The organism is Micropruina sp., from assembly GCF_027492755.1.
GTDB lineage: Bacteria > Actinomycetota > Actinomycetes > Propionibacteriales > Propionibacteriaceae > Micropruina.
The window spans coordinates 1-42,830 of sequence record NZ_JAPUED010000199.1 but is presented as its reverse complement, the minus strand read 5'-3'; the positions used below and the strand labels follow the sequence as shown (position 1 = coordinate 42,830).

The following is a 42,830-nucleotide window of genomic DNA, read 5'->3' as shown; positions in this document are numbered from 1 at the left end:
CCGATCAGGCACATTTCACTCACGACTTCCGGGCGGTGACCGGTCTGACTCCCGGGAGGTACTTGGCGGACCAGTGATCATGCAGGTTCATCTGGCAGCCGTAGGTTGCCTTGTGTGCCGGGCTCGACCGACGCGTCAACGAACCGGGGCCGGAAGCAGGCCCCGCTCAAGCCGGTAAGCTCTCGCTTCGAGATGACCACCACCGCAGAAACCCGCACCTATGAAGTCGTGACGTACGGCTGCCAGATGAACGTCCACGACTCCGAGAGAATCGCCGGACTCTTGGAAGAAGCCGGCTACATCCCGCACGTCGAGGGCGAACAGGCCGACGTGGTCGTCTTCAACACCTGCGCGGTGCGTGAGAACGCCGACAACCGGCTGTACGGCAACCTGGGTCACCTGGCACCGGTGAAGGCCGGTCATCCCGGCATGCAGATCGCGGTGGGTGGCTGCATGGCCCAGAAGGACCGCGACACCATCGTCGCCAAGGCGCCCTGGGTGGATGTCGTCTTCGGCACCCACAACGTCGGCAAGCTGCCGATCCTGCTCGAGCGGGCCCGGATCGAGCAGGAGGCCCAGGTCGAGATCGTCGAGGCGCTCGAAGCGTTTCCATCGGCGCTGCCGACCCGGCGCGAGTCGCCGTATTCGGCGTGGGTGTCGATCAGCGTCGGCTGCAACAACACCTGCACGTTCTGCATCGTCCCGCAGTTGCGCGGCAAGGAGACCGATCGGCGTCCGGGCGACATCCTGGCCGAGATCCACGCACTGGTCGACGAGGGCGTCCAGGAGATCACGCTGCTCGGCCAGAACGTGAACTCCTACGGCGTCGAATTCGGCGACCGACTCGCCTTCGGCAAGCTGCTGCGGGCCTGCGGCACCATCGACGGCCTGGAGCGGGTCCGGTTCACCTCGCCGCACCCGGCCGCTTTCACCGATGACGTGATCGCCGCGATGGCCGAGACCCCCAACGTCATGCCCAGCCTGCACATGCCCCTGCAATCGGGTTCTGACAAGGTCCTTCGCGCGATGCGCCGGTCCTACCGCTCGGAGCGCTACCTGGGCATCATCGAGCGGGTGCGGGCTGCGATGCCGCAGGCCGCGATCACCACCGACATCATCGTCGGCTTCCCCGGCGAGACCGAGGAGGACTTCGCCGAGACCCTGCGGGTGGTCGAGGCGTCCCGGTTCGCCGCCGCGTTCACCTTCCAGTACTCGATCCGCCCCGGAACGCCCGCGGCCACCATGCCGGACCAGATCCCCAAACGGGTCGTCCAGGAGCGCTACGAGCGGCTGATCGAGCTGGTCGGCGATCTGGCCTGGGACGAGAACAAGAAGCTGGTCGGTACCCCGGTGGAGGTGCTGTTCGCGGCAGGTGAGGGCCGTAAGGACGCTGCCACCGCGCGCGTGTCGGGCCGAGCCCGGGACAACCGACTGGTCCACGTGGCCATCGCTGAGGGAGCCGAGCGGCCGCGTCCGGGCGACATCGGAACGGTCGAGATCAGCTACGCCGCTCCGCACCACCTGGTCGCCGACGGCGGCATCACAAATCTGCGCCGCACCCGGGGCGGGGACGCCTGGGACGCCCGGCACACCCCGCAGAAGAAGCTGATCGGGCTGGGCCTGCCGAAGCGCGCCACCGTCGCCGCCGGCTGAGCCTGCCGCCTCCGTCACGACCCGAGCCCCGGGTTGCCCCGCCTGGCCCGGTCCGCCTGTTCGGTCGCCGCCGGACTATCGCATCAGAAGGCTGCGGTGCATAGCCCGGGCCAAGTCGGTAACGAGCAGCGGCACTGACCCTCTCGCACCCGCCGACCCGGTGACGCGCGGAGCCGCTACAGCGCGAGCCCGGTGAGCACCAGGATGCGCTCGTCGGTCAGGTCGACCATCGCCGACGCCACGCCTTCGCGTCCGGTGCCGGACGCCTTCCAGCCGCCGTAGGGCATCTGGTCGGCACGGAAGCTGGGCACGTCGCCGACGATCACGCCGCCGACCACCAACTCGCGATGCGCCCGGAACGCGACGTCCACCTTGGTGGTGAAGATGCCGGCCTGGAGGCCGTAGCGGCTGCCGTTGACGATCCGGAATCCCTCGTCGAGGTCGCTGTAGCGGATCACGGTCATCACCGGTGCGAAGGCCTCCTTCGACCCCAGCGAGGTGGACGCGGGCACCTCGCTGAGCAGGGCGGGCTCGACCTGGGTGCCCTGCCGTCCGCCGCCGGTGTGCAGGGTGGCACCGGCCCGGGTGGCCTCTTCGATCCACTCGGTGATCCGTTGCGCGTTCTGCTCGTCGATCATCGGGCCGACCTGGGTGGCGGGATCGTTCGGGTCTCCGGTCCGCAGTGCCTGCACCGCCTCGGTGAGCAGCGGTACGAAGGCGTCGTAGACGTCGGCATGCACCAGCACCCGCTGCACGCTGATGCAGGACTGCCCGGCCTGGTAGTTGCCGAACAGCGCGATCCGCTCGGCGGCGCCCCTCAGGTCGGGCCAATCCGGTTCGACCATCACCGCGGCGTCGCCGCCGAGTTCGAGGATGACCTGCTTCTGCGGCGCCGCTTGACGGATCCGGTCGCCGACCTCGTCGCTGCCGGTCAGCGAGATCACCGGCAGCCGCGGGTCGGTGTTCACCGCGTCCATCTGGCCGCCGCGGATCGGCAGCACGCTCAGCGAGGCCTTCGGCAGCTCGGTCTCGGCGACGATCTCGGCCAGCAGCAGTGCGGTCAACGGCGTCGCGGACGCCGGCTTGATCAGCACCGGCGCGCCGACGGCGATCGCCGGAGCCACCTTGTGGGCGACCAGATTGAGCGGGAAGTTGAACGGCGCAATGCCGAGCACCGGTCCGCGCGGGAAGCGCCGGGTGATACCCAGCCGTCCGGTCGCGTTGGGATCGGTGTCGAGTCGCTGCAACTCGCCCGACCAGCGGCGGGCCTCCTCGGCGGCCCAGCGGAAGGTCGAGACCGCCCGGCTCACCTCGCCCCTGGACCACATCAGCGGCTTGCCGTTCTCGGCGGTGATCAGCGCCGCGAACTCCTCGGCCCGCTGGCCGATCCGGGCCGAGATGTGGTCCAGCGCCTTGGCCCGGACGTGCGCCGGCAGCCCCAGCAGTTCGGCCTGGACGGCGTCCGCGGCCGCGATCGCCTGCTCGATCTGGTCGGACGTCGCCAGCGAGACGCGTCCGACCAGGTCGCCCGAGTAGGGGGAATGGACGTCCAGCGAGCCTTCGCCGAATGTCGGCTCGCCGGCCAGCCAGAACGGCGTGATGTCAGTCATGCAGCACCTCCGCGAATGCGTCGTCGATCAGGTCGAGGCCCTCGTGCAGCAGCTCGTCCGAGATGCTCAACGGGGGCAGGAAACGGAACACGTTGCCGAACGAGCCGGCGGTCAGCACCACCAGGCCCTTGGCGTGGCAGGCCTTGGCCACCGCGCCGGTGAGTGCGGCGTCGGGCTGTTTGGTGCCGGGCAGCACCAGCTCGACCGCCATCATCGCGCCTCGTCCGCGAATATCGCCGATCTGCGGGTGGCGCGCGGCCAGCTGGCCGAGCCGGGTACGGAAGATCGCCTCGATCTCGCGAGCCCGGGCGTTCAGGTCGTTGCTGCGCATCTCTTCGATGGCGCCCAGCGCGGCGGCGCAGGCGACCGGGTTGCCGCCGTAGGTGCCGCCCAGGCCGCCGGCGTGGACCGCGTCCATCAGCTCGGCGCGGCCGGTGACGGCGGCCAGCGGCAGCCCGCCGGCGATGCCCTTGGCGGTGGTGATCAAATCGGGGACGACGCCCTCATGGTCGCAGGCGAACCAGTCGCCGGTGCGGCAGAAGCCGGACTGGATCTCATCGGCGATGAACACCGCGCCGTTGTCACGACACCACTGGGCGAGCCGGGGCAGGAAGCCTTCCGGCGGCACGATGAACCCGCCCTCACCCTGGATCGGTTCGATGATCACCGCGGCCACCTGGTCCTCGCCGACCTGCACGTGCACCAGTGATTCGAACTGGGCGAACGCCTCCTCGGCGACCGCGTCCGGGTCGCCGGGCCAGCGGTACGGATAGGCCATCGGCACCCGGTAGATGTCGGACGCGAACGGCCCGAAGCCGTGCTTGTAGGGCATGTCCTTCGCGGTCAGCGCCATGGTCAGGTTGGTGCGGCCGTGGTAGGCGTGATCGAAGCAGACCACGGCGCTGCGCCCGGTGGCGACGCGGGCGATCTTGATCGCGTTCTCGACGGCTTCGGCGCCGGAGTTGAACAGCGCGGACTTCTTCGGGTGGTCACCGGGGGTGAGCTCGGCCAGCTGCTCGGCGACCTCGACGTAGCCCTCGTAGGGGTTGACCATGAAGCAGGTGTGGGTGAACCGCTGGACGGCCTCGGTCACCCGCCGGACCACCGCGGGGGCGGCGTTGCCGACCGTGGTGACGGCGATGCCCGAGCCGAAGTCGATCAGCTGGTTGCCGTCGGCGTCCACGACGATGCCGCCGCCGGCCTCGACGATGTAGGCCGGCAGGATCGTGCCGACCCCATTGGCCACGCTGGCCGCCTTCCGGGCCGCCAACTCCAGCGACTTCGGCCCCGGTACGGCGGTGACCAGCGCGCGACGTTGCTCGACGGTCATGGCTACTCCTCTTGTTGATCTTCCCCCATCCTCGGCTGCCGCAAACATGCTGTCGAATACTAGTTTTCTAACCAACGTATGCCGGGCAGGCATATGGTGACCCAAAAGGAACCGTCCCCGCGGTTACCGGGGACGGTTCTCCCGGTCACCGGGGCGGCGAGCGGAGGAGATACAGGATGGAGCTGCGGACGATCGGCTACTTCGTGGCGGTGGCGGACGCCGGGTCGGTGAGCGCGGCGACCCAGATCACCCATGTCACCCAGCCCTCGCTGTCACGCCAGTTGCGGCAGCTGGAGAAGGAACTCGGCCTCGAGCTGTTCACCCGCCGTGACGGACGCCTCGTGCTCGCCCCGGCGGGGCGCCAGTTCCTGCCGGCCGCGCGGGAGTTGCTGGTGCGGGCCGAGGCGACCCGCGCGGCCGCCGCGCAGATCAGGGCCGGGGGACTGCCGACACTGACCGTGGCCGCGCCTCCGGTCACCTTGAACGATGTGGTGGCGCCCTTCTTCGCGACCTGGGGGGCCGAGGATCCGATGCCCCGGGTGCAGGCGCTGAACGCCGCGGACGAGTACGGCGATCTGGATCGCGGCGCCGACCTGGTGATCGGCACCCGGCCGCCGCCCGAGACACTGGCGGGCATGAGGGTCGCCGCGCTCCCGGTGAGCGCCTATGTACGCCCCGATCATCCGCTCGCCGGCCGGGTCGAGGTGCTGCTCGACGAACTGCTCGCCCACGAACTGCTGGTGCCCACCCCCGACAGTCATGCCAGGCGGGCCTTCGATGCGGCCGCCGAACGCGCCGGGCTGCCCGTCCGGCTGGCCGAGTTCAGCACCTCGCATGTGGCCCAAGCGGTCGCCGCCGCCGGACGCGGGGTGGCGGTCGTGTCGGACGACCCGCGCTACGGGCTCCGCCAGCTCGCGATCCGCACCTCCGCCGGGGAGGCGTTGCAGATCGTGCTGCATGCCGCCTGGCAGCCGCACCACCACGGCGCGCGTCAGATCGCCGCGGTGGCCGGACGCCTGCGCCGCTTCGTCCGCGAGCGGTACACCCCGGCCTGAGCGCCGGCCAGCTGACTCAGCCCTCGAAGCCGTGGTACTGCATCACGTGCTTGATCCGGGTGTAGTCCTCAAGGCTGTACATCGACAGGTCCTTGCCGTGCCCGGAGTGCTTGAAGCCGCCGTGCGGCATCTCGGCGACCAGCGGAATGTGGGTGTTGACCCACACGCAGCCGAAGTCGAGCCGCATCGCCAGCCGGGCCGCCGTCCCGGTGTTCGACGTCCACACCGACGAGGCCAGTCCGTACACGGTGTCGTTGGCCAGCGCGACCGCCTCGTCCTCGTCGCCGAACTTCTGCACGGTGAGCACCGGCCCGAAGATCTCGGTACGGATCAGCTCGTCGTCCTGCTGCAGATCGGCGACCACGGTCGGCTCGTAGAAGTAGCCGTCCCGATCGACCTGGCGTCCGCCGGTCACCACCCGGGCATGCGACGGCGCGCGCTCGACCAGGCCCGAGACATGGCTCAACTGGCGAGGATTGTTGATCGCCCCGTAGAGGATGTCCTCGTCGGCCGGATCGAAGCCGGTGCGGGTCGCCGCGGCCGCCTTCGCCAACTCGGCGACGAACTCGTCGTACACGCCCGCCTGGCACAGCACCCGGGTCGCGGCGGTGCAGTCCTGGCCGGCGTTGAACAGCCCGGCCACCGAGATGCCTTCGATCGCCGATTCCAGGTCGACGTCGTCGAAGACCACCACCGGGGCCTTGCCGCCGAGTTCCAGGTGGGTCACCTTCAGATCGGACGCCGCCGCGGTCGCGACCGCCATGCCGGCCCGGGTCGAGCCGGTGATCGACACCATCCGGGGGATCGGATGCGCGGTCAGGGTGGCACCGGTCGCCCGGTCACCGCAGACCACGTTCACCACGCCGGTCGGCAGGATGTCGGCCAGCTTCTCGGCCAGCCAGATCGACGATGCCGGGGTGGTGTCGGACGGCTTGAGCACCACCGTGTTGCCGGCCGCCAGTGCGGGGGCCAGCTTCCAGATGGCCATCATCATCGGGTAGTTCCAGGGCGCCACCTGGCCGACCGGACCGATCGGCTCGCGTCGCACCGACGAGGTGAAGCCGCGCATGTACTCGCCCTGCGCCCGGCCGTCCAGCACCCGGGCGGCGCCGGCGAAGAACCGCACCTGGTCGACCATCGGGCCGATCTCTTCCGAGGCCGTCAGGTTCTTGGGTTTGCCGGTGTTCTCGCACTCGATGTCGACCAGTTCGTCGGCGCCGGCCTCAATGGCGTCCGCGAAGGCGAGCAGCGCCGCCTGTCGTTCACTCGGGGTGCTCCAGCGCCACTTCTCGAACGCGTCGCCCGCCGCGCTGAACGCGGCGTCGACGTCCTCGGGACCGGACAGTGGTGCCGTGGCGTACGCCTGGCCCGTCGCCGGATTGACGATCTCCAGGGTCTCTCCGGACGCTGCCTGGCGGGCCTCGCCCGCGATGATGTTGTGCAGAACCTTCACCTCGGCCACCGAATCCTCTCTTCGTTGGGTGAACACGGCTGTCGATGCCGACGCCTGGATCAATCAGGCTGTCAGTCACCAGGCTGGCCGGGGTCGGCTATGCCGTCAAAGACTTTCCCTGCATGCTGTGCATGCCTGTCGAGCATGGGAAACTCACGTCGGGAAAAGGACGGTGGGGCCGGGCGAATGCCCGACCCCACCGAATCGTTTGCTTATTCGTACGAAAGATCAGTCGATCAACTCAACGGAATACTCCGGAGTGCCTATGACTTCCGGACCTGATCTTTGAGGAAATCCTGAGCCTGATCGACTTGGGCCGCGTACTTGCCGTCTGTCTTCGAATCGACGAAGTCACCCACCTGGTCGATGGCGCCTTCGATCTGATCTTCGTGGCCGGCTACGGCTCCTTTGACCTTCTCGACGAAGTCCATTCGGCCTCCTCTCTGTCGCCCACCCGGATCGTGTCCGGCTCCGTGCCCATTCTTACCTCGCCGGGACGACGATGCCAAGAGGGTGGCGCAAGCTTCGGTCGGTTTTCGCCGATTGATCATTTCTTTCCGCTACCCGCGGGGCGGGTGTCGAGCGCACCTCTGAGGCACAATGAGCGGCGTGCTGACGCCGCCCCTGATCGTCCTGAACGGCCCTACCGCAAGCGGAAAGACGGCGCTGGCGGTCCGGGTCGCACAGCTGCTCGGCGAACGTGGCCGGGCGGCGGAGATCGTCAACGCCGACTCGATGCTGGTGTATCGCGGTATGGACATCGGCACCGCCAAGCCCACCGCGACCGAGCGCGCCGGCATCACCCATCACCTGGTCGACATCATGGACGTCGACCAGACCGCCAGCGTCGCCACCTTCCAGCAACTGGCACGGACGGCGATCGCCGACTGCCGGGCCCGTGGAGTGGTGCCGATTCTGGTCGGCGGTTCGGCGTTGTACGTGCACGCGATCCTCGACGATTTCGAGTTCCCGGGCACTGATCCGGCCGTGCGGCAACGACTCGAGGACGAACTGGCCGTGTTCGGAGCCGAAGAAATGCACCGGCGACTGGCGGAACTCTCGCCCGATGCCGCCGCCGACATCCTCCCGGGCAACGGACGCCGCATCGTCCGTGCGCTGGAAGTGATCGAACTGACCGGTTCCTGGCGGGCGACCCTGCCGGAATGGCGCTACGCCCTCGACGGTGTGTGGCAATGGGGTCTCGAACTGCCTCGCGACGTCCTGGACGAGCGTATTGAGCAGCGCGTGCAGCAGATGTGGGCCGACGGGCTGCTCGCCGAGGTGCGCGCGTTGGTCGAGCGCGGCCTGCGACAGGGTCGGACGGCGTCCCGGGCGCTGGGCTACCGGCAGGTGCTGGCGTACCTGGACGGCGAGATCAGCGAGGAGGAGGCGAAGCGGCAGACCGTCGCCGGGACCCGCAGATTCGCCCGTAAGCAACTCGGCTGGTTCCGCCGTGATCCGCGGATCAACTGGCTCGCCGCGGACGCCCCCGGACTGGCCGAGGCCATCGTCGCCGACGTCTGATTGAATTCAGCCATGCTCGCCTTCGCCAAGGGACACGGAACGCTCAACGACTTCGTGTGCTTCAGCGACCCCGACGGCGTTCTGGACCTGACCGACGAGCAGATCCGGTTCCTCTGCGATCGCCGGGCCGGCATCGGCGGCGACGGCACGTTGCGCGCCGTGCGTGCCCGCCATGTGCCCGGCTACCAGCAGCATGGCGATACCTGGTTCATGGACTACCGCAACGCCGACGCCTCCATCGCCGAGATGTGCGGCAACGGGCTGCGGGTCTTCCTGCGCTACCTGCTCACCGAGGGCCTGATCGACGATCGCCCGATCGACATCGTCACTCGCGCCGGCGTCCGGCACGGTGAGTTCCTGGACGGCGACCAGATCCGGATCGGCATGGGAGTTCCGAGAGTCGCCCCGGACCAGGTGCCGGTCACCGTCGGCGAGCAGGTCTTCCAGGGCCGTGCGGTCGACGTGGGCAACCCGCACGCCGCCGTCCTGCTGTCCTCGGGTGGGCTGGATACGCTCGACCTGACTCGCGAGCCGGGCTATCCGGCCGAGGTGTTTCCCCACCGGGCCAACGTCGAGTTCGTCGAGCCGGTCGGCGACCACCACGTCCGGATGCGGGTCTGGGAGCGCGGCGTGGGGGAGACCTTCTCCTGCGGCACGGGCACGGTGGCGGCGGCCGTTGCATCCGCGACCGCCGCGGGTGAGGCGTCCGGCACCTGGCGGGTCGATCCTCCCGGCGGCTCGCTGCTCGTCGATCTCGATCCGGCCGGTGCGCGGCTGACGGGTCCCGCGGTCATCGTCGCGCGTGGCACAGTGAACCTGTGACGCATCCGAGCTACGACGACGCCGACGATCCCGAGATCGGCGACTTCGACGGTGATCAACTCGACCTGGCCGAGCGGCTGTCGCTGCGCCGGGTCGCCGGCATGTCCACCCAGCTGGCCGACATCACCGAGGTCGAGTACCGCGATCTTCAGCTGGAACGGGTGGTGCTGGTCAGCGTCTGGGCGACCGGTACCGTCACGGATGCCGAGAACTCGGTGGCCGAGCTCAAACTGCTCGCCGAAACCGCTGGCTCGGAGGTGCTGGAGGCACTCGTCCAGCGTCGCAGCCATCCCGACCCCGCGACCTTCATCGGACGCGGCAAGGTGGACGAACTGCGCGAGGTGGTGATCGCCACCGGCGCCGACACGGTGATCTGCGACGGCGAGCTCGAGCCCGCCCAGCTGCGCAACCTGGAGGACCGGGTCGGGGTCAAGGTGATCGACCGCACCGCGCTGATCCTGGACATCTTCGCCCAGCACGCCAAGAGCGCCGAGGGCAAGGCACAGGTCGAGCTGGCCCAGTTGCAGTACCTGCGGCAGCGGCTGCGCGGCTGGGGCGGCAACCTGTCCCGGCAGGCCGGTGGACGCGCCGCCGGCGGTGCCGGCATCGGCGGCCGCGGCCCCGGTGAGACCAAGATCGAGACCGATCGCCGCCGGATCCGTACCCGCATCTCGGTGCTGCGCAAGCGGCTGCGCGAGATGGACGAGGTGCGCGCCACCAAACGTCAGGAGCGGCAGCGCAACGAGATCCCGTCGGTGGCCATCGTGGGCTACACCAACGCCGGCAAGTCGTCGCTGCTGAACCGGCTCACCGGTGCCGGCGTACTGGTCGAGAACGCCCTGTTCGCCACCCTGGACCCCACCACCCGGCGCGCTGAGAGCACCGACGGCCGGGTCTACACGCTGACCGACACCGTCGGCTTCGTCCGGCACCTGCCGCACGACCTGGTCGAGGCGTTCCGCTCCACCCTGGAGGAGTCGGTGCTGGCCGATCTGCTGCTGCACGTGGTGGACGGCTCCGATCCCGACCCGGAGGGGCAGATCAAGGCCGTACGCACCGTGCTCGCCGAGATCGGCGCCGGGAACGTCGCCGAGCAACTGGTGATCAACAAGATCGATCGAGCGGACGCAACGACCCTGGCGGGTCTGCGCACCCGCTACCCGGACGCCGTCTTCGTGTCGGCCCGCACCGGTGAGGGGATCGACGATCTCACCCGGCGGGTGGAGGAGCGGCTGCCTCGCCCGGCGGTCGAGGTCAACGCTCTGGTTCCCTACGCGCGCGGCGACCTGATCGACAAGATCCACACCAGCGGCGAGATCATGACCCTGGAACACACCGCAGACGGCACCGCGGTCACCGCACGGGTGAACCGCGGGTTGGCGGGCGAGCTTGCACCGTTCACCCGTGAGTGAATCGCCGTTACCGGTTGTCGATCGAGCGCAGGCACTGATTTCTGTGTGCGAGCGATTCGCTCATCGGTGTATTCGGACAACGCCATAACAACGACGGACATCGTCGAATAGGGGTGGTGAGTCTCACCGCGAGCCCGAGCCGCCCGCGGCGACAATTCGATGGAATGCACATAGCCGCGCTCACAAGGTGTTTTGGCTCCGCTCGGGCATCGGCCACGGGCGGGGCGAACGGACGGTGCGTGGCCCCACCGGTGACGCGCAACCCGCAGCGCACCGCTATATGCTCAGCGCATCATGGAACCAGGCAAGCAGCAGTCGGTCGGTATGGCCGAGATCGCCGTTGCCGCGGGCGTCGCAGTCTCGACCGTCTCGCGGGCGCTCAGCGGTGCGGCGGGCGTCTCTCCGGCGAAGCGCGCCCAGATCCTTGAGATAGCGCTATCCATGGGCTACCTTGCCGACCCGGCCGCCCGGTCCGATCGTCGGGTGGACCCGGCGCGAGCCCGGATCACCGCGGTCATTCCAGAGCCGGACAGGTGGGTCTTCGGCTCGATACTGGCGGGCCTGCACGACGTGCTGACACCGGCCGGCGCGTCCTTGTCGGTCTATCAGGGCTTCTCTGGCACCGAGCGTGCCCGCATCTTCGGCTCGGCGGGCGTGGCCAAATACACCGACGTGATCGTTCTCGTGCCCATGCCTCGAGGCATGCCGGTCGAGCAGCTGGCCGCTATCGGGGTTCCGGTCGTTGTCGCCGGGTCCGTCGTCATGGGCTTGCCCAGTGTCGGCATCGACGATGTCTCCGTGGGCAGGCAAGCGACGAACTACCTGATCAACACCGGTTACCGCGGCATCGCGTACGCGTCGTACACAGACCATGAGGGAACCCCGGGCAATGCGTCTCGGCTGCGCGGCGAGGGCTTCGTCGCCAGCATGAGCCGGGCAGGTCTGGACTCCTCGTGGCGGATTCAGGTGCCGTTCGGTCCCGACTCGGGGCGGGCGGCGGCACAGCAGTTGCTCGCGAGCGATCAGCTGCCGGAGGCGCTCGTTGTCTGTTCCGACGAGATGGCCGCCGGGATGATGTCGGTCTTCCGGCGCGCCGGCGTACGGATACCGGATGACCTGGCGATCATCGGCGTTGACAATCATCCGGTGGCGGAGCTGGTACACCTGACCACCATTGCCCAGCCGGCCCGGCAGCAGGGGCAGCTCGCCGCCACGATGACGTTGCAGCTACTCGCTCGCACGCTCAAACCGGAGGCGATCACGTTGCCGACGCGGTTGATCGTGCGGGAATCGACGGCTCGGCAGACCCAGGGCTAAGCCTCGAGTCCCAAAGCTCCAGCGTCGTGACGTGATGGACGCGGTGCGTCGGAGGCGACTGGCAACGCTTTCGCGTCCCGGAGTCTGAGGCTTTGCGCGCAATCTCGCAACGGTTACGCAAGACCCGGCCCGCCTACTTCCCTCGCCTTTGCGCCCGGCTCTACCGTGTGACGGTGAGTTTCCCCGCCGGTCACGCTGACTTTCATCGTAGCGTCGTCTACCAAATTTATCCGAAATCCTTCTTCGACTCCACCGGAAATGGTGTCGGCGATCTGCGTGGCGTGATCGAGAAGATCCCGTACATCGCATCGCTGGGCGTTGACATGGTGTGGTTCAATCCATTCTTTCCCTCGCCGCAGCGAGATAACGGATACGACATATCCGACTACTACGCCATTGACCCGGCGATGGGCACAATGGCTGATTTTGAGGAACTCGTCACTGCGCTCGACGCGGAAGGTGTTGGTGTGATGCTGGACATGGTCCTCAATCACACATCGACCGACCATGAGTGGTTCAGGCGAGCGCTGGCCGGTGAGCAAGAATATCAGGACTACTACTACCTGAGGCCGGCGGCGGCTGACGGTGGCCTGCCGAACAATTGGGTGTCAAAATTCGGCGGCCCGGCCTGGGACCGATTCGGCGACACCGATCTCTACTACCTGCACCTCTTCGATCGGACGCAGGCGGATCTGAACTGGCACAACCCTCGAGTGCGTCAGGAGATGGCGGACGTCGTCGACTTCTGGCAGGGAAAGGGTGTGCGGGGGTTCCGCTTCGACGTGATCAACCTGATCGGCAAGCCGTGGGAGCTGCCGCCGGCGCCTGCGGGGACCGACTGCCGCTTGATGTACACCGACGGCGAGACCGTCGTGGGATATCTACGCGAACTGGCCGCGGCCTCGTACGGGCGGGCGGGCGACTGTGTCACGGTTGGCGAGATGTCTTCCACGACGATCGAGCGATGCATCGAATACTCCCACCCACAGTTGGGTGCCCTTTCCATGGTCTTCAACTTCCACCATTTGAAGGTCGACTACGGCGACGGCCAGAAATGGACGAGGGTGCCCTTCGACTTCATCGAGCTGAAGCGCCTGCTCATGGACTGGGCGCTGCGGATGCAGGCCGGCAACGGTTGGAACGCACTCTTCTGGAACAACCACGACCAACCCCGAGCGATCGATCGGTTCGGCGACCCAGGTCGATTCCGTGTCGAGTCGGCGACGATGCTCGCAACCGCGATTCACCTGCTCCGTGGCACGCCGTATGTGTATATGGGTGAAGAAATCGGTATGACTGACCCGGACTACGACTCGATCGATGACTATGTGGACGTGGAGGCGATCAACGCCTACGCCGAACTGGTGCGGGGCGGAGTCGCAGCTGCCGACGCGTTCGATATCGTTCATTCGAAGGCGCGCGACAATGCTCGGACGCCGATGCAATGGAACGCGACCGAGAATGCTGGTTTCACTCACGGCACGCCGTGGCTACGGCCCACCAATCACGATGTGGTCAATGTCGCAGCCGAAGAGGCGGGTGGCCGCATCCTGCCGTACTATCGCGAATTGATCCAGTTGCGGAAGGATCATCCAATCATCGCCGAAGGCGGCGTCGAGTCGTACGAAGCGGATCATCAGCAAGTGTTCGGCTACCTGCGCCGTCACGGCGAACGCTCGCTGTTGGTGTTGACGAACTTCTTTGGTGAGTCCACATGGGTGCAGTTGCCGCACGAGTTCGCCAATGGCGACATCCTCATCTCGAATTACAACAGGACCGAACTGCGCAATGCAGATCGGATTGAACTAGGTCCGTATGAAGCGCTAGCGATCCTTGCCGGTTCCAGCGAATAGGAGATATTCAATGTCGAATTCCGAAACAGTCAGTACCACCACAGAGATCGTCGCACCGCTGTCCGGGGTCATCCTCGACTTGACCGAGGTGCCGGACGCGATGTTCGCCTCCAAAGCGATGGGGGACGGGTTGGCGATCGTGCCCGACCAGGACGAGGTCGTCGCGCCGGCCTCCGGCACCATCGCGATGGTGGCCCACACCGGGCACGCCTTCGGCATGATGACCTCCACCGGCATCGAGATCCTCGTCCATATGGGTATCGACACCGTCGAGCTGGAGGGCGTGCCGTTCACGCTGACGATCTCCCAAGGAGACGTCGTCGAGGCCGGCCAGCCGATCGGCAGGATGGACCGGGAGGCAGTCCAGACCGCAGGCAAGGACACCACCACCATGGTGATCTTCACCAACCTGGCGATGCGAGGCGGCGAACTGGGCGTAGCTGCCGGTCACGTCACGGCCGGAAGCGGAGTGGCGACGGTGGCCGTTCCCGAGGCGGCGGCTGCTACGGCGCCGCCGAGCCCCGACGTCCAGGCGGCGAAGCCGGCGATCGACCCCGCGCGGGCGTCGGCCACCGGTTTCGACGCGCTCGCCTATGACATCGTCGACGGCATCGGCGGCCGCGAGAACATCAAGAGCGTGCTGCACTGCATCACGCGGGTGCGGTTCTACCTGAAGGACGAATCGCTGGCCAACGATGACCTGGTCGCCAACCTGGACGGCGTCATCGACGTGATCAAGGCGGGCGGTCAATACCAGGTGGTGATCGGGGCGGCCGTCGGCGACGTCTACGAGGCCGTCAATCGTGTCATCGGCAGCACGGGCGCCGAGGTGGCCGATGCCGAGCCGGTCGAGCGGCCCACCACCCTCGTGGGCTGGGTGAAGTTCGGATTCAGCTCTTTGATCGGGGTGATCACCGGCTCGATGATCCCGGTCATCGGGCTGTTGGCGGCGTCCGGCATCCTCAAAGGAATCTTGGCGCTGCTCACCCAGTTCAACGTCGTGCAGGCCGACAGTCATACCTTCACCTTCATCGATGCCATGTCCTCATCGATGTTCTACTTCCTGCCGATCATCATCGGCTTCACCGCGGCCCGCCGGCTCGGATCGGATCCGATCATCGTGGCCATCATCGGCGGCGTCCTGGTCTTCCCGTCGGTGGTGACGATGTCCGACCCGTCCGACCCCAACTATCAGGTGGTCGCCCAGATCGGAGCCACCGTCTTCAACGGCGACTTCTTCGGCATTCCGATCGCACTGCCGCAAGGGAATGCCTACGCGTACTCGATCTTCCCGGTCATCGTTGCCGCGTGGCTGGCCGCCCGGATCGAGCCCCTGCTGAAGAAGTACATTCCGGCGGTCCTGCGGATGATCTTCGCCCCGCTGATCGAGGTCTTCGTCGTCTCCACGCTGGTGCTGGTGCTGTTCGGCCCGATCATCATGTTCCTTTCGGGCGGCATCGCCAACGGGATCAACGGCATCCTGAACCTCAACTACCCGATCGCCGGGCTGTTGATCGGCGGCCTCTACCAGTGCCTGGTGATCTTCGGCCTGCACTGGGCGGTCATTCCGCTGATCGCGGCCCAGATCGCCACGGACGGCTCGTCACCACTGAACGCGATCGTGTCGGCGACGATGATCGCCCAGGGTGGCGGTGCGCTGGCCATCTGGCTGAAGACCAAGAGCCAGAAGATCAAGACGTTGGCCGGACCCGCCACCATTTCGGCCTTCTGCGGAATCACGGAGCCCGCCATGTACGGCCTCAACCTCAAATATGGACGGGTGTTCATCATGGCCTCGATCGGCGGCGCCGTCGGTGGCCTGTTGACCGGACTGTTCGATGTCAACATGTACGGCTTCACGGGCGCATTCGTCGGATTCCCGTCGTTCGTGAATCCGGCCGGCATGGACCACAGCCTGACCGGCTATCTGGTGGCCTCGATCTCGGCATTGGTGGTCTCCTTCGCACTCACCTACTTCTTCGGCTTCAGCGACACCGACCTCGAATCGGAACGTTCGGTCAAGAAGGTCCGGCTCGGGAAGAGGGAGCCCGCCGGGGCCTGAGCGCCCACGCGCTGTAGGCGCGTTCTGTCAGCGGGAGCCGGCCGACGCCGGCCGGCTCCCGTATCGACCGTGTGATCTGACGGTCGGCGTCCGGGCCGACGGTTGCTCTGGGTGCGCCGCCGCGCACCCGCTTTCGATCCACGTCGTCTCCACCTGAAGACCTCTTGGGCGTTCGCCTGCCTTCGTCCCGAGGCAACTCGATGTCTGCGCTGCCGCATTCGGTCGAGTGATGAAAGAACCGGCGGCTCGTCCGCCTTCTGAACAAAGGAGTTCCATGTCCACTGCGACAGTTGATCGTGTACAGGATGCCGAAGAGGTCATCCATCACAAACCGATGATGACGCCGCGCAGCATCCTCATGATGAACATGGGGTTCTTCGGCATCCAGTTCAGCTTCGGCATGACCCAGACCGCGATGAGCCCACTCTTCAGCGCGATGGGCGCGAGTCCGGAGGAGTTGCCGATCCTGAACCTCGCCGGTCCGATGACGGGCCTGCTCATCCAGCCGCTGATCGGTGCGCTCAGCGATCGGACGTGGAGTGACCGCTGGGGACGGCGCAAGCCGTTCATCCTTGCCGGCTCGCTGTTGTGCGTGGTGATCCTGGCCCTCTTTCCGTTCGTCTCCCTGCTCTGGCTGGGTGTTCTCGGGCTGTGGCTGCTGGACGCCGGCAACAACACGGCGATGGAGCCCTATCGCGCCTTCATCTCCGACCGGCTGCCCAGGAACCAGCTGGCTAGAGGCTTCCTGGTGCAGAGCATGTTCACCGGTGCCGGTGCCGTGCTCTCCAACTTCTCCATCTTCGCGTTCCAGATGGCGCTGCCGCAGCTGGCCCCGAACGGCATTCCCTACTGGGCCTACGTGTGCTTCTTTCTCGGTGTGGTGTGTATCGCGGGAACGGTCGGCTTCGCCATGTCGAAGACGAACGAGCTACGGCCTCCGCAGTGGGAGCTCGACGAGATCGCGAACTCGCCCGGTGGTCTGGGTGCAGTCGTCAAGGACCTCGGCTCGGCGGTCAAGAGCATGCCGGTCGCCATGCACAAGATCGGATTCGTGTTCCTTTTCCAGTGGTACGCCATGTTCATCTACTGGCAGTTCATCTCGCTCAGCGTGGGCGAGTCGGTGTTCGGCGTCACCCCCGATCAGAAGGAGGAGTTCCAGCAGGCGGCAGGCTGGACCGGTCTGCTCAACGGCAGCTACAACCTGGTGACGATGCTGGTCGCACTGGTGATGCTGCCGGTTGTGGTGAAGTTCGGCGGGCGGGTGGTCCATGCCGCGGCGCTGGCCTTGGGCGGACTCAGCCTGGTCTGGCTCTCCACCATCACCGTGCAGTGGCTGTCGATTCTGCCGATGATCGGTATGGGCATCTTCTGGGCCAGCGCGGTGGGTGTTCCGTATCTGATGGTCGCCAGCATGGTGCCGGCCCGTCGCTCCGGGGTCTACATGGGCGTGCTGAACATGATGATCGTGGTGCCGATGCTGATCCAGACGCTGACCTTCGGCTGGATCTTCGAACATCTGCTCGACAGCAAGGCCACCAACGCGATGCTGCTCGCCGGAGCGCTGTTCCTGGTTGCCGCCCTCGCCATGCTGTGGGTGAAGCCGCCGAGCAACACCGACGAGTCCGAGATCGTCCCACTCGGGGCACCTGGCCGCGATACGTCGTTCTACGACCGTGTCGTCGTGGGGTCGGACGGCAGCTACAGCTCCCTCGTCGGCGTCCGCCAGGCCATGGCGATCGCTCGTAGGAACGGTGCCAAGCTCACGATCGTCACTGTCTACAACCCCGACCGGGGCGACTCATCCGGGCCGCGAGCGGAGCTGTCCGGCATTGATGCCGGGCGTCACGCGCTGCAACGCACGGTCGACGATCTGAACCACGATCGGGTGACCACCTACGATTCCGTGCTCCATGCTGGGGACGTCGCCGACGGGCTGCTGGAGGCCGCGTCCGTCAGTACGAACACGCTCGTCGTGGTCGGCAACCGAGGCTTGGGTGCGCGCGACGGCGGAACGCTCGGCATCGTGCCCGAGAAGGTCCTGAGGAACGCGGTCTCCGACGTCATCGTGGTCCGGACCGACGAAACCGAGGCGAGTCGTTCGGAGACGGACGGCTGAGGAGTCGCTGACCAACGCACCCATCACTGCCTGAGCTCGCGGAAACCCGGTTCGACGCGCCCAGGTTGAGGTCTCGGCAAGCTCGACCAACCCTGGATCGAGCTTGCCGAGACCTATTTCCACAGGCTGCCCGTCGCTCATCGAGCCTGTCGGTCGCGGGCGGTAAGTTGAACCAATGCCCGAGACCGACCTGACCGAAGCGATCCTCGGCGCAGCGGTCGAGGGCATCGCGGGCGCTCAGCGTCCGGGCCAGCACGAGATGGCGTCCGCGGTCGCCGAGACGCTCGCCGGGGGAGACCACCTCCTCGTCCAGGCCGGCACCGGCACCGGCAAGTCGCTGGGCTACCTGGCGCCGGCGCTGGCCCGCCTCGTCCAGTCGCCGAGCGAGCGGATCGTGATCGCCACCGCAACCCTCGCCCTGCAAGCGCAGCTGGCCCATAAGGACATTCCCGCCGCCTTGGAAGCCTGCAAGCGGGTCACCGGCAAGCGGGTCAGCCATGCGGTGCTGAAGGGTCGCACCAACTACGCCTGCCTGTACCGGGTCCGTGACAGCCTCGGCTCCGAACAGGAGAGCCTGCTCGGCGGCAGCGAACTGGCCGAAGCGCTGACGGCGGTGGCGACCGACGCGAACTCCAAGGTCGGTGCCGAAGTGGTGGCGCTGCGTGAATGGGTGGAGCAGCAGGCCGAGTCCAAGGGCGCGGCCGACCGTGACGACGCCCCGACCCACACCGGGCCGGCTTGGGCACAGGTGTCGATCCCGGTCCGCGAATGTCTCGGTGCCCAGCGTTGCCCCTACGGCTCGGAGTGCTTCGTCGAACGCTCCCGCGACCAGGCCCGGACGTCGCAGCTGGTGGTCACCAACCACGCCCTGCTGGCGATCGACGCGATGCACGGCGGCACCGTCCTTCCCGAGCACGACGCGGTGATCGTCGACGAGGCGCACGAACTGGTCAGCCGGGTCACCGGCGCGGCCTCGCACGAACTCAGCCCACAACTGATCGAGCGGGTCGGACGCCGCTGCCTGCCCTGGCTCGACGACGACGTCGCCCTGGAGTTCCTGGACGCCGGCGAGGCGCTCCGGACCGCCCTGGACGACGCGCCGCTGGCTCGCATCGAAGACGCCGAAGGCCCGCTCGCCGAGACCTTGCAGCTGGTACGCAATGTGGCTCGCCGAGTGGTCTCCGGCATGTCCGGCGGCGACGACTCCGACAACGAGCGCAAACAGGCGGCCGCCGCAGCCAAAGAGGTCTTCGACATCGCCGAACAGATGGCGGCTCTCGCGCCGCACGACGTGATCTGGGTGTCCGAACGGGAGCGGTTCGGCCGGCAGCTGAACCAGGCTCCGCTGTCGGTGGCCGGCCTGATGCGCGAGGGCATCTTCGCCAAGCATCCGGCGGTGCTCACCTCGGCCACCCTGTCGATCGGGGGCAACTTCGACGCGGTCGCCGCCTCGGTCGGCCTCAACGAGCCGTACTCCCGCGACCGCGGCGAGGACGGAGACGATGACGACGGTGAACCGGAGCGGCCCCGCTGGCGGGGGCTCGACGTCGGCTCTCCCTTCGACTACCGGCGCCAAGGAATTCTCTACGTGGCGAAAACACTGCCACCGCCGACCCGGGAAGGGATCGCTCCGGCCACTCTCGCCGAGGTGGCCGAACTGGTCTGGGCAGCCGGCGGCCGCACCCTCGGGTTGTTCGCCTCACAGCGCGCCGCCGAGGCTGCTGCGACCTATTGCCGCCGTGAGCTGCCCGACCAGGAGATCCTCTGTCAGGGGGATGCTCAACTCGGCGAGCTCACCCGCACCTTCGTGGCGAATCCGCAGACCAGTCTGTTCGGCACGTTGTCGCTGTGGCAGGGCGTCGACGTCCCCGGCGACACCTGCGAACTGGTGATCATCGACAAGATTCCGTTCCCGCGTCCCGACGAGCCGCTGATGCAGGCCAGGCAGCGCGCGGTGGCCGACCGGGGCGGCAACGGGTTCATGGCGGTGGCAGCCACCCATGCCGCGTTGTTGCTGGCCCAGGGCTCCGGACGGCTGATCCGTCGGCTCAGCGACAAGGGCGTGGTGGCGGTGCTCGACCCGCGGCTGATCACCGCCCGCTACGGCAGCTACCTGCGGGCATCCATGCCGGACTTCTGGATGACCACCGACCGGGAGACCGCGATCGGGGCACTGCGGCGACTCCAGGACACTCGGACGGCGAGCTGAGCCGGGTGCGTCCGACAATGAGGCTCATGACTTCGATCGGACGCCGCGACCTGCTCTCCCTAGGCTCGGGTATCGCGGTGGCGCTGCTCGCCGCCGGTTGTGGCACGGGACCTGTCGAACCGACGCCGTCACCGTCGACATCGCCGACCGGACGGGAGCCGTACCTGACCATCGTGCAGGGGACGGTCGGCACCCTCGGCTCCGCCCGCGTCGGCTACGTCAACCGGCTGGAGGACGGCGATCAGGTCTCCATCTGGCGTGATGACAGCGACGAGTCGGGTTTCGGGTCGACGGTGAGCCTGCGCGACGGTGACCGGGCATTCATCGGCGGTGAGTGCTGGGCAGTGAGCCGGCTGGCACCCGCCTACGGCCGGGCCAGGATCGGCTTCGACCCGGTGCTGACCAAGGTCGAGTCACCGGCCTCCGATGCCGGCCTGATCTACCTCCCGGCGGGCCCGGACGACGCTGCGACATCGGCCCGGATCGGCACCGGGAACCGAATGGCGTTGGTGGAGCTCACCGCCCGCTCGGCGGTGCTCCGGCATTGGCCGGGCCTGTCCAAACCGGGGGAGGCGGGCGTGCTGCTGCCGGTCAAGGCTGGATCGAAGATCAAGCTGGGCCGCGTTACCCTCACCGTCACTGGCTTCCAGCCGTCCCTGGACCGGCTGCGCGGCTATCTGGTCGTTCGGACCGCCACGAGCTGAGTTCCCTCGTCGATCACCGGTGGTTGAGCTTGTCGAAACCCTCGCCAGGGATCTCGACAAGCTCGATCGACGGTGGTTGAGCTTGTCGAAACCTCATTACGTGCCCCTTATGACATCGTCGGCAGGGTCATGATCTCTGCACCGGTCGTGGTGATCGCGATGGTGTGCTCGCTGTGTGCCGTGCGGCAGCCGGTCGCGCTGCGCAGCGTCCAGCCGTCGGCATCGGTGACCAGTTCTGCCGTGTCCGTCATCACCCACGGTTCCAGCGCCAGCAACAGGCCGGGCCGCAGCCGATAGCCGCGGCCGGAACGTCCGGTGTTCGGCACATGCGGATCCTGGTGCATCGTCGAACCGATGCCGTGCCCGCCGAAGTCGGTGTTGATCGGATAGCCGGCCTCGGTGAGCACGGCGCCGATGGCGTGCGAGATGTCACCGAGCCGAGCACCGGGAGCCGCCACCGCGATCCCCGCACTGAGCGCACGCTGGGTCGCATCGATCAGCGCCACGCTCTCGGCCGGACGCGACTCGCCGACGATGAAGCTGATCGCCGAGTCCGCGGCGACACCGCCTTTGGAGACCGCGAGATCGAGGGTCAGCAGGTCTCCGTCGGCCAGCGTCCGATCATGGGGCAAACCGTGCAGCACGGCATCGTTGACGGCGGTGCAGATGTAGTGACCGAACGGCCCGCGTCCGAACGACGGTGCGTAGTCGACGTAGCACGACTGCGCGCCCGCGCCCAGGATCAGCGCCTTGGCCCACCGGTCGATGTCGAGCAGGTTCGTGCCGACGGTGCAGCGGTCCTTCAATGCCTGCAGGGTGTTGGCCACGATGGCTCCGGTCGCTTTGGCCCGGGTGAGCCGGGCCGGGCTCAGGATCTCGATCATGCGCTGCCTCTTCCGGCTGAAGTCCAATAACTATCCCGGCCATGTTATACCGGTATTAGAATCGCGGACATGGTCCGGTTGCCGCTGAGTCCCGCCGAGATCGAGCGCGGACGCCGCTTGGGTTCGCTGCTGCGCAAGGCGCGGCGAGAGCGCTCCATGCTCGAGGTCGCGCTGGATGCCGCCGTCTCGCCCGAGACCCTCCGCAAGATCGAGTCCGGACGGGTCGCAACCCCGGCATTCTCGACCATCGCAGCCATCGCAGGAGTCCTCGGACTTTCCCTGGATGCGATCTGGGCGGAGGTGCACCGGGCCGACGGTGAGCCGGATGCGGCTGCCCGCCGACCGCGGGAACGCCTGGCCTCCTAGGGAGTCGCGGCTCGTGGTGCCCGCGCCGAGCTTGCTCAGACCCGGCGCAGGACCGCAACCACCTTGCCCAGGATGGAAGCCTGATTGCCGTCGATGGGCGAGTACGCGGGGTTGTGCGGCAGCAGCCACACCTGCCCGTCGGTGCGCTTGAAGGTCTTCACCGTCGCCTCGTCTTCGAGCAATGCTGCCACGATGTCACCGTTGTTGGCGGACGGCTGCTGCCGCACCACCACGAAGTCGCCGTCGCAGATCGCGGCCTCGATCATCGAATCGCCCTTGACCTCGAGCAGGAACAGAGTGCCCTCACCGACCAGCTGCTTGGGTAGCGGGAAGACGTCTTCCACGCGCTCTTCGGCCAGGATCGGACCGCCGGCCGCGATCCGGCCGACGACAGGCACGTTCACCGCCTCGGGCAGCGCGTCGCCGATGCCCGTGACGTCGACGACCTCATCCTCGGGCGCGGCTGCCGGTTCGGCCTTCGCCAGTGATTCGGGCAGTCGCACCTCCATCGCGCGGGGGCGGTTCGGGTCGCGGCGCAGGTAGCCCTTCGCCTCGAGTGCGCGCAACTGGTGCGACACGCTGGACGGCGACGCCAGCCCCGCCGCCTCGCCGATCTCGCGGATCGTCGGCGGGTAGCCCCGGGTGCTCACCGCCAGGTGAATCAACTCCAGGATGCGCCGCTGCCGAGGGGTGAGGCCCTCGACGTCGGCGGGCCCGTCGGGAAGCTGAGTGATCTTGGCCATCTCAAGCTGCTGGGCCACCTCAGCGTTGCTGGGGCGCCCCACGCTCATCTTCGGCGGTTGCTTGGGTGGGCGGCCACGCCGCGGTGTCTTGTCGAACGGATTCCTGCCAGCCATGGGCACAGAGTAGGTCACGACGCGCGCCATTCATACGTCTGTTCGAGCGTGTCGCCGAAGTTGTCGGCAGCCATCCTGCGTGCGTCGGGCTGGAGCGGTGGGGCGGTCGCAGCAGGCGTGGGCGGGGTTGCGAAAGATGCTCGGAGCGAGTCTTCGAAAACTGTCAGTGGGGCCGTGTTGACTCATCGGTATCGATCGAACGATCGGGAACAACAGTACGAATAAGGGTTGCGCCCGCGCCGGTCGCGGGTAAGAATGACCATCGAACGTATGTTCGAGGAAGGGAGTGCGAGATGAGTGCGGTACTGGTTGAGGAGATGGTGATCACCCCGACGACCGCCCGGCCGCGGTGGCGGCATGTCCCGCAGACGCGGGCGCCGATCGCGCGTCCGAACCATCCCGGAGCACCGGGCGGTCGCCCGGCCGGCGGGGTCGCGCCGCTGGTGCGCGCCCGGGTGTCCGAGCCGGTGGCGATCGCCGTGGGGCAGGGCCTGCAGCTCACCCGGCGAGGTCTGGCCGTGGTGATGACGGTGTTCCTCGGTGCGGTTGCGGCGGGGGTCTTCACGCTGGTCGCCGGTTTCATGGCGGTGCCGAATGAGGCCGGTCTCCCGCAGTCGCCTGCGGTGAGCCGGCTGGGCTGAGGGCGGCGCCGCGCCAGTGCTTCCGGGTTTCGAGTGTCCGCTGGATCTGGTGGGCACTGTCGGGAGGGTCCGCGCCCGGAAGTGAAGCGGTTTCGTCCGAGCCTGCGGCCGCGGTGGTGGGTCGTGAAGTCCGCAGAGCGACGGTTTCGAACCATCTCCGGACGACACGCCGGGCGCGGTTGCGTTGTGGTGGCGAGCGACATATCGTCTATATGTAGTAGTTACAGAGCTGTGTTTTGTCCACAGATTGTGGTCTCGTCCACAGGGTTCTCCACAGCCAGTACACACAACGCTCCACAGGGCGATTCAGCGATGAAGACGAAGGGGGTCGATGCTCGTGCATTGCCCATACTGCCGCCACACCGATTCGCGCGTCCTCGACTCGCGGGTTGCCGAAGACGGAGCGGCGATTCGCCGCAGGCGCCAATGCCCGTCCTGCGAGCGTCGGTTCACCACTCTTGAGCAGATGCAGCTCGTCGTCGTCAAGCGTTCCGGTGTGGTCGAACCCTTCTCGCGCGAGAAGGTCGTGACGGGCGTCCGGAAGGCGTGCAAGGGCAGGCCGGTCTCGGAAGCAGATCTCGCTCGGCTCGGGCAGCAGGTCGAAGAGGCGCTGCGGGCCAGCGGGCAGGCCGAGATTCCCGCCGACGATGTCGGCCTGGCGATCCTCGGCCCGCTGCGCACCTTGGACGCCGTGGCGTACCTCCGCTTCGCGTCGGTCTACAAGCACTACAACTCGGTCGACGATTTCGCCGCCGAGATCGAGAACCTCCGCGGCCAGTTGGTCGCGCCCCGCTGACAGTCACCCCCACTGCTGGCAGAACCAGCGATCCACACCCGAGAGAAGGCACCACAGATGACCGAAACTGCTCGCGCCGGAAGCCGTCGATCCGCGAAGCGACCGGGGCTCACCATCGAGCGCGTGTTCACCACCGAGGGCGTGCACCCCTACGACCAGGTGACCTGGGAGGCGCGCGACGTCGTCCAGACCAACTGGAAGACCGGGGAGACCGTCTTCGAGCAGCGAGGTGCCGAGTTTCCCGATTTCTGGAGCGTCAACGCCTCGACCATCGTCACCACCAAGTACTTCCGTGGCGCACTGAACACGTCGGCCCGCGAGACCAGCCTGCGGCAGCTGATCGACCGCGTGGTGACCACCTACCGGCGCGCCGGTGAGGACAACGGGTACTTCGCGACGCCGGCCGACGCCGAGATCTTCGAGCACGAGTTGACCTGGATGCTGCTGCGCCAGTACTTCAGCTTCAACTCGCCGGTGTGGTTCAACGTGGGCACCAAGTCCCCGCAGCAGGTCAGTGCCTGCTTCATCCTCAGCGTCGACGACTCGATGGACTCGATCCTGAATTGGTACAAGGAAGAGGGCTTCATCTTCAAGGGCGGCTCGGGTGCCGGCCTGAACCTCTCCCGGATCCGCTCCAGCAAGGAGCTGCTCTCCTCGGGCGGGACGGCCTCCGGCCCGGTCAGCTTCATGCGCGGCGCCGACGCCTCTGCGGGCACCATCAAGTCGGGCGGCGCCACCCGACGGGCCGCGAAGATGGTCGTGCTCGACGTCGACCACCCCGACATCGAGGAGTTCATCGAGACCAAGGCGCGGGAAGAGGACAAGATCCGTGCGCTGCGCGACGCCGGCTTCGACATGGACCTGGGCGGCAAGGACATCGTCAGCGTCCAGTACCAGAACGCCAACAACTCGGTCCGGGTCAGCGACGAGTTCATGCGTGCGGTCGAGGACGGCGCCGACTTCGGCCTGCGGGCCCGGATGACCGGCGAGGTGATCGATACCGTCGATGCCCGCGCGCTCTTCGGCAAGATGGCGAAGGCCGCCTGGGAGTGCGCCGACCCCGGTATCCAGTACGACGACACCATCAACGCCTGGCACACCAACCCCGAGACCGGCCGGATCACGGCTTCCAACCCGTGTTCGGAGTACATGAGCCTGGACAACAGCTCCTGCAACCTGGCCAGCCTCAACCTGCTGAAGTTCCTGCGCGACGACGACACCTTCGACGCGGCCACCTTCGTGAAGGCCGTCGAGCTGGTCATCACCGCGATGGAGATCTCGATCTGCTTCGCCGACTTCCCGACCGAGGCGATCGGCAAGACCACCCGCGACTACCGTCAGCTGGGCATCGGCTACGCCAACCTGGGTGCGCTGCTGATGGCCGTCGGCCGCGGCTACGACTCCGAGGGCGGGCGGGCGCTGGCGGCGTCCATCACCTCGCTGATGACCGCCACCAGCTACCGGCGCTCGGCCGAACTGGCCGCGATCGTCGGCCCCTACGCCGGCTATGCGCGCAACGCCTCGGCCCACCAGAAGGTGATGCGCAAGCACCAGGCGGCCAATGACGAGGTGCGCACCCTCACCGACCTCGATTCGACGGTGCATGACGTGGCCACCGAAGAGTGGGCGAAGGTCGTCACCCTGGGCGCGGCCAACGGTTTCCGCAACGCGCAGGCGTCCGTGCTGGCGCCGACCGGCACCATCGGCTTCATGATGGACTGCGACACCACCGGCATCGAGCCGGACTTCTCGCTGGTCAAGTTCAAGAAGCTGGTCGGCGGCGGGTCGATGCAGATCGTCAACCAGACCATTCCGCGTGCCCTGCACGGCTTGGGCTACACCGAAGAGACCGTCGAGGCGATCGTCGAGTACATCGCCGAACACGGCCACGTGGTGAACGCCCCGGGCCTGAAGACCGAGCACTACGAGGTCTTCGACACCGCCATGGGTGAGCGGGCGATCAAGCCGATGGGTCACGTGCGGATGATGGCCGCGGCGCAGCCGTTCCTGTCCGGAGCCATCTCCAAGACGGTCAACCTGCCCGAGACGGCCACGATCGAAGAGATCGCCGAGGTGTACCTGCAGGGCTGGAAGCTCGGCCTGAAGGCGCTGGCGGTCTACCGCGACAACTGCAAGGTCGGTCAGCCGCTGTCCGACGCGAAGAAGAAGGAAGAGCCGGCTGCCGTCAAGGTCAAGGCCGAGCCCGAAGTGCGGGTCGAGTACCGCCCGCGCCGGCAGCGGCTGCCGAAGTCGCGGGCCAGCCGGACGACGTCATTCGCCGTCGGCGGTGCCGAGGGCTACATGACCGCGGGTGCCTACGACGACGGACGCCTGGGCGAGGTCTTCCTCAAGCTCGGCAAGCAGGGCTCGACCCTGGCCGGCGTGATGGACGCCTTCTCGATCGCCATCTCGATCGCGCTGCAGTACGGCGTGCCGCTGGAGAGCTACGTGCAGAAGTTCACCAACATGAAGTTCGAGCCGGCCGGCATGACCGACGACGCCGACATCCGGATGGCGCAGTCGATCATCGACTACATCTTCCGTCGCCTGGCGCTCGACTATCTGTCCTTCGACGAGCGTGCCGAGCTGGGTATCTACACCTCGGCCGAACGTGCCCGCTACGTCGAGACCGGTTCGTACCTGTCTGAAGAGGACGAGGCCAACCTGATCGACTCCGAGTCGCTGAAGAACGACGCCGGTGACGACGTGAAGGTCCACGAGGAGGGTCCGCTGCAGCCGGCCCTGGTGGAGGCCCGGCCGCACTCGACCGCCGAGGTGCTGGAGAGGATCTCCGGTATGGCGATCGACGCTCCGCTGTGCCTGACCTGCGGTACCAAGATGCGGCGCAGCGGCAGCTGCTACATCTGCGAGGGCTGCGGCAGCACCAGCGGCTGCAGCTGATCCGATGGTCGAGCACACCACCGCCTGGATCGCCCATGCCGGGCGATCCGGGGCGGCGGCCTTCACCGCCGAACGCGTACCGGTTGCCGCCTTGCGCCCCCACGACCTGCTGGTCCGGGTCCGCGCAGTCTCGGTCAACCCGGTCGACACCAAGGTGCTCAAGCGCCTCGGTGCGGGTGAGAGCACGCAGCTGGGCTACGACGCGGCCGGCGTCGTCGAGGCGGTCGGTGCGCAGGCGTCCGGGTTCGCGGTCGGCGACGAGGTCTACTACGCCGGTGACATCAGCCGTCCGGGCAGCAACGCCGAGTTGCATGCGGTCGATTCCCGGATCGTCGCTCACAAGCCACGCAACCTGGACTGGGCTGAAGCGGCCGCGCTGCCGCTGACCACCATCACCGCGTGGGAGTCGCTGTTCGACAAGTTCCGGCTGATCCCCGAGAGCCGGGGAGTGCTGCTGGTCGTCGGCGGCGCCGGGGGAGTGGGCAGCGTGTTGATCCAGCTCGCCAAGGTGCTGACCGGCGTGACAGTGATCGCCACCGCGAGCCGTGACGAAAGCCGGGCCTGGGTGCGCGACCTGGGCGCCGATGCGGTGGTCGGTCACCGCAACCTGCGCGACGAGGTGGCTGCGGTTGCTCCGGACGGCCTCCGCTGGATCTTCTCCTCGTTCACCGCCGGCAACCTCGACGACTATCAGCACCTGTTGCAGCCGTTCGGCGAGATCGTCGCCGTCGATGACGATCCCGGTCCACTCGGTGCGCTGAAGACCAAGGCGATCAGCTTCCACTGGGAGTACATGTTCGCCCGGATCATCCACGACACCCCGGACGTCGCCGAACAGGGACGCCTGCTCGCCCGCACCGCGGAACTCGTCGAACAGGGCCGGATCCGCACCACGCTGACCCGAACACTGGCCGGTCTCAGCCCGGACACCCTGGCCGAGGCGCATGAGGTCCTGCGTTCCGGCACTGCCGTCGGCAAGTTGGCGATCACCCTCGACTGACGCTGGTTGAAGCTCGTCGGAACCCCCGGAGCCCGCCGTCCGCGCCACTCCACCGCCGCGTCATCCCGGCTGTGAGTCGAACGCCGGGATCTCCGGCACCGCTGCCATGACGAGCGCCGGGCTCAATCCGGTCGCGCCGTGATCGACGGGGGCTTCGCAGAGGTGGAGATCGCGGCCACTGCTCCGGCGACCAGCGGCACCGCCACCACGAACAGGCCCGCGGTCAGCCAGGGCAGCGCCACCACTGGTTCTTCTCCGCTCCAACTGGTGGAGATGATGCCGATCGGGGCTCCGACCGCCATCCCGAGCAGCGCTCCCAGACCGGACGCCAGCAAACCCAGCACGGCGGCCTGCGCGATCGCCAGCCGCCGAGTCAGCGTCGGCGGCGCACCGACCGCGGCGAAGGTGGCCAGGAACGGACGCAACTCCGCAGCGGCCAGGATCGTCGACATAGCCGCGCCGATCACAGCCAGCAGGGCAAGAGTGCCGGCGATCAGCCACAGCACGGGCTGTGGCTCCGGCACGAAACCGCGCTCCACCTGGAAGTGGATACCTGGGGTGGCCAGTGCCTCGCGCAGCGCCCCTTCGGTTTCGGGCGTGATCGGCCCGTCCGGGTCGTCCACCAGCAGCTGCCAGCCATTCACCGACCAGCCGAGCGAGGCGGCGGTTGTAGTGCTGGCCAGCACCGAGTAGCGGGCCGGCGGTGCGCCGCGGCCGATCACCTCGCTGCTGATCGCGACGGCTGGGAACGACGCCGCCCGCGGCTCCGGCCCGACGAGATAGTCGAGGTAGACGACGTGCAGCCGTCCGTGGTCCAACTCGTTGACGGTGGTGCCCTCGAACTCCGTTACCGGCTCGGTGTTCACCAGCAGCCTGCCGTGCGTGAGGGCGTCGGCCTGGGCGGCGTCCAGCCCGAACAGCCGCACCAGGTCCCTGGTCGTTCCGACCAGGACCCCGGTTCCGGTGTACGCGACCAGCGAGCGACACTCCGGCCGCACCCGTCCCGTCCCGCCGGACACGTCGGCTGCCGTACAGCCCTTCCGCAGTGCCGCGATGCTGAGGGTCTCGCCGTCGGATCCGGGCTTAGGCACGTCAACGCCCGCCACCGGGGTGGTGCGCAGCCGTGGGTCGACGGAGCGGACGGTGGCTGCGAGCCCGGCCAGGCCCGATTCGCTCGCCACACCTTCGACCACGGCCTGACCGGTGCGGGTGATCGGAAGGTGCCGGCGGGCCGAATCGGCCTCGGTGCTGCCCATCGACGTCCAGATCGCGGTGAGGATGAGCACCCCGCCGGCCACCGAGGCGATGATCGCCGTTGCCCGGCCGCGGTGCCGGGCCAGGTCGCGCAGCGCCATCCGCAGGGCGACCGGAGCAGCGGCACCCAGCCGCGCCAACACCCGGAGCAGGGCGGGCATGCCGAGCAGGAGGCCAGCCAGTGCCGCCAGCCCGCCGGCCAGGCAGAGCCAGATGACCGGCGATCCGGCGCCGCGGGGCAGCGTGACGGACCACCAGGTGACGGCAACCCCGGCAACGAGCAGCAGCACACCGGCGATCGGGCCGCCGCGTCCGGGCGGAGCCGAGCGGGCGGTGCCGTTCAGGGCGGAGACCAGCGACATCCGGGCCAGGCCGCGGGCGGCGACCAGCGCCGAGCCGAGCGCGGTCAGCACGGCCAGGACGAAGAGAAGTGTCAGCGCCCCGACCGGCACGTCCAGCGGGCCGTGGGTCTCGGTCGGATCGGACGCCCACACCGGCCACAGCGCGATGCCCGCCCCGGCGCCGACCAGGGTGCCGGTGAGCGCGGCCGTCGAGCCGAGCAGCAAGGCTTGTCCGAGCGCCACCCGCCGCAGTTGCCGCGGAGCGGCACCGCTGAGTGCCGCCAAAGCCAGACTGCGCCGCTGCCGGGCGGCGCCGATCGCGAACGCGGGCCCGACCAGCAGAGCGACCTCCACCAGCCCGACGACCAGGGCCACCTCGCCAACCCCGAAACCGGGCCCCGATGTCGGCAGTGGTCTCGGCGGGTGCGCCACAATGTCGAGGCTGGTGGTCTGGAAGCCGTAGCGGGCGAGTCGGGTCGCGTCGTCCCAGGTCACCGGCCGATCGCCGGGGACCAGGAAACCCAGTTCATCGTGCACCGGCTGGGGGTAGCCGATCAGGTCATAGCTGCCGAGCAATTGCAGGTCGGCGCGTCCGACCACCGTGTAGCCGGCCACGGCGTCGCCGAGGGTGAGCCGGACGTCCCCGCTGGTCGGCAGGCCGGACCGGACGCCGTGCGCGGTGACCAGGACCTCGTGGGGCGAGGCCGGTAGCCGGCCCTCGGTCAGCCGGATCACCCCCGACATCGACGGATCGCGCGGATCGGCGCCGACCATCATCAGTCCGAGCTCGGCGACCCCGAAGGTCGGAGTGCTCCAGGTGACGGTGGCGACAGGACGGTTGAGGAATCGCGCGACCGCGGCCTGGCGCAAGGCCAGCGTCTTTCCCCAGCCGGGGAGCGCCGGTGCCTCGGCCGGCGCGGGGTCGTCGCCGACCACCTGCCCATGGCTGTTCAGGTCGGGCTCGAACCGATGCCCGGTCCAGTCGATACTGGCCTGGTTTCCGCCCGTGGCAAGTGTGGTCCACTCCCGCGGCGACAGGTCGAATGACGCGACCAGCACCTGCGAGGCGGCGATCACAGCCACTGGAATCGCGATCATCAGCCAGACGAACCAGCTCCGTCCCCGATCCCGCCGGACGTCCCGACGCGCCATCCGCAGTGCCAACCGCCATCCGGTCCACCAAGAGTGGACTCGGGGCTGGGGCCGCCCCAGCGGAACGTCGGCCGCCGTCCGGGCTGCTGTCGCGGTGCTCACGCCGGCACCCGTGCATCGCGGACGGCGGTGCCGTCCACCACGACGCCGTCGCGCAGATAGACCACCCGGTCGGCCCAGGCGGCATGGCGTGGTTCGTGGGTCACCAGCAGACCGGCGGCTCCGCCGTCGCAACGCGCCCGCAGCACTGCCAGCACCTCCTCGCCAGTGATGGAATCCAGCGCACCGGTCGGTTCGTCGGCCAACACCAGCCGGCGCTCACCGACCAGTGCCCGGGCTATCGCCACTCGCTGCTGCTGCCCGCCGGAAAGCTGGTCGGGGAACCGATCCGCCAGTCCGCCCAGGCCGAGGTCCTTCAGTACCGCCCGGGCCTCCTGCCGGGCCGCGAGCGCCGCCTGGCCGTCCAACTCCAGGGGGAGAGCGATGTTCTCTGCGGCGGTCAGTGCCGGAATCAGGTTGTAGCTCTGGAAGACCACGCCGACCCGTCGGCGGCGCAGCTGGGCCAGTTGTTCGGGCTTCAGACCACTCAGCGTGACGCCGTCGATGGCGACTTCGCCGCCGGTCGGCCGGTCCAGGGCGCCGGCCAGGTTCAACAGCGTCGACTTGCCGCTGCCGGAGGGGCCCATGACGGCGACCAGCTCGCCGGGCCAGACCTCCATGGATACCCCGCGCAGCGCATGCACCAGGGTGTCGCCGCCGCCGTGGGTGCGCACGACATCGGTGAGCCGCAGCGCCGGCGTGTTCATCGGCGGGCCTCGACGGTGTCTTCGGCGTCGACTTCCAGCGTGGCCGGCACGGTCGCACCGAACCGGGCGACGCTGGCCTCGACCTGATCGAGCCAGCGGATCTCGGCCTCGGCCGCGAACAGCTGGTGTTCGACCACCATCAGCCAGGCCAGGTCGGACGCCGGATCGATCGACTGCTTCAGCCGGGTGGCCTGCTGGAGCCGGTGCATGGTGGCCGACCGCTGGGCCTGCGCGACGGCGGCGGAGTCCACGCCGGGCGAGGTGATAGCGATGGCCAGTTTGATCACCAGTTCGTCGCGTGGGGTCGCCTGCCGGTCGACCGGCGTCCGCCACCACTGGGTCACCGCGTCGTGTCCCGCAACGGTCAGCGCGTACCGGATGCGTCCCTCGGCATCGCTCTCGCCGGCGGTGACCAGGCCGTCCCTCTCCAGCCGGTCCAGGGTGGTGTACACCTGACCGACGTTCACCGGCCAGGTGCCGCCGGTGCGCTGCTCGAACCCAGCCTTGAGCTCGGCGCCATAGCGCGGACCTTCGGCCAGCAACGCCAGCAGCCCCAGTCGTACAGACATCAGCGACTCCTACATACTCGGTATATCTCCTGGTCGGTGAGCATATACCGAGTATGTATGGCGATGTCGAGGGTAGCCCGCGTGTCGCTCGCCGATTGAGCCTTCGAAGCCGCGGGAGGGGTCTCGACAAGCTCGACCAGCGGAGGCCCCGTCATCCCGGCGGACGCCGGGATCTCCGGTCCGGTCGTCCGGTGGTCAGCTCAGCTGCCGGCGGTGACCAGGACGCCGGCCAGCACCAGTGCGCTCAACGCCACTTCGATGAGGCCGATGGTGAGCGGACGAACAGGGCCGGATCGGGCGAACCGTACCAATGCCACGGTGCGGATCGTGGTCGCGGCGAAGATCGCCGTCCAGATCAGCCCGGGGAACCAGCCCCACAGCGGGACGCTGGCCGCGGTCCAGCCGAGGTGCCAGACGGTGGAGGCGTGCTCGATGCGAGGGTTGCCACGCTCGCGGATCAGGCTCTTCACGTGCAGCACGGTGCCGAAGAAGTAGCCGAACAGGGTCGCGGCGAGCAGCAGCGCGGTTCGTGCCTCAGGCCAGTCCGCGACGACCGCCGCCGGTGATCGGTAAGCGAGGATGACGGTGGTCAGGCAGGCCGCTGCGGTCGTCAGCGCCCCGCCGAGAAGGGCGCGTTCGTTGCGGTGCTGCGCCAGCCAGAGCGCGGGTGCCAGGAGCGCGACGACGGGCGGCAGCCAGTGCAGCAGGGGCCAGCCGCCGAGCGCCAGGGCGATCACGCCGACGCCCAGCGCGAGTGCCGTGTAGGCCAGCATCGCCGGCCGATAGCGTCCGCGCCGCACGGGAGCGCTCTTCAACCATTGCGAGCTGGCGTGGAAGGCGAAATAGCCGAGTACGCAGCAGGCGGCCAGGAACGGCGCATAGGCCGACCCCGTGGGACGAAGCGTGAGGCCTGCCGCGATCGGTACCGCCAGCATCGCCCAGGCACCGTGCTGGTTGGGTACCCATCCAGCGGATGCTCGACCAGCCACAAGAGCAACCCTAAGCGGGCTGCGCGCCCCATGCGGTGGATCCGGCGAATCCGGCCGAGGAAACCCATGCACCGTCGGTCAAGCCTGTCGAGACTCGGATGACGCAGGGCTGGCAAGGGGTTTCGACAAGCTCAACCAACAATGGGTCGATCCTCCGCGGGTGCGGCCGGCTCGGGGCCAGTCGTCGCGCGGCTCTGCCGCACCTGCCGGACGACGAACCAGGCCAGCGCGGCCAACGCCACCACAGCGGCACCCGACGCCACGACGGGGGAGTGCTCCCACAGCAGGGAGAACGCTTCGAAGCCGACGAACCCGACCGTGCCGTAGAGAAATGCCCAGGCGATCGACCCCACGATCGTCGCCGGTATGTAGCGGGTCAGTGGCATCCGGACGGCACCCGCCGCCAGGTTGATCAGCGTCTGCACGCCGATGGTCAGGAACGAGGCGCTCACCGCCGGCGCCCCCCAGCGGTTCAGCCGCTCGATCGCGCGCCGATAGCCGGCCGTCTCCATCCACCGTGCGGCCCTGGTGCGGGAGGCACCGCGTGCCACCAGGCGTCCGGCCCAGTAGGTGGCGTTCGACCGGGTCAGCACGATGATGAACAGCGCCGTCACGATCAGGGGGAAGGGGGCGTCCCATTGGGTCGGATCCACCGCACCACCTTCCGTCGCCGCGAGCTTCAGTCTATGGGCGGGGGAGTCGGCGTCCGAGTGGTGGCCGGGGCGGGCGCTCTCATCGCGTGAGCGAGCCAGGTCATGCCACCCCCGAGCAGCAGCAGCCCGGCCGACGACCAGGGCTCACTGGGATGGATGACCGTGCCGTGCAGCCAGACCAGCGCCGTCCCGGCGGTGAGCAGCAGGTAGGCGCCGACCGCCTCTCGGCCCGGCGTCCGCACCAGCGGAGGAATCAGGGCGTACTCCAGCCGTCCGATCAGCGGGATCAGCGCGACGATGAGCAGCCAGGTCACCAGCACCACCGCGGCCTGGGAGAGCGCCGCTCCGGTCAGTCCGGGAGCCAGCCGGGACAGTCCGAACAGCAACCCGCCGGCGATCGTGATGCACGGGATGTGCCACAGGTAGGTGGTGACCGCCAGCGCGTTCGCGAGGCCCAGCCCGCGCTCGACCCGGGGCGGCAGCGTCCGGGCCACCCCGGCGCGCTCCAGCAACCCCAGCGCGGCGGTCTGTCCGCAGGCCAGCACGATCATCGCCATGGTGGGCGGCAGCACGTTCGCGATCGGGATGTCGCCCAGACCGATCGACGAGGCCGGATACCCGAGGCCGAACACCAGCACCGGAATCGCGACCACCGCGGCGACGACCACCGCCACCGGAATCCACACCGGCCCACGCCGGAACCAGCCCCGGTGGTAGGCGATGCCCAGCTGATGACACATCGGCCACACGGTCAGCAGGTTCCAGTAGCGCAGCCCCGGGTCGCCGGCCGCGAACGACCAGGCGTCCACGGCGGCCGCCAGTACGGTGAGCACCAGCAGGGGCCAGATCCCGAACCGGTCGTGCAGGGTCACCATCAGCGGCGCGACGCCGACGATCACCAGATAGATCGCCACGAACCACAGCAGCTGGGCGAACTGGACGCTCAGGCCGACGCTGACGTCCGCCGAATACAGCCAGGCGCCGGCGGTGCTCAGCACTGTGGCGAAGCCGACGAACAGCAGCAAGGGGCCTACCAGCCGACGCGCCCGGGCCGCCAGATAGTGCGAGTAGCTGCTGCCTTCGCGGCGCATCCGGTCGATCACCAGCGCATGCGCGAAGCCGCCGGCGATGAAGAACAGCGGGATGATCATCACGAACCAGCTCGCCGTCCACCACGCCGCATGGGGCTGCGGTGCCCAGGGCACCACCTGCGGACGGCCGTCCACCACCACGATCTGGTACAGCAGGCAGTGGAAGGTGACCACCACGACCACGGACAGGGCCCTGGAGAGGTCGATCAGGTGATTGCGCGGGGACATCGGCGGTCATGCTACGTGACCGTCCGTCGCGCACAGGGCTAGGTTGGACGCGTGGACGACCCGAACAACGCCAGCGAGGTATACGGCTTCGACCTGGAACGCAGCACCGACGAATCGTGGTCGGAGTTCGCCGGACGCCTCGGCGAGGTGATCTCGCACATGGATCCCGACGCCTCGCTGCGGATCGGATCGCTGGCCACCGAACAGGAGGGCACCGCGCCGTTCGTGGTGTTCCGCTGCTCGGCCGGCGGCGTGCTGACCGTCGAGGCCGCCGGCAACGCCGAACTGAGCGAAGAGTTCCAGTTGACCGCCGACCAGTTGGCGGCCCTTGAGGAACTGGGCTGGGAGCCGCCGAACGTGGACGGCGCGCACCCCACCGCCAACTTCTGGCGGACCGGCAGCCAGGAAGACGCCGCCGAGCTGGCCCAAGCTGCCGCGCAGGTGCTCCGCGAGGTGTATCAGGTGCCGCATCCGGCGTTCCTGGCGCCCGACCAGCTCGCCGAGATCCTGACTCCGCCCGGGGCCCGCGAGGCGCCCGCCACCACCTTCGACGACGACGATCTCGCGGCCCGGCTGGTCGCCACCAAAGCCGGCTTGGACCGGCTGATCGGTGCCGAACTCACCGAGCTGCTGGGGCATCAACCCTTGCAGGACGCCGACGGCGACTTCGCGCTGCGGGTCGGCTCGACCATGGTGTTCGTCCGGGCCACCACCGACGCCCAGGAGGTGCTGGTGTTCTCGGCCGTCGTCCACGACGTCGAAGGACGCAGCCGGGCGATGGAGGTGCTCAGCGACCTGAACACCGAGGCCCGTTTCGTCCGGTTCATGCTGATCAAGGACCGGGTGTTCGTGTCGTTGTCGATCTTCGCCCAGCCGTTCGTCCCGGCCCACCTGCAGCAGGCGTTGCGGACAGTGTCGGTGGTCGCCGACGAGATCGACGAGCATCTGGCGTCCAAGCTGCGGGGTCGCACCACCTTCGCCTCGGAGGCCTGAGAAGCTTCACCACCGCTGATCGAGCTTGTCGAGATCCTTCCGAGGGGTCTCGACAAGCTCGACCAACCAGCGGCGAAAGATGAACTTCTCGCAAACTCCGTTTGTGTTCGGTCGATGGTGGCTAGCGTGGAGGCCATGTCAGTAACCCTCCCCGAACTCACCGAGTCCGAGCTCGCCGGCATTGATGCCTGGTGGCGGGCGAACAACTACCTGACCGTCGGGCAGATCTACCTGATGGCCAATCCGCTGCTGCACGAGCCGCTCGCCCCTGAGCACATCAAGCCGCGACTGCTGGGCCACTGGGGCACCAGCCCCGGGCTGGCGTTCGTCTACGCCCACGTCTCTCGGCTGATCCGGCACACCGGCCAGGATTGCCTCTACATCACCGGTCCGGGCCACGGCGGCCCGGCACTCGTCGGCGCCTCGTACCTCGAGGGCACCTACACCGACGCGTTCCCGAGGATCACCCAGGACACCGAGGGCATGCTGCGGTTCTTCCGGCAGTTCTCCGCGCCGGGCGGCATCCCCAGCCACGTCTCGGTCACCACGCCCGGCTCGATCCACGAGGGCGGCGAACTCGGCTACGCGCTGATCCACGCCTTCGGCTCGGTCTTCGACAACCCCGACCTGCTCACCATCGCCATGGTCGGCGACGGCGAAGCCGAGACCGGCCCGCTCGAGGGATCCTGGAAGGGCATCTCGTTCCTCAACCCGGCCCACGACGGTGCCGTGCTTCCCGTGCTGCACCTCAACGGCGGCAAGATCGCCGCCCCCACCGTGCTGTCCCGCAAACCGCGCGAGGAAGTGCGCGAACTGTTCGAGGGCCACGGCTACGAGGTGATCGAGGTCGAAGGCCACGACCAGCCCGGCATGCACCACCGCTTCGCCGAGGCGCTCGGCCGCGCCTACGCGTCCATCAAGGAGATCCAGCGCAAGGCCCGTGCCGGTGAGGCCGCGCCGGGACGTCCGCGCTGGCCGATGATCGTGCTGCGTACCCCGAAGGGCTGGACGGGCCCGCACATCGTCGACGGCCAGTTGGTGGAGGGTACCTGGCGTGCCCACCAGGTGCCGCTGTCGGGGGTGAAGACCAACCTCGACCACCTGAAACAACTCGAGGAGTGGATGCGGTCGTACCGCCCCGAGGAGTTGTTCGACGACAACGGGCATCCGGTCGAGTTGGTGCGCAGCGCGAACCCCGACAAGTCCAAGTCGATGTCCGGGACGCCCTACGCCAACGGCGGTCTGCTGTCGGTGCCGCTCGACCTGCCCGACTTCCGCGACCTGGCCGTCCCGGTCGAGCAGCGCGCCACCGAGAAGCTGGAATCGACCCGCAAGCTGGGCGAGTTCATGCGTGAGGCGTACCGCCGCAATCCGGACAACTTCCGGCTGTTCTGCCCCGATGAGACCAACTCCAACCGCCTCGGCGCCGTCTTCGAGGCGTCTGACCGGGCCTGGATGGAAGAGGTCAACGAGAACGACGTCAAACTCGGCCCGGACGGCCGGGTGATGGAGGTGCTCAGCGAGCACAACTGCCACGGTTGGCTGGAGGCCTACAACCTGACCGGACGGCACGGCCTGTTCGCCACCTACGAGGCCTTTGCGATGGTGTCGGCGAGCCAGACCATCCAGCACGGCAAATGGCTGCAGGAGGCGTCCCATCTGCCGTGGCGCGCTGACATTCCGAGCCTGAACATCCTGGTCAGCTCGACCGCGTGGCGCAACGATCACAACGGCTTCAGCCACCAGGGCCCGGGCCTGATCCAGGTGGTGCTGAACGGCGGCTCGGAGCATTCCCGGATCTACCTGCCGCCGGACGCCAACTGCCTGCTGAGCGTCGCCGACCACTGCTTCCGCAGCAAGAACTACGTCAACCTGATCGTCCAGGACAAGCAGCCGCAGCCGCAGTGGCTGACCATGGACGAGGCGGTCGAGCACTGCACCCGCGGCGCCTCGATCTGGGAATGGGCCGGGACGCCCGAGGACGCGGCGGAGCCCGACATCGTGATGGCCTGCGCCGGCGACATCATGACGATGGAGACGGTGGCCGCGGCCGAGCTGATCAAGAAGCACCTGCCGGACATCCGGTTGCGGGTGGTCAACGTCGTGGACCTGATGACGCTGAAGCGGCCCAAGGATCATCCGCACGGTATGAGCGAGCTCTACTTCAACGAGTTGTTCACCGACAACCGCGACGTGATCTTCGCCTTCCACGGCTACCCGGGTGCCATCCATCAGCTGGTGCACGGACGCCCGGACGCCGACCGCTTCCGGGTCCGCGGCTTCATCGAGCAGGGCACCACCACGACGCCGTTCGACATGGTGGTGCGGAACCGGGCCTCGCGCTATCACCTGGTGATGGACGTACTGAACAACATGAAGGTGACGCGGCGCGGATCCGGCGACCTGATGCGGTTCTGCCAGGCTCAGTTGGCGCGGCACGAGGCCTACATCGTGGAACACCTGGAAGACATGCCGGAAGTGCGGGACTGGGAACTGGGGGAGGCGTCCGAAAGGCAGTAGGGTCATCTCTATGGCGCAGTACGGGCACCTGACCACCCTTGATGCGACGGAGTGTCGGCTGTTGCTGGCCACCCGCAATTTCGGCCGTGTCGGCTGGAACTCGCCGTCCGGTGTGCAGATTCTGCCCGTCAGCTACGGCTTGGTCGACGACCTGATCGTCTTCCGTACCGCGGCCGGCTCGCCGTTGGCTCAACTGGTCCATCCGGTCGAGGTCTCCTTCCAGGTCGACGACCTGGACGCCGAGACCGAGACCGGATGGAGCGTGCTGGTGCACGGCATGTCCGGCGCGCCGGTGGCGACGCTGCCCCAGGAGATGCCCGACCCGTGGGCGCCCGGCGACCGGCCGATCGTGATCGGCGTGCTGCCCGATCACTACGCGGGGCGCTCGATCGCCAAGCTCTGAAGGAGGAGGCGCGATGCCGAAGCCCTACGCCGGTCCGCCCCCCATCCTGGTCGGCTATGACGCGTCCGACGACGCGGTGCGGGCATTGGAGTACGCGGCCCGAATCGCCGCGGCGACGAAAACCATGCTGCACCTGGTGTACGTGGCCGACGACACGGTGGTGAGCAGTCCCTGGGGCGTGGTGTTCGATGCCAACGCCGTCCAGGCGACGGCCCGCAAGCTGCTCGCCGAGGCGGCCGCCACCGCCCATTCGCTCGGCGCGGCCAAGAAGCGGATCCGGATCAAGGTCGCGGTCGGCACGCCGGTCGGGGTGCTGACCCAGTTGAGCCAGAACTGTTCGATGGTCGTGGTGGGACGCCGGGCGCACACCAGCCGGAACCGTCCGTTCTCCGGGTCGACCTCGGTCGGCCTGGCGGGTGCGGTGCGTTGCCCGCTGGTGGTGGTCGCCGACGTCCCCACCCAGGAGGATGCCCCGATCGGTGTCGCGCTCGACGCGGACGGCCCCGGTGCGCTCGCGCTGGAGTGGGCGCTCAGCAATCCGCTGTTCGCCGGACGGCCGGTGAAGGTGGTCAGCGTCTGCCGCGCGCCACAGAGCCGGATCTTCTGGCTGAACGTCAGCCAGGACCAGGTGGACGCCGCGATCGAGAGCGCCGAGGCGCACCAGGCGGCCCAGGTCGAGCAGGTGGTCGCTCGGCACATCAGCCTTCCCGAGATCACCACCGAGGTCCGCTACGGTTCGCCGGTCGATGAGCTGGCCTCGTTCAGCGAGAACGTCTCGGTGCTGGTCATCGAGGCCGACGTCCGATTCCCCACCTATTCGGTGGGCAGCGTGGCACGGGGTCTGATGACCTTCGCCAATTGCCCGGTGATCCTGGTCAAGTAACCCCCGGTACGTGGTGTGGTTTCTCCCGTCGATGTGACCAGAGGAACCGTCCCCGCGGTCGCCAGGGACGGTTCTTTCGGTCGCCGGGAGGGTTCCTTTGGTCACTGGGGACGGTTCCCTTGGTCACCGGCGAGCGGTTGGCGTATTAGGCTGGGCGCCCGTGTCCGGGGAGCAGTTGAAGCTGGCGGTCGATGCCGCGCTGCCGATCGCTGCCTGGGCCGACGACATCGTGGCCGCCATCCGCGACAACCAGGTGGTGATCGTGGCCGGCGAGACCGGTTCGGGCAAGACTACCCAGCTGCCGAAGCTCTGCCTGGCCGCCGGACGGGAACGCATCGGCCACACCCAGCCGCGCCGGATCGCCGCCCGCAGCCTGGCCGAACGGATCGCCGAGGAGATCGGGACGCCGCTGGGCGAGGTGGTCGGCTATCAGGTCCGGTTCACCGCCAAGACCAGCCGGCAGACCAAGGTCAAGGTGATGACCGACGGCATCCTGCTCGCCGAGATCGGCCACGACCGTGACCTGCGCCGCTACGACACCCTGATCATCGACGAGGCACACGAACGCAGCCTGAACATCGACTTCCTGCTCGGCTACCTGAAACAGCTGTTGCCGCGGCGTCCGGACCTGAAGGTGATCGTCACCTCGGCCACCATCGACACCGCCCGGTTCAGCGAACACTTCGGCGGCGCCCCGATCATCGAGGTCTCCGGCCGCACCTACCCGGTCGAGGTGCGCTGGCGTCCGGTCATCGAGTCCGGCACCGACCGGGACGTCATCGACGGCATCTGCGACGCCGTCACCGAGTTGATGCTGGACGGCCCGGACGGCGACATCCTGGTGTTCTGCTCGGGAGAGCGCGAGATCCGGGACGCCGCGGACGCCATCGCCGGCCTGGACTGGCCGCAGCTGACCCGCCGCGAGGTGGAGATCCTGCCACTGTTCGCCCGGCTGTCGGCACACGAACAGCATCGGGTGTTCGCCCGGCACACCACGATGCGGGTGGTGCTGGCCACCAACGTCGCCGAAACCTCGCTGACCGTGCCCGGCATCCGCTCGGTGATCGATCCCGGTTTCGCCCGCATCTCCCGGTGGTCGGCCCGCACCAAGGTGCAGCGGCTGCCGATCGAGCCGATCTCGCAGGCCTCGGCCAACCAGCGTGCCGGACGCTGCGGCCGCGTCGCGCCCGGCGTCTGCATCAGGCTCTACGACGAGGAGGACTTCGCCGCCCGTCCCGAGTTCACCGAACCCGAGATCCTGCGCACCAACCTGGCCTCGGTCATCCTGCAGATGGCCCAGGCCCGGCTCGGCGACATCGCCCGCTTCCCGTTCGTCGAACCCCCGGACGCCGCCCAGATCGGCGACGGACTGCGGCTGCTCACCGAACTGGGCGCGATCGAATCCGACCGCGATCGAGGGTTGAGCTTGTCGAAACCCGGTCAGGCTGCCCAGGGGGTCTCGACAAGCTCGACCAACGGTGGCGGGGCCTCGACTGACCGAGGGTTGAGCTTGTCGAAACCCGGCGGGGCGGCTGGTGAGGTCTCGACCAGCGGCCGCCGGCGACGGGGCGGACGCAACGACCGCGTCCGGCTGACCCCGATCGGGCACCAGCTGGCTCGGCTGCCGGTCGACCCACGGCTGGGCCGGATGCTGGTCGAGGCCGAACGCCAGGGCTGCCTGCGCGAGGCGCAGGCGGTGGTGGCCGGGCTGACCGTGCCCGACGTCCGGGAAAGGCCTGCTGACAAGCAGGAACAGGCCGATCAGCTGCACCGCCGGTTCTTCAGCGAGTCGCCCGAACAGGGCAAGGACGCCCCGCGCGACCCGTCCGATATCGCCGCGCTGCTGCGGTTGTGGCGTTACCTGCGGACCGCCCGCAAGGAGCGCTCCGGCAACGCCTTCCGCCGGATGTGCCGCGCGGAGTACCTGAACTTCCTGCGGGTCCGGGAATGGGAAGACCTCAACGAGCAGCTGAAGACCGTCTGCCGTGACCTGGGCATGTCCCGCAACGCCGAACCGGCCGGCGTCGACCGGGTGCACCTCGCGGTGCTGTCCGGGCTGCTGTCGCATGTCGGCCTGCTGGACGAACGCACCACGTCCAGGCCGGGCGACAAACGGCCCGCTGACAAGCGCCGACGCGGTCCGCGGGAGTACCTGGGCGCCCGCGGCAGCCGGTTCGCGATCAGTCCCGGCTCGGCCGCGGCGCGGATCAACCCACCGCTGGTGATGGCTGTTGAACTCGTCGAAACCACCCGACTCTGGGCCCGCACGGTCGCACCGATCGAGGAGGCCTGGGTCGAGGAGGTGGGCAGCCACCTGCTCAGCCGCAGCTACTCCGAGCCGCGCTGGTCGGCCCGCTCCGGACAGGTGGTCGCCACCGAACGG

The 42,830-nt window shown here is 68.2% G+C and carries 33 protein-coding genes; 21 read left to right on the top strand and 12 right to left on the bottom strand.

Annotated elements, in window-relative coordinates; genetic code table 11:
• Window positions 1-192 precede the first annotated feature (192 nt).
• Entirely contained in the window at window positions 193-1,653 is a 1,461-nt protein-coding gene (gene miaB, locus Q0066_RS13805; RefSeq protein ID WP_298133854.1) for a tRNA (N6-isopentenyl adenosine(37)-C2)-methylthiotransferase MiaB, read from the top strand.
• Between the two features lie 176 nt (window positions 1,654-1,829).
• Here the strand turns inward: miaB and Q0066_RS13800 are convergent, their stop codons facing one another.
• Together Q0066_RS13800 and gabT are read right to left on the bottom strand one after the other, a co-directional pair.
• A complete protein-coding gene (locus Q0066_RS13800) occupies window positions 1,830-3,263 on the bottom strand; it encodes an aldehyde dehydrogenase family protein (RefSeq protein ID WP_298133853.1) in 1,434 nt (477 codons plus the stop codon).
• Entirely contained in the window at window positions 3,256-4,593 is a 1,338-nt protein-coding gene (gabT, locus tag Q0066_RS13795; protein WP_298133851.1) for a 4-aminobutyrate--2-oxoglutarate transaminase, read from the bottom strand. Before gabT ends, Q0066_RS13800 begins: the two co-directional genes overlap by 8 nt.
• 176 nt (window positions 4,594-4,769) lie before the next feature.
• Between gabT and Q0066_RS13790 the strand changes: the two genes are divergently transcribed.
• Window positions 4,770-5,648, top strand: coding sequence for a LysR family transcriptional regulator (locus tag Q0066_RS13790; RefSeq protein ID WP_298133849.1), 879 nt, complete (start codon window positions 4,770-4,772; stop codon window positions 5,646-5,648).
• A gap of 16 nt (window positions 5,649-5,664) precedes the next feature.
• Here Q0066_RS13790 and Q0066_RS13785 read toward each other — a convergent pair whose 3' ends face one another.
• Window positions 5,665-7,110: a gamma-aminobutyraldehyde dehydrogenase gene (locus tag Q0066_RS13785; protein ID WP_298133846.1), complete on the bottom strand. Its 1,446-nt coding sequence runs from the start codon at window positions 7,108-7,110 to the stop codon at window positions 5,665-5,667.
• Window positions 7,111-7,364: 254 nt separating this feature from the next.
• A complete protein-coding gene (locus Q0066_RS13780; protein ID WP_298133844.1) occupies window positions 7,365-7,532 on the bottom strand; it encodes an antitoxin in 168 nt (55 codons plus the stop codon).
• Window positions 7,533-7,701: 169 nt separating this feature from the next.
• Between Q0066_RS13780 and miaA the strand changes: the two genes are divergently transcribed.
• The 9 genes from miaA (at window position 7,702) to Q0066_RS13735 (ending at window position 21,120) form a co-directional block, all read left to right on the top strand.
• Window positions 7,702-8,625, top strand: a complete 924-nt coding sequence (gene miaA / locus Q0066_RS13775) for a tRNA (adenosine(37)-N6)-dimethylallyltransferase MiaA (RefSeq protein ID WP_298133843.1) — start codon at window positions 7,702-7,704, stop codon at window positions 8,623-8,625.
• Window positions 8,626-8,637: 12 nt separating this feature from the next.
• Complete coding sequence (gene dapF, locus Q0066_RS13770) at window positions 8,638-9,447, top strand: diaminopimelate epimerase (protein ID WP_298133841.1); 810 nt, start codon at window positions 8,638-8,640, stop codon at window positions 9,445-9,447.
• Complete coding sequence (hflX, locus tag Q0066_RS13765) at window positions 9,444-10,859, top strand: GTPase HflX (RefSeq protein ID WP_298133839.1); 1,416 nt, start codon at window positions 9,444-9,446, stop codon at window positions 10,857-10,859. The genes dapF and hflX overlap by 4 nt, the downstream gene beginning before the upstream one ends.
• A 294-nt stretch (window positions 10,860-11,153) precedes the next feature.
• Entirely contained in the window at window positions 11,154-12,176 is a 1,023-nt protein-coding gene (locus Q0066_RS13760) for a LacI family DNA-binding transcriptional regulator (protein ID WP_298133837.1), read from the top strand.
• A gap of 173 nt (window positions 12,177-12,349) precedes the next feature.
• Window positions 12,350-14,029 carry an alpha,alpha-phosphotrehalase gene (treC, locus tag Q0066_RS13755; RefSeq protein WP_298133835.1) on the top strand — a complete coding sequence of 560 codons (1,680 nt, stop codon included), beginning with the start codon at window positions 12,350-12,352 and terminating at the stop codon, window positions 14,027-14,029.
• 10 nt (window positions 14,030-14,039) lie between these two features.
• Window positions 14,040-16,091, top strand: a complete 2,052-nt coding sequence (locus Q0066_RS13750) for a PTS glucose transporter subunit IIABC (protein WP_298133833.1) — start codon at window positions 14,040-14,042, stop codon at window positions 16,089-16,091.
• Between the two features lie 274 nt (window positions 16,092-16,365).
• Complete coding sequence (locus Q0066_RS13745; RefSeq protein WP_298133831.1) at window positions 16,366-18,207, top strand: MFS transporter; 1,842 nt, start codon at window positions 16,366-16,368, stop codon at window positions 18,205-18,207.
• A 175-nt stretch (window positions 18,208-18,382) separates the two neighbouring features.
• Window positions 18,383-20,416 carry an ATP-dependent DNA helicase gene (locus Q0066_RS13740; protein ID WP_298133829.1) on the top strand — a complete coding sequence of 678 codons (2,034 nt, stop codon included), beginning with the start codon at window positions 18,383-18,385 and terminating at the stop codon, window positions 20,414-20,416.
• A 26-nt stretch (window positions 20,417-20,442) separates the two neighbouring features.
• Window positions 20,443-21,120, top strand: a complete 678-nt coding sequence (locus Q0066_RS13735; protein WP_298133827.1) for a hypothetical protein — start codon at window positions 20,443-20,445, stop codon at window positions 21,118-21,120.
• 107 nt (window positions 21,121-21,227) lie between these two features.
• On the opposite strand, the gene map is transcribed toward Q0066_RS13735, so the two are convergent.
• Window positions 21,228-22,004, bottom strand: coding sequence for a type I methionyl aminopeptidase (gene map / locus Q0066_RS13730; protein ID WP_298133825.1), 777 nt, complete (start codon window positions 22,002-22,004; stop codon window positions 21,228-21,230).
• A 69-nt stretch (window positions 22,005-22,073) separates the two neighbouring features.
• Between map and Q0066_RS13725 the strand changes: the two genes are divergently transcribed.
• On the top strand, window positions 22,074-22,370 hold the full coding sequence (locus tag Q0066_RS13725; RefSeq protein WP_298133823.1) for a helix-turn-helix transcriptional regulator: 297 nt from the start codon (window positions 22,074-22,076) through the stop codon (window positions 22,368-22,370).
• Between the two features lie 35 nt (window positions 22,371-22,405).
• On the opposite strand, the gene lexA is transcribed toward Q0066_RS13725, so the two are convergent.
• Entirely contained in the window at window positions 22,406-23,113 is a 708-nt protein-coding gene (gene lexA, locus Q0066_RS13720) for a transcriptional repressor LexA (protein WP_298133857.1), read from the bottom strand.
• A gap of 407 nt (window positions 23,114-23,520) precedes the next feature.
• Between lexA and Q0066_RS13715 the strand changes: the two genes are divergently transcribed.
• From Q0066_RS13715 to Q0066_RS13700, 4 genes are all read left to right on the top strand, one after another.
• Complete coding sequence (locus Q0066_RS13715; protein WP_298133821.1) at window positions 23,521-23,868, top strand: hypothetical protein; 348 nt, start codon at window positions 23,521-23,523, stop codon at window positions 23,866-23,868.
• Between the two features lie 337 nt (window positions 23,869-24,205).
• On the top strand, window positions 24,206-24,664 hold the full coding sequence (nrdR, locus tag Q0066_RS13710; RefSeq protein WP_298133856.1) for a transcriptional regulator NrdR: 459 nt from the start codon (window positions 24,206-24,208) through the stop codon (window positions 24,662-24,664).
• 57 nt (window positions 24,665-24,721) lie between these two features.
• Window positions 24,722-27,565, top strand: a complete 2,844-nt coding sequence (locus tag Q0066_RS13705; RefSeq protein ID WP_298133819.1) for a vitamin B12-dependent ribonucleotide reductase — start codon at window positions 24,722-24,724, stop codon at window positions 27,563-27,565.
• Between the two features lie 4 nt (window positions 27,566-27,569).
• Window positions 27,570-28,565 (top strand): zinc-binding alcohol dehydrogenase family protein, encoded by a 996-nt coding sequence (locus tag Q0066_RS13700; protein ID WP_298133817.1) that lies wholly within the window; start codon window positions 27,570-27,572, stop codon window positions 28,563-28,565.
• A gap of 122 nt (window positions 28,566-28,687) precedes the next feature.
• Here Q0066_RS13700 and Q0066_RS13695 read toward each other — a convergent pair whose 3' ends face one another.
• The 6 genes from Q0066_RS13695 to Q0066_RS13670 all read right to left on the bottom strand — a co-directional run bounded on the left by Q0066_RS13695 (window position 28,688) and on the right by Q0066_RS13670 (window position 35,648).
• The gene (locus tag Q0066_RS13695; RefSeq protein ID WP_298133815.1) at window positions 28,688-31,258 is read right to left on the bottom strand and encodes an FtsX-like permease family protein; all 2,571 of its coding nucleotides are present in this window, start codon (window positions 31,256-31,258) and stop codon (window positions 28,688-28,690) included.
• A gap of 152 nt (window positions 31,259-31,410) precedes the next feature.
• Window positions 31,411-32,118 carry an ABC transporter ATP-binding protein gene (locus Q0066_RS13690; RefSeq protein WP_298133813.1) on the bottom strand — a complete coding sequence of 236 codons (708 nt, stop codon included), beginning with the start codon at window positions 32,116-32,118 and terminating at the stop codon, window positions 31,411-31,413.
• Window positions 32,115-32,687 carry a PadR family transcriptional regulator gene (locus tag Q0066_RS13685; protein ID WP_298133811.1) on the bottom strand — a complete coding sequence of 191 codons (573 nt, stop codon included), beginning with the start codon at window positions 32,685-32,687 and terminating at the stop codon, window positions 32,115-32,117. Before Q0066_RS13685 ends, Q0066_RS13690 begins: the two co-directional genes overlap by 4 nt.
• Window positions 32,688-32,887: 200 nt before the next feature.
• Window positions 32,888-33,676 carry a YwiC-like family protein gene (locus Q0066_RS13680; protein ID WP_298133809.1) on the bottom strand — a complete coding sequence of 263 codons (789 nt, stop codon included), beginning with the start codon at window positions 33,674-33,676 and terminating at the stop codon, window positions 32,888-32,890.
• A 131-nt stretch (window positions 33,677-33,807) separates the two neighbouring features.
• Window positions 33,808-34,329 carry a VTT domain-containing protein gene (locus Q0066_RS13675; protein WP_298133807.1) on the bottom strand — a complete coding sequence of 174 codons (522 nt, stop codon included), beginning with the start codon at window positions 34,327-34,329 and terminating at the stop codon, window positions 33,808-33,810.
• Window positions 34,330-34,355: 26 nt separating this feature from the next.
• Window positions 34,356-35,648 (bottom strand): acyltransferase, encoded by a 1,293-nt coding sequence (locus tag Q0066_RS13670; protein ID WP_298133805.1) that lies wholly within the window; start codon window positions 35,646-35,648, stop codon window positions 34,356-34,358.
• A gap of 51 nt (window positions 35,649-35,699) precedes the next feature.
• On the opposite strand from Q0066_RS13670, the gene Q0066_RS13665 reads away from it, so the two are divergent.
• From Q0066_RS13665 to hrpA, 5 genes are all read left to right on the top strand, one after another.
• Window positions 35,700-36,641, top strand: coding sequence for a YbjN domain-containing protein (locus tag Q0066_RS13665; RefSeq protein ID WP_298133803.1), 942 nt, complete (start codon window positions 35,700-35,702; stop codon window positions 36,639-36,641).
• A 135-nt stretch (window positions 36,642-36,776) separates the two neighbouring features.
• The gene (locus tag Q0066_RS13660; RefSeq protein WP_298133802.1) at window positions 36,777-39,161 is read left to right on the top strand and encodes a phosphoketolase; all 2,385 of its coding nucleotides are present in this window, start codon (window positions 36,777-36,779) and stop codon (window positions 39,159-39,161) included.
• 10 nt (window positions 39,162-39,171) lie between these two features.
• Complete coding sequence (locus Q0066_RS13655; protein WP_298133800.1) at window positions 39,172-39,564, top strand: pyridoxamine 5'-phosphate oxidase family protein; 393 nt, start codon at window positions 39,172-39,174, stop codon at window positions 39,562-39,564.
• Between the two features lie 13 nt (window positions 39,565-39,577).
• On the top strand, window positions 39,578-40,447 hold the full coding sequence (locus Q0066_RS13650) for a universal stress protein (RefSeq protein ID WP_298133798.1): 870 nt from the start codon (window positions 39,578-39,580) through the stop codon (window positions 40,445-40,447).
• 160 nt (window positions 40,448-40,607) lie between these two features.
• The coding region (gene hrpA, locus Q0066_RS13645; protein WP_298133796.1) for an ATP-dependent RNA helicase HrpA at window positions 40,608-42,830 on the top strand (2,223 nt) is incomplete at its 3' end.

Bases quoted from the DNA above. Each gene is read 5' to 3' on its own strand.
- miaB (WP_298133854.1), top strand. From the start codon at position 193: ATGACCACCACCGCAGAAACCCGCACCTATGAAGTCGTGACGTACGGC.
- Q0066_RS13800 (WP_298133853.1), bottom strand. From the start codon at position 3,263: ATGACTGACATCACGCCGTTCTGGCTGGCCGGCGAGCCGACATTCGGC.
- gabT (WP_298133851.1), bottom strand. From the start codon at position 4,593: ATGACCGTCGAGCAACGTCGCGCGCTGGTCACCGCCGTACCGGGGCCG.
- Q0066_RS13790 (WP_298133849.1), top strand. From the start codon at position 4,770: ATGGAGCTGCGGACGATCGGCTACTTCGTGGCGGTGGCGGACGCCGGG.
- Q0066_RS13780 (WP_298133844.1), bottom strand. From the start codon at position 7,532: ATGGACTTCGTCGAGAAGGTCAAAGGAGCCGTAGCCGGCCACGAAGAT.
- miaA (WP_298133843.1), top strand. From the start codon at position 7,702: ATGAGCGGCGTGCTGACGCCGCCCCTGATCGTCCTGAACGGCCCTACC.
- dapF (WP_298133841.1), top strand. From the start codon at position 8,638: ATGCTCGCCTTCGCCAAGGGACACGGAACGCTCAACGACTTCGTGTGC.
- Q0066_RS13760 (WP_298133837.1), top strand. From the start codon at position 11,154: ATGGAACCAGGCAAGCAGCAGTCGGTCGGTATGGCCGAGATCGCCGTT.
- Q0066_RS13750 (WP_298133833.1), top strand. From the start codon at position 14,040: ATGTCGAATTCCGAAACAGTCAGTACCACCACAGAGATCGTCGCACCG.
- Q0066_RS13745 (WP_298133831.1), top strand. From the start codon at position 16,366: ATGTCCACTGCGACAGTTGATCGTGTACAGGATGCCGAAGAGGTCATC.
- Q0066_RS13740 (WP_298133829.1), top strand. From the start codon at position 18,383: ATGCCCGAGACCGACCTGACCGAAGCGATCCTCGGCGCAGCGGTCGAG.
- Q0066_RS13735 (WP_298133827.1), top strand. From the start codon at position 20,443: ATGACTTCGATCGGACGCCGCGACCTGCTCTCCCTAGGCTCGGGTATC.
- map (WP_298133825.1), bottom strand. From the start codon at position 22,004: ATGATCGAGATCCTGAGCCCGGCCCGGCTCACCCGGGCCAAAGCGACC.
- Q0066_RS13725 (WP_298133823.1), top strand. From the start codon at position 22,074: ATGGTCCGGTTGCCGCTGAGTCCCGCCGAGATCGAGCGCGGACGCCGC.
- lexA (WP_298133857.1), bottom strand. From the start codon at position 23,113: ATGGCCAAGATCACTCAGCTTCCCGACGGGCCCGCCGACGTCGAGGGC.
- Q0066_RS13715 (WP_298133821.1), top strand. From the start codon at position 23,521: ATGAGTGCGGTACTGGTTGAGGAGATGGTGATCACCCCGACGACCGCC.
- Q0066_RS13705 (WP_298133819.1), top strand. From the start codon at position 24,722: ATGACCGAAACTGCTCGCGCCGGAAGCCGTCGATCCGCGAAGCGACCG.
- Q0066_RS13700 (WP_298133817.1), top strand. From the start codon at position 27,570: ATGGTCGAGCACACCACCGCCTGGATCGCCCATGCCGGGCGATCCGGG.
- Q0066_RS13695 (WP_298133815.1), bottom strand. From the start codon at position 31,258: ATGATCGCGATTCCAGTGGCTGTGATCGCCGCCTCGCAGGTGCTGGTC.
- Q0066_RS13690 (WP_298133813.1), bottom strand. From the start codon at position 32,118: ATGAACACGCCGGCGCTGCGGCTCACCGATGTCGTGCGCACCCACGGC.
- Q0066_RS13685 (WP_298133811.1), bottom strand. From the start codon at position 32,687: ATGTCTGTACGACTGGGGCTGCTGGCGTTGCTGGCCGAAGGTCCGCGC.
- Q0066_RS13670 (WP_298133805.1), bottom strand. From the start codon at position 35,648: ATGTCCCCGCGCAATCACCTGATCGACCTCTCCAGGGCCCTGTCCGTG.
- Q0066_RS13660 (WP_298133802.1), top strand. From the start codon at position 36,777: ATGTCAGTAACCCTCCCCGAACTCACCGAGTCCGAGCTCGCCGGCATT.
- Q0066_RS13655 (WP_298133800.1), top strand. From the start codon at position 39,172: ATGGCGCAGTACGGGCACCTGACCACCCTTGATGCGACGGAGTGTCGG.
- Q0066_RS13650 (WP_298133798.1), top strand. From the start codon at position 39,578: ATGCCGAAGCCCTACGCCGGTCCGCCCCCCATCCTGGTCGGCTATGAC.